The organism is Flavobacterium sp. FlaQc-30, from assembly GCF_044005885.1.
Classification (GTDB): domain Bacteria; phylum Bacteroidota; class Bacteroidia; order Flavobacteriales; family Flavobacteriaceae; genus Flavobacterium.
Genome location: NZ_JBIPCO010000004.1, coordinates 403,700 through 461,370 on the forward strand (window position 1 = coordinate 403,700; position 57,671 = coordinate 461,370).

Genomic DNA, 57,671 nt, shown 5'->3' on the forward strand with positions numbered 1-57,671 from the left:
AAATACTAAAGCGATCTGATGACTAAAAAAAAGACTTATCATTTTTTTGATAAGTCTTTTTTTTTATTCGAAAAAATCAAGTTCCAGTTGATCAGGTAAAAGTCTGAAACTCATTCGGTGATATTTTGTTGTTCCGTATTTTCTAATTGCTTCTCGATGCTCTTTGGTTGGGTATCCTTTATTTTTTTTCCAGTTATACATTGGAAATTCTTCGTGAATTTGATCCATGTATTCATCTCGATAGGTTTTTGCTAATACTGATGCCGCTGCAATGCTTAGAAATTTGGCATCACCTTTTACAATACTCGTATTTGGGATAGATTTCAGCAATTCTATTTCAGCAGAAGAAAACTGTTTTCCAACAGTATTTTTTAATCCTAGTTTTGCATTCAAGGCACGGTTACCATCTACAATAATATATTCAGGAACTTGACTTAATTTTAAGATACATTCCTGCATTCCCTTCATTGATGCATTTAATATGTTTATTTCATCAATCTCATCAGGAAATAAATGTGTTACAGAAAAACAAAGCGATTGCTCTTCGATAATTGGTTTTAAAAGTGCACGTGTTTTTTCAGACAATTGTTTACTGTCATTTAAAATCGTATTCTCAAAATCTTTTGGAAGAATTATAGCCGCTGCCGTAACAGGTCCTGCTAGACAACCACGTCCTGCTTCATCTGTTCCTGTCTCTAATGAAAATCCTGAATAATTAAGCTGCAGCATCTAGTTCTTTTTTTTGAAGTGCAAATATTGTAATTTTTTTTCAAAATTTATTAAAAAGGCAAATTGATCAATACTGGTAGAAAGTGTGTTTTTTTGAAGACTTTTATTTAAGTAGAATGGTGTAGTTCTATAGAATAGTTCTAAACACAAATCGTGTTTTGTGTCAAGATTTTGATTTGTCTTTGATGCATGTTTTTTAATATTGTTAAAATTGCAGGTTACTTTCGTTTCAGTTAAGATATATTCTAAGTTGTAATCGAAGCATCTAAGTTTTACTCTTTTTTTCTCAGCTGCATTTATTATGTTAAAATAAATTAAAAATTATTGAGTTGAAAGTGGGGCATTTTTTGGGCTATCAATTGTAAATAATGAACTTAAATAACTAGTTAAGTGTGGAAATGTGCCTTTTTGCTATTTTTTTTGTTAGGATAATTGTTACATTTTAAACAAAATGCACTCCGTTTTAAGGGTTTTGTTACAGTTGTAAATGTTAATATTGTGTTAAAATTATAAAATTAGATATATTCTAGATACAGCTGTATTGTTATATATAATAGGGTTTTAGCTAAAAAATGTTGATTTACTGCGTTTTACTGTTAATGCGCTATTAAAGTAATGTTGGTGTTCTGTTAAAAAGACTCTTGTTATTTTAAGAAATAATTAAGATGTTTGTCGCATACTAATTCAAATATATACCAAAATGAAATTAAAATTACAATGGATCTATTCGCTATTGATAGCGCTTTCTATTCAGTTTTCTTATGCTCAAGAGAGGACTGTTACAGGTATCGTTTCAGGTGATACAGGAGTTATTCCAGGGGTTAATGTTATTGTTAAAGGCACAAAAGTTAGTACGCAAACAGATTTTGATGGAGGTTTCTCTATTAAAGCAAAAACTGGAGATGTACTTCTTTTTTCTTATGTTGGGATGGATCAGGTTACAGCTGTGGTAGGACCTTCTTCAACAGTAAGTGTTAAAATGAAAGATTCAGGAAAATCTTTGGACGAAGTTGTTGTTGTTGCCTATGGTAAAGCAAAGAAAAGTTCTTATACAGGTTCTGCTGCTTCGATCAAAGCAGAAGATTTTGAAAATAGAGCAGTAACAAACGTTTTATCTACAATTGAAGGAGCTACTTCAGGTGTTCAAATTCAAAGTGCGTCTGGACAACCAGGTGCTGCTCCAGCAATTAGAATCCGTGGTTTTAGTTCTATCAACGGATCAAATACACCGTTGTACGTTGTAGACGGAGTGCCGTTTGCAGGTGATATTAGTACTTTGAATTCTGCTGATATTGAAAGCTTAACAGTTTTAAAAGACGCATCTTCAACGTCTCTTTATGGATCAAAAGCAGCTAATGGTGTAATTATTATTACAACAAAAACTGGTAAATCATCAAAAGATAAGTTTTCACTAAATGTAAGTCAAGGATTGACTTCAAGATTGATTAAAGAATACGATAGAGTTAATGTTTATGATTACTACCCTTTAGAGTGGGAAGCAATTAGAAACAGCCGTCCAATGGGAACACCTGCTCAGATAGATGCAGCTAACACATATGCATCTGGTAGAGTTCCAATCGAATTGGTTACAAACCCATTTAATGTTCCAAACGGACAAATCGTTGGTACAGATGGTAAATTAAATCCAAATGCTAAACTTTTATATCCAGATGATTTAGATTGGACAAAAGAATTAGAGAGAGCTGGTACAAGACAAAATGCTGACTTTTCGTACCAAGGAAAAAGTGATAAATCAAACTATTTCGCTTCTTTAGGATATCTTAATGAAGAAGGATATGTTCAAAAATCTGATTACGAGAGAATTTCTGCTCGTTTGAATCTTAACACTGCTTTGAAAGAGTGGTTCAAAACTGGTATTAATTTAACTGGTACTACTACAGATTCTAATATGGCAGTAAACGGAGTTGATAATACAAGCTCTTTTAATAACCCGTTTAGAGCAACTAGATATATGGGGCCTATTTACCCTGTTTATGACCATGCACCAAACGGAGATTATTTGTTAAATCCTGTTACTGGGGATAAAATCTACTCAACTCGTAGAGGTGCTGGTGCCGCACCAGGCAGAAATATTGTTTATGAAACACTAAACAATACTGATAATCAAAAAGGAACGGCTTTATCAGCAAGAACTTATGTTGAATTTAAGTTCTTGAAAGATTTTAAATTTACTGCAAACGCAGCATTGGATAAGACTTACTTAAACAGAACATATACATATAACACAGAAATTGGAGACGGTGCACCTACAGGATTGATAGCTAAAGAGAACAGGATTATGACTGGTGTTACTTATAACCAGTTATTAAATTATGACAAGAAAATTGGTGATCATACAATCTCAGTTTTAGCAGGACACGAAAGTTTCGACTACGAAAGGGAATGGTTGTCTGGTACTAAAACAGGTCAGGTTTTTCCAGATAATCCAGAATTTATTAATTATGCGACAGTAACTGACCTAACATCTTATACAAGAAATTATGGAACAGAGTCTTATTTGTCAAGAGTAGGATATGACTATAAAGATAAATATATCCTTTCAGGATCATTTAGAAGAGACGGTTCTTCTAAATTTGCAAATGATAACCGTTGGGGGAATTTTTGGTCAGTTGGAGGTGCTTGGGTACTTTCAAGAGAAAGCTTCTTAGAAAATAGCGGATGGATCAATGAGTTAAAATTAAGAGCTTCTTTAGGAGAGGTTGGTAATGATTCTCATTTAAGTTTTGATGATTTAAGTTATTATGCAAGCTTATCAACATTTAGTTTAGGATATGATAATCAGAGTGAAGGTGGTGCTATTGCAAGCTCTGCTGGGAACCCAAATTTAAAATGGGAAAAAAATACTCAAAAAGATATTGCTGTTGAATTTGGATTGTTTAAAAACAGACTTAGAGGTAGTGTTGAGTATTACAACAGAAGCACAGATGGTTTAATATTTTCAGTACCAAATCCATTATCTTCAGGGCTTGATAACAGAATCGAAAATATTGGTTCTATGTTTAACAGAGGTTTCGAAGTTTCTTTAGATGGAGTTGTTGTTAAAACAAATGACTTTTCATGGGGATTGAATATAAATGCATCTACAATTCATAATGAAATTACTAGTTTGCCTCAAAAAGAGATTATTAATGGAACTAAGAAATTAATGGTTGGGCAGTCTATGTACGACTATTGGTTGAGAGCTTGGTATGGTGTAGATTCAGCTGATGGATATGCTTTATACGTATCAGATCCAACTTTAATTGTTGCAGGAGATGCGACACAAAGAGTTGTTAATGGCGTTAATGTAACAACAGATCCAAATAAAGCGTTGTATCATTATGCTGATTCAGCAATTCCAGATTTGTTTGGTAGTTTTGGGACTAATTTTGAATATAAAGGTTTAAGATTGGAAGTTTTATTTGCTTATCAAATAGGTGGAAAAATGTATGATTCTAATTATGCATCACTTATGCATACTGGAAACAATTATGGATCTGCTTTAAGTGTAGATGCTCTTAACAGATGGCAAAAACCAGGTGATATTACTGATGTTCCAAGAATGGACGTTAGTAGAAATACTCAATCAACTGCAGCTTCTGACAGATGGTTAATAGGTTCTGATTATTTATCTTTAAGACAAGTTAATTTATCTTACAAGATGCCTTCAGAGTTAATCACTAAATTAGGAGTGGATAATGCTACCTTGTATGTAAATGGTGAAAATTTATTATTATTCACTAAACGTCAAGGGATGGATCCAAGTCAAACTTTTAATGGAACAACTCAAAATAGATACATGCCATCTAGAGCTATTACATTAGGGTTAAACTTAAACTTTTAAAAAAAAAACATTATGAAATCAAATTATATAAAACAGATATTTTTCGCAATATCGTTATTGGTACTCTCTTCATGTTCAGACGATTTTTTAGATAAAAAGCCTACGGAATATGTTACTTATGAGGATATTACTAAAACGACAGACGATTTAATGACGCTTTTAAATGGTATACATAGATCATTGTATATTAGATATGAAAGTAATCAGAATGAGAACGGTTTAGGAGGAATGATGCAGCAAGTTGATATTGCTGGAGATGATGTGGTTTTTCCTGCTACTAATGGATGGTTTTTGCAAGTTTACAACTGGAATGGTGTCGCAAACGAGAATGCTCAAGATGTTAGATTTCCGTACCGTACTTATTATAGAATAATTAGAAATGCAAACACTATCCTTGGTGCAGTAGATAAAACAATAGGTCCAGATGCTGATAAAAAGGTTTTAAAAGGTCAAGCTTTATTGTATAGAGCATTTTGTCACTATCAATTGGTTCAATTGTTTGGAAAAAGATATGTTAATGGAGTTGATAACTCGCAATTGGGAGTGCCGTTAGTTTTAGTAGTTGGTAATGAGGGTTTTGCTCGTTCAACTGTTGAACAAGTTTACACACAAATCAATAAAGATCTAGATGAAGCAAATACTTTATTAGTAGGTTATACAAAACCAAATAATTCTCATTTAGGTTTAAGTGTAGCACAAGGTTTAAAAGCTAGAGTTGCATTAACTCAAGGAAATTGGGCTATTGCTGCAGATTATGCTGCTAAAGCTAAAACAGGTATTGCATTAATGAATGCTGAAGAATATGTAAAAGGGTTTAATGACTACGCTGGTAAAGAATGGATGTGGGGAAGCCATATTAATGAAGTTCAAACAGATTATTTTGGTAATTTTGGAGCTTACATGTCTAGAAATTACAATTCAACAGTTATTCGTACATGTCCAAAGGCAATTAATAGTAAACTTTATAATTTGATTCCTACAACGGATGTACGTTCAAAGTTATTTGATAAAACGGGAGTGCACGCTTCGCTGAATCTTCCAAGCTCTTTTACTAAATACCCTTACACAAGTCAAAAATTCTTATCTGTAAGTACTGGTGATAGTAGATGTGATGTTCCTTATATGCGTGTTGCTGAGATGTACCTTATCGAAGCAGAGGCAAAAGCAAGATTAGGGCAAGCTGATGCAGCTGCTGTATTATTTGCTCTAGTAAAAACAAGAGATACTGGATATACTTTGTCTACAAAAACAGGACAAGCTTTAGTTGATGAAATCTGGTTTCAAAGAAGAATTGAATTATGGGGAGAAGGTTTTAGATTTTATGACTTAAAGAGAACAAATTCTCCTCTTGATAGATCTGGAGCTAATCATAATTCAACGATCACAAACAACGTAATCAATGTTCCTGCAACAGATAAAAGATGGCAATGGTTGATCCCTAGAGCAGAGATCAATGCAAATCCACTAGTTAAGCAGAACGAACTATAATAAATTGTAAATTTAGCTTAATGGGATTTTTAATTTTTGAAAGATTTAAAAACTAGTAGAAAATTAAAGTAATCGTCCACATTAAGTATATTTTACAGAAGCAATAAATATTTTGATTTTCTTGAAAACCCCGTTTACATTTGTAAACGGGGTTTTCATTTTAGAAGCGGTTATAAAAATGCGGTTATACTAACATTTTGTTTTTTTTCGTTTATACGTTTTTATCTTTTACCTTTGCTCGACAAAATTTGCCGAAATAATTTTATATAACATTATCAAATGAGAATATTCATTTTTCTATATCTATTAATTATACCAACCCTATTGTTTTCTCAAGAAAAGACTACTTCAAAAAGTAGTTTAGATATGAATTCAAAATATTCAAGTATAACAGACACTGTTAAAAAGAAGAAGGCTAAAATTGCTAAAATAGATCAATACCAGATTATTACTCTAGAGCATGATACTACTTATGTAGATACATCATTAACAATAAAAAGCGGATATAAACAAAACCATCTGCGAAAAGATCTTTTTGGACTGCTGGAGTTCTCAAATATTGGGCAGCCTTTAAATGTTTTGCAATACAGTTTAACTAGTTTTTCTCCTTATCCAGAGATTGGCTTTTCGGCAATGCACTATAATTATTTGCAGGCAGATGATATTAGATACTATTCGGCAGCGACTCCTGTAACAGAGTTGTTTTTTAATACAACAATTAATAAAGGACAAAATGTAGACTCGTTTATTACTTTAAATACTTCAAAAAACCTTAATTTTTCTATTGCTTATAGAGGTTTACGTTCAGAAGGAGATTATATAAATCAGTTAGTAAGTTCAGGAAATTTTAGATTTACTACAAGTTATGCAACAACAGATAGAAGATATGCTTTAAATGCGCACTTTACTTTTCAAGATAATTCGAACGAAGAAAATGGAGGTATTACCACCCCAGAAGATTTTGAAAGCGACAATCCTGATTTTAAAAATCGTCAGCGATTACAAGTTTACCTGACAGATGCAAAATCTTTTTTGAAAGGGAAAAGATTGTTTTTTGACCACGCTTTCAGAGTAAATCCAAAGAACGGAAATAATAATTTGTATATAAATCATCAGTTTAACTTCGAAAATAAATTTTTCGAATACAACCAGCCTACTGTTCTTTCGACTGTTGACGGACAGCAAGTGCAGCGTTTTGGAGCTTCATATACCACAAGTGGTATAAATGATCAAACTCATTTTGAAAGATTGTACAATAAAGTTGGATTGGCTTATGAAAATTCTCTCTTAGGAAAGTTTAATTTTTTTGTAGACGATTACAGATCAAATTATAAATACGATCGAATTTTAGTTGATAAATCAGGAGGAGTAATTCCTGATAATTTGTTTCTTCAGATCAATAATGTAGGTGGGCAATATGAATATCAAAAGAATAAATGGAATGGCCGTTTTTTATATACAAGATCTATCACTAACCAGTCACTTTCTGATCTTGACGCAAGATTACGATATAATTTAAATGAGAAAATCCAGTTCGATTTTAAATATAGAAACGTAAACAAACTGCCAAACAATAATTACAATTTATATCAAAGCAGTTATGTACAATACAACTGGTCGAATGATTTTAAAAACGAAAAAATCAATACGCTTGGAGCCAGCGTGTATACACCTTGGTTAAATGCCGAGGTTCAGTATACAGTTTTAAACGATCATTTGTATTTTAAAGATGTTTCAACTCCGGCTCAAGTATTAGCCCAAACACAAATTATAAATCCGGAGCAGTACGGAAACGCTATTAATTATCTAGAAATAAAAGCAAGCAAAGAATTTAAATTTGGGAAATTTGCATTAGATAATACTCTTCTGTATCAGAAAGTAGATCAATCTGATTTAATTTTAAATGTACCGGATTTTGTAACAAGAAACACATTCTATTATTCAAATCACTTTTTTAAGAAAGCATTATTTGCACAAGCAGGTGTTGTTTTTAGTTATTTTACAAAATATTATGGAAATGGATATAATCCGGTTGTTGGAGAGTTTTTTGTTCAAAATAATAAAGAGATTGGAAATTATCCACTTTTTGATCTTTTTATAAACGCAAGAATTCGTCAGACGCGTTTTTATCTAAAAGCAGAACATATAAATGCTCTTTTCGCAAAAAGCGATTATTATTCGGCGCCTAACAATCCTTATCGTGATTTTGTATTGCGATTTGGTTTAGTTTGGAATTTCTTCCAATAAAACAATAAAATTTATTTTAAAATACCACATATTAAAACTTAAACAAAATGGACTTTTCAAAAAATATTTTAGAAACAATTGGTAATACACCATTAGTAAAACTCAACAAGATTGTTGCTGAAATTGATGCATTAGTATTGGCAAAAGTCGAGACCTTTAATCCAGGAAATTCTGTAAAAGACAGAATGGCTGTAAAAATGATTGAAGATGCAGAGGCAGATGGACGATTAAAACCAGGCGGAACTATTATTGAAGGTACTTCTGGTAATACAGGAATGGGGTTAGCACTTGTTGCAATTATTAAAGGATATAAATTAATCTGTGTAATATCAGACAAACAGTCTAAAGAAAAAATGGATATTCTTCGTGCTGTAGGTGCAAAAGTTGTAGTTTGTCCTACAGATGTTGAGCCTACAGATCCTCGTTCGTACTATTCAGTTTCTAAACGATTAGCCGAAGAAACACCAAATTCTTGGTATGTAAATCAATACGATAATTTATCAAATTCATTAGCACATTATGAGCAGACCGGACCTGAAATTTGGAAGCAAACCGAAGGTAAAATTACTCATTTTGTTGTGGGAGTAGGAACAGGAGGAACAATTTCTGGAGTAGGGAAATATTTAAAAGAACAAAATCCAAATATTAAAATTTGGGGAATTGATACTTATGGTTCTGTTTTCAAAAAATACCACGAAACTGGAATTTTTGATGAAAACGAAATTTACTCTTATATAACTGAAGGAATTGGAGAAGATATTTTACCTAAAAATGTTGACTTTTCTTTGATCGATGGATTTACAAAAGTGACTGATAAAGATGCAGCAGTTTATACTAGAAAGATTGCACTAGAAGAAGCAATTTTTGTTGGAAATTCAGCTGGAGCCTGTATAAAAGGCTTGCTGCAGTTAAAAGAACATTTTAAACCAGATGATGTTGTAGTTGTCTTATTTCATGATTCAGGAAGTCGTTATGTAGGTAAAATGTTTAATGATGATTGGATGCGTGAGCGTGGATTCTTAGAAGAAAATGTTACCAAAGCTGAAGATGTTATAAAAGATCATATCGATAAAGAATTGATCGTTGTTCGTACAGAAGAGCTGGTTTCTCATGCTATTGAGCGTATGCGTAAATATAAAATTTCGCAGATTCCAGTAGTTGATATAAATGGTTTTGTAGGTTCTGTTGATGAAACAGATTTGTTTAGAAGTTATGTTGCAGATAAAAATGTAGCTGAAAAACCGATAAAAGATGTCATGGGGAAACCATTTCCAATCGTAAAATTAGGAACTCCAATCGAAGAAGTTTCTAAGCTTTTTACAAAAGAAAATGATGCAGTTTTGATTGATCTAGGAAATGGAAATCATCACATCATCACTAAATATGATATTATTGGATCTATTAAATAGAACAAATTAATACTTTTATAAATCCATAAATCTGCTTTCTAAAGATAGATTTATGGATTTTTTTATCCTATAAAAATTTTAGAATGAACTTTACTGCAATTGATTTTGAAACAGCAACGGGTTATCATCCATGTTCTGTGGGAATTGTTACTGTCGAAAATGGAATTATTGTAGACGAATTTGTCACTTTAATAAAACCGCCAAATAACGAGTATAATCCATTTACCATTCGAGTACATGGTATTTATCCAAAAGATACGGTCAATTCAAAATCATTTTTACAGATTTATCCAGAGATTGAAAAAAGATTAAAAAATAGAGTAGTTGTGGCTCATAACGAAAGTTTTGATCGCAATGTTTTGGTGAAGTCAATGTTGCTTTACGGATTAAACTATGAAGATTTAAATATCGCTTCTAAGTGGGAATGTACCGTTAAGATTTATAAAGCAAAAGGTTTGAAGCCAACAAAATTGAGCGATTGCTGTAGAGAAATGAAAATACAACTTAATCATCATGAGGCGCTGTCTGATGCACGTGCTTGTGCAAAACTTTATCTGCTTAGATAAAAAAAACTTTATATTTTGTAAGAATAGTATTAAAAATGTTTATTTTTAGTTTTTATTTCAATTAAAAACTTAAAAATGAAAGAAGACTTTCTTCATTATCTCTGGAAATTCAAAAAGTTTGATACTCTGAATTTAAAAACAGTTCAAGGTGAATTGGTTACGATTATTAAAACTGGCGACTATTTGCAACGTTCGGGGCCTGATTTTTTTAATGCTCATATTAAAATTGGAGATCAAAAGTGGGCGGGAAATGTAGAAATTCATTTAAAATCATCAGACTGGTATTTACATAATCATGAGAATGATTCAGCCTATGAAAATGTTATTCTGCACGTAGTTTGGGAGAATGATACTGCCATTTTTAGAAAAAATAATACTGAAATACCAGTTTTAGTCATTAAAGATTATGTGAAAGCAGAAGTACTTGCAAATTATCAAAACTTGCTTTCTACTAAAACTTGGATTCCGTGCGAAAAGCAAATATGTGAAATTGATGAGTTTGTTTTAAAAAATTGGCAGGAAAGGTTGTTTTTTGAGCGATTAGAGCGTAAATCAGAACTTGTTTGTAAACTTTTAGACGAATTTAATCAAGATTGGGAAGCTGTTTTATTCTGCTTACTAGCTAAGAATTTTGGATTAAATACAAATGGTTCTTCTTTCTTGCAAATAGCCAAATCAATTCCTTTTTCGATTATTAGGAAAGAAAGTTTCGAGGCAGAAAATTTAGAAGCACTATTTTTTGGAACAGCCAATTTATTAAATGAAGAGAAAGAAGACGAGTATTTTAAAGATTTAAAATTTAGATTTTTTTACCTCTTACATAAATACCAATTAGAGAGATCTTATATTGACCCTCTTCAATTTTTTAAGCACAGACCAGACAATTTTCCGACAATCAGACTGTCGCAGTTGGCTAAATTATATTATAAACAGCAGAACTTATTTTCGAAGATTATTAGATTAAAATCAGTAAAAAATGTTTACGAAACCCTGAGTGTTTCCACTAGTCCTTATTGGAAAAAACATTTTCAGTTTGATAAAGAAAGCCCAAGCAAAGAAAAAATATTATCAAAGTCATTTCTTGATTTGGTAATCATTAATACTATTATTCCAATTCAGTTTGCTTATTCAAGAATGATTGGAGAATCTATTTCCGAAGACTTAATTAGTTTTATGGACGAAATCTCTCCAGAAAAGAACTCAATAATAGAAAAGTTTACCTCTTTTGGTATTAAATCAATAAATGCGTTCGAAACACAAACTTTATTAGAGCTTAAGAATGAGTATTGTAATAAAAAAAGCTTGCTTGAAATGTGCTGTTGGAATAGAGCTTTTGAAAAAATAATAGGATATATTATGTAATTAGAAAATGAGCAATTAGATAATTTGTATTTTTGTAATCAAGAATCATCCTGATATAATTAGGATAAAAAAAAACTAACAATGTCGGCTATCTTAAAATTAAAATTTTTTTTCGAAAAATATGGCTTTCACGTATCATCAAGACTAGCAGACAAACTAGGGATGCGTGTAACAAGTGTGAGGCTGTTTTTTATTTACATCTCTTTTGTTACGGCAGGTTTGGGTTTTGGGGTTTATTTAACTTTAGCTTTTTGGATTCGATTAAAGGATTTAATACGTGCGAAAAGAACTTCAGTTTTTGATTTGTAGTTTATAATAGGCATAAAAAAAGGATCTTAAAGTTTTACCACTTTAAGATCCTTTTTTTGTTTGTTTATATAGCCAAAATTATTTTTCCGGATTATTTAATTTGCTATTTTTCTTACCATACATAAAGTATATTAAGACACCTAAAGCCATCCAAATAACTAATCGTGCCCAGCTTTCGTTTGGTAAAGAATACATCAATGCTAAACAAATTAGGATTCCTGCAATAGGTACAAAAGGAACTAAAGGAGTTCTAAATGATCTAGGTGCATCAGGCATTTTATAACGCATTACCATAACTCCAATACATACTAGAACAAACGCTAACAGAGTTCCAATACTTACCATATGTCCTAAGTCACTTACAGGAACTAGTCCAGCAAATAAACTTACGAATATTAAAAAGAAAACATTAGTTTTCCAAGGTGTACGGAATTTTGAATGTATTTCACTAAAGAATGGAGGTAATAAACCGTCTTTACTCATAGTGTAAAACACACGGCTTTGTCCCATAAGCATTACCAGAATTACCGAAGTGTATCCTGCTAAAATTGCAATGATTAAACCTGTTTGTAAAAAATCATATCCTGTAACAGCAAATGCAGTAGCGGCAGGTTTTGCATCTCCAGCAAATTTGTAGTAAGGTACAAGTCCAGTCATTACGTGAGCAAATAACACATATAATATTGTACAGATTACTAAAGATCCTAAGATACCAATTGGCATTCCTTTTTGCGGGTTTTTAGCTTCTTGTGCGGCAGTTGATACAGCGTCAAAACCAATAAAAGCAAAAAATACAGTTGCTGCACCAGTTGCAATTCCTGACCATCCAAACTCTCCAAAAACTCCTGTGTTTTTAGGGATATATGGAGTGTAATTGCTAGTATCAATAAATTTCCATCCTAAAACAATAAAAACGATAACTACAGCTACTTTTACAACAACTAATACATTGTTGATTGTTGCAGACTCTTTTGTTCCTTTAATTAATAATAATGAAAGCAGTGAAACAATGAATATAGCGGGTAAGTTTACGATTCCGCCTTCAATTACAGTACCATTACTAAGTGTTAAAGTTTCCCATGGAGAACAAATCAAGTCCGGAGGAAGATGAATGTTGAATTTTGCTAATAACTCTAATAGGTATCTGGACCAACTAACACCTACCGTAGCAGCTCCTAAAGCATACTCTAAAACTAAATCCCAACCAATAATCCAAGCCATGAATTCTCCCATTGTAGCGTAAGAATAAGTATAGGCACTACCTGCAACAGGTATCATAGAAGCAAATTCGGCATAGCAAAGTCCTGCAAAACCACAACCTATAGCGGCTAATATAAATGAGATAGTTACAGCTGGTCCGGCATGTTCTGCAGCGGCAATTCCAGTTAAGGAGAATAGCCCGGCTCCAATGATGGCGCCAACTCCAAGTGCAACAAGCGAACGTGAAGATAAGGTTCTTTTTAGTCCTTTTTCAGATTCGGATGCTTCACCGAGCAATACCGAAAGAGGTTTAGTTTTCCAAATTGACATACTATAATATTGGTTTATTTGTTATTAAGCTCCAAATGTATCGTTTTTTGTAAAAAATAAAAACAATTATCATGTTTTAAGTTATAAAATATTTAAAATTTTAAAGAAACACTCGGTAAAGCCTTATGACAAGCTGACAATCATTAAATTAATTGATAGAAATTTGCGGAATGTATAATTCTGACAAAAGTTAAATTTTAATGAATTTTCTTGTTAACTTTGATGGTTTTCTTGTATTTTAGATCCCTTACAAATAGGTTAATTTATAAAAGCAATGAGTTTTAAGAAGATTATGATGCATTTTAAGTTTACTAGTCAACAGCGAACTGGTATTTTTTTATTATTTGTTGTCATAATTATTTTGCAGCTATTTTATTTCTTTTTCGATTTTAATAAATCAGAGGTTTCTTTTGGTGGAGAAAAACAATGGATGGCGTTGCAAAAAGATATAGATGCGGCTAGAATGGAGAAATTAACTGAAAAAGGAAAAGTGTATACTTTTAATCCAAATTTTATTTCAGATTATAAAGGTTATAAGCTTGGGATGTCAGTTCAAGAAATTGATAGATTATTGGCTTTTCGAAAAGAGAATAAATATGTAAACTCTGCAAAAGAGTTTCAGGAAGTGACACATATTTCTGACTCACTTTTAAAAGTGATTTCTCCATTGTTTAAATTTCCTGATTGGACACAGAAAAAGAATGAGTTCAAAATAGAGAAAAAAGAATATCCTGCGAAAATGCCTTTTAATAAAGTGAATATCGTACTTTCAGATATTAATACCGCCAGTCAGGAAGATTTAATAAAAGTATATGGTATTGGAGAAGCTTTATCTTTGAGAATATTAAAACAAAAAGAAATTCTAGGAGGCTTTGTTTCTATGGAACAGATGGAGGATGTTTGGGGACTTTCGCCTGAGGTGATAGTTGAATTAAACCGACGATTTAAAGCCGTCACTCCTTCAGGATTTAAAAAGATAGCAATAAATGATGCTTCTTTAAAAGAATTATCACAGTTTCCGTATTTTAAATATTCTCTTGCAAAACAAATTGTAACTTATAGAAGCATGAACGGAAATTTTAATAATATTGAGGAATTATCAAAAATTAAAGGTTTTCCTGTTGAAAAAGCAAAAATAATTAGTTTATATTTGGAGTTCTAAAAAGATAGTATACAATGAATTTTGATTATAACGAGACGCAGTCAATGGTTGCACAATCTATAAAAGATTTTGCCGAAAAGAATATAAAGCCATTTATAATGGAGTGGGATGAAGCTCAGATTTTTCCAATTGATTTGTTTAAGAAACTTGGAGAAATGGGGTTCATGGGGGTTTTAGTGCCTGAAGAATACGGAGGATCGGGATTAGGTTATCATGAATATATTACAGTAGTCGAGGAAATATCAAAAGTTGATCCTTCAATAGGTTTGTCGGTTGCGGCTCATAATTCGTTATGTACAAATCATATTTTAACTTTTGGAAACCAAGAGCAAAAGAGAAAGTTTTTACCAAAGTTGGCAACAGCTGAGTTTATTGGAGCATGGGGATTAACAGAGCATAATACTGGTTCTGATGCCGGAGGTATGAATACAACAGCTGTTAGAGATGGAGATTCTTGGATTGTAAATGGTGCAAAAAATTTTATTACTCATGGTATATCTGGAGATGTAGCGGTTGTTATTGTTCGAACAGGCGAAAAAGGGGATTCTAAGGGAATGACTGCTTTCGTGTTCGAAAAAGGAATGCCTGGTTTTTCTTCAGGTAAAAAAGAAAATAAATTAGGAATGCGCGCAAGTGAAACTGCTGAATTGGTTTTTGATAATTGTCGTGTGCCAGATGCAAATAGATTAGGAGAAGTTGGAGAGGGATTTGTTCAGGCAATGAAAATTTTAGACGGAGGAAGAATTTCTATAGGAGCTTTGTCTCTAGGTATTGCAAAAGGAGCATATGAGGCGGCTTTAAAATATTCAAAAGAAAGATATCAATTTGGGCAGCCAATTAGTAGTTTTCAAGGAATTTCGTTTAAATTGGCAGATATGGCAACTGAAATTGAAGCGTCAGAATTGCTGTTGCATAAGGCTGCTTTCTTAAAGCAAAAACACAAACCAGTAACTACATTGGGAGCGATGGCAAAAATGTATGCTTCGGAAGCCTGTGTGAAAATTGCAAATGATGCTGTTCAAATTCATGGAGGTTATGGTTATACCAAAGATTTCCCTGTAGAGAAATTTTATAGAGATTCTAAATTATGTACTATAGGAGAGGGAACTACTGAGATTCAGAAATTGGTTATCTCAAGAAATTTGTTGAAAGAATAGGTTTTGTGAATTGTAAAAAGTAGTACGTAAAATAGTTTTAGGTATTAAGCCAGTCGCATTTCACTTTTTACAGATTGATATTTTACTAGAAAAATAATTTAAAATTTATGATTCATAATTAATAATTAATTTTTACATTTGCAGCCTTAACGAGAGGAGGTGTCAATATTATGTTAATTATACCAATTAAAGACGGAGAAAATATCGATAGAGCATTAAAGCGCTATAAAAGAAAATTTGATAAAACAGGAACTGTTCGTCAGTTAAGAGCACGTACTGCTTTTATTAAGCCTTCTGTAATCAAAAGAGCTCAAATTCAAAAAGCTGCTTACATCCAAACATTGAAAGATGGTTTAGAGAGTTAGTATACTGCTTTTTTAAAATAATTACCGTTAGTGATCAAAAAGTTTTAACTTTGATCCTAGCGGTTTTTTGTTTTTGTAATCTTTTCTAAATGATTTGTCTGTAATTGGGTAAGTCGAAAAAAAATATTATGCAGTCTAATAAAGAAGCTTTTCGTGATTATTTGCAGTTGGAGAAAAAATATTCCTCACATACTGTCAATGCTTATTTAGCTGATTTGGATTGTTTTGAAGAATTTAATAAAGTGCGGTTTGAGCAAGAGGAGATAAATGCTGTTGGTTATGGTCAAATTAGAAGTTGGATTGTTTCTTTGGTGGATCAGGGAATTTCAAATGTGTCTGTAAATCGCAAAATGGCTTCTCTGAAAGCTTTTTATAAATTTCTATTAAAAATAAAGCAAATAGAGGTTAGTCCGATGTTGAAACATAAGGCGCTCAAAACGCCAAAAGTTGTTCAGATTCCTTTTTCTGAAAAAGAAGTAAATGATTTAATGTTGGGGGTTGGTTCTTCTTTTGAATTTGAAGAAATAAGAGATAGGCTTGTTGTGGATTTTTTTTATACTACAGGAATGCGTCGTGCTGAATTGATTGGTTTGATGATGAAGAATGTTGATTTGTCTTCTAATGTAATTAAGGTTTTAGGAAAAAGAAATAAAGAAAGGATTGTTCCGCTTTTGCCTATTGTTGCGGATCAGGTTGGTTTGTATTTGCAGGAGAGAATTCGGCTTGATGAAATTCGTGATTCAGAATATTTTTTTATTTCAAAAAAAGGGTTAAAATTGAGTGAATCTTTTGTGTATCGATTAATAAATTCTTACTTTAGTAGGGTCTCTGAAAAGGTGAAAAAGAGTCCGCATGTGCTACGGCATACTTTTGCAACTCACTTATTAAATAATGGAGCAGATTTAAATTCAGTTAAAGAATTGTTAGGGCATTCAAGTTTGGCGTCGACTCAGGTTTATACTCATAATAGTTTGGCGGAGCTAAAAAAAGTATATGGCGATGCGCATCCTAGAAATAAATAATAATTCTGAAATGTTTAACCCTAAAATTAGTATTATGAAGGTAGATGTTCATGCAGTTAACTTTACTGTTGACAGAAAATTGGTTGATTTTATTCAAGAAAGAATGGATAAGCTGGAGAAGTATTATGATCGAGTTGTTTCGGCAGATGTTTTTTTAAAAGTTGAAAGAACGAGTGATAAGGAGAATAAAGCAGTAGAGATTAAGATTAATGTTCCGGGAGATGATTTTTTAGTAAAAAAGCAATGTAAGTCCTTTGAAGAAGCTGTTGAAAATTCAGCAGAATCGTTAGAGCGATTGCTTGTGAAAAGGAAAGAAAAAATAAGAGCACATATATAATTGAAATTTTTTTTAAAAAATGTTTTGATTAAAAGATAAAATAGCTACATTTGCAGTCCGTTAGAAATAGCGGACTTTTTTAATGTATTCGCCGATGTAGCTCAGCTGGCTAGAGCAGCTGATTTGTAATCAGCAGGTCGTGGGTTCGAGTCCCTCTATCGGCTCAAAAAAAAAGTTTCAAATGCGATTTGAAACAAGTTCTTTTAAAAGATTGGATTTTAAAATTTAGGGGAGATACTCAAGCGGCCAACGAGGGCAGACTGTAAATCTGCTGTGTGAACTTCGCAGGTTCGAATCCTGCTCTCCCCACAAAAAAAAGTGAGATTTTGGGTTTTAGATTTTTAAAATCTGGAATCTAAATTCTAAAATCAGAACTCTCTGCCGGTGTAGCTCAGGGGTAGAGTGCTTCCTTGGTAAGGAAGAGGTCTCGGGTTCAAATCCCGACATTGGCTCAAGTAAGTAGGAAATTGAAAATTAATATATAACTAAGATTAAAAATTAAGTAAAATGGCAAAGGAGAATTTTAATCGTTCCAAACCGCACTTAAACATAGGTACAATTGGACACGTAGATCACGGAAAAACTACATTAACTGCTGCAATTACAAAAGTATTGTCAGATGCTGGTTACTGTCAAGCAAAATCGTTTGATCAAATCGATAACGCTCCAGAGGAGAAAGAAAGAGGTATTACTATTAATACATCACACGTAGAGTATGAAACTGCTAACCGTCACTACGCTCACGTTGACTGTCCTGGTCACGCGGATTACGTAAAGAACATGGTTACTGGTGCTGCTCAAATGGATGGAGCTATCTTAGTAGTTGCTGCTACAGATGGTCCAATGCCACAAACTCGTGAGCACATCCTTTTAGGTCGTCAGGTAGGTATTCCAAGAATCGTTGTTTTCATGAACAAAGTGGATATGGTTGATGATGCTGAGTTGTTAGAGCTTGTTGAAATGGAAATTAGAGATTTATTATCTTTCTACGAATATGATGGAGATAATGGTCCTGTAGTTCAAGGTTCTGCTTTGGGAGGATTGAATAATGATCCTGCTTGGGTACCAAAAATCATTGAATTAATGGATGCTGTTGATGCTTGGATCGAAGAGCCAGTGCGTGACGTAGCAAAACCATTCTTGATGCCGGTTGAAGACGTATTTACAATTACAGGTCGTGGAACTGTTGCTACAGGTCGTATCGAAACTGGTATTGCTAATACAGGTGATGCTGTTGAAATCATTGGTATGGGAGCTGATAAATTAACTTCTACTATTACTGGAGTTGAGATGTTCCGTAAAATCCTTGATAGAGGTGAAGCTGGAGATAACGTAGGTTTATTATTAAGAGGTATTGATAAAGAATCTATCAAAAGAGGAATGGTTATCATTAAGCCAGGATCAGTAAAACCACACTCTACTTTCAAAGCTGAGGTTTATATCTTGAAAAAAGAAGAAGGTGGACGTCATACTCCATTCCACAATAACTACCGTCCACAGTTCTACGTACGTACAACTGACGTAACAGGAGTTATTACTTTACCAGAAGGAGTAGAGATGGTAATGCCAGGAGATAACTTAACTATTAATGTTGCTTTATTAAGCCCAATCGCAATGAACGTAGGTTTACGTTTTGCTATCCGTGAAGGTGGTAGAACAGTTGGTGCTGGACAGGTTACTGAGATTGTAGAGTAATTTCTATAAAAATTATAAAAAAAGCCAGTTGATTTTCTTAACTGAAGTCACTGGCTTTAATTACGGGCGTAGTTCAAGGGTAGAATAGCGGTCTCCAAAACCGTTGATGGGGGTTCGAATCCCTCCGCCCGTGCAATAAAAAACATATCAAATGACAAAAGTTACTAATTATTTATCAGAGGCTTTCGAAGAGTTAAAGTCAAATGTTACTTGGCCTGCTTGGGCTGAGGTTCAAAAATTGACAATTGTCGTGGCTGTATTTTCGATTCTATTTGCTTTGGCAACATGGGGAGTAGACGAATTTTTTGCAAAAGCTTTGGCTGGATTTTTTAACTGGTTAAAAGGATAATTTTTTTGTGATGGCAGATAATAATGTGAAAAAATGGTACGTAGTTAGAGCGGTTAGTGGTCAAGAGAATAAAGTGAAAGCTTACATTGAGACTGAGATTGCGAGATTAGGTATGGAGGATTATGTTTCTCAAGTTTTAGTTCCTACTGAAAAAGTAGTTACTGTAAAAGATGGGAAAAAATCATCTAAGGATAAAGTTTACTTTCCTGGATATGTTATGATTGAAGCTAATTTAGTTGGTGAAATCCCTCATATTATTAAGTCAATTACTAGTGTTATTGGATTTTTAGGTGAGATCAAAGGCGGAGAACCTGTTCCTTTGAGGCTTTCTGAAGTAAATAGAATGTTAGGTAAAGTTGATGAGTTAGCTGTAAATACAGATACTCGTGCTATTCCTTTCAACTTAGGTGAAACTGTTAAAGTGATCGATGGTCCATTTAACGGATTCAACGGAACGGTTGAAAAAATTAATGAAGAGAAGCGTAAACTTGAAGTTATGGTTAAGATTTTCGGAAGAAAAACACCATTAGAGTTAAGTTTTATGCAAGTTGAAAAAGTATAATTTTTGTTACATCTATAATAACCACTATAATCGCTTCCAATGATTATAGTGTTAAATTTTTTAAAAAATGGCTAAAGAAATTAGTAAGGTAGTTAAACTACAAGTTAAGGGAGGTGCTGCGAATCCGTCGCCACCGGTTGGACCTGCTTTAGGAGCTGCTGGGGTTAATATCATGGAGTTCTGTAAGCAGTTCAATGCTAGAACACAAGATAAACCTGGCAAAATATGCCCAGTACAAATTACTGTGTATAAAGACAAATCATTTGATTTTGTTGTTAAGACTCCTCCAGCTGCTGTCCAATTATTGGAAGCTGCAAAGCTAAAGTCTGGATCAGGTGAACCAAATCGTAAAAAAGTAGCAAGTGTTACTTGGGACGTTATCAAAGCAATCGCTGAAGATAAAATGGTAGATTTAAATGCATTCACAATCGAATCTGCAATGAGCATGATCGCTGGAACTGCTAGATCTATGGGTATAACTGTATCAGGAGATGCTCCTTTTTAATTAAGAGAAAGAAATGGCAAAATTAACAAAAAAGCAAAAAGAGGCTGCTTCAAAAATTGAAAAGAACAAGCTATATACTTTAAAAGATGCAGCTGCATTAATTAAAGTTATTGCTTCTGCAAAATTTGATGAGTCTGTTGATATCGCAGTTCGTTTGGGTGTAGATCCAAGAAAAGCGAATCAAATGGTTAGAGGTGTAGTTACATTACCTCACGGAACAGGTAAAGATGTTAAAGTATTAGCATTAGTTACTCCAGATAAAGAAGCTGAAGCTAAAGAAGCTGGAGCTGATTATGTAGGTCTTGATGATTACTTACAAAAAATTAAAGATGGTTGGACAGATGTTGATGTAATCATCACTATGCCAGCTGTTATGGGTAAATTAGGTCCATTAGGTCGTATTTTAGGACCTAGAGGTTTAATGCCAAACCCTAAAACAGGTACTGTAACTATGGATGTTGCAAAAGCTGTTCAAGAGGTTAAAGCTGGTAAAATTGACTTTAAAGTTGACAAAACTGGTATCGTACATGCAGGAATTGGTAAAGTTTCTTTTGGAGCTGAGCAAATTTATGACAATGCACACGAAATTATTCAAACATTAATCAAACTTAAACCAACTGCTGCTAAAGGTACCTACATTAAAGGTATTCACCTTACAAGCACTATGAGTCCAGCAATTGCATTGGACCCTAAAGCAGTATAATTGGTAGTTAATAATTTTTAGTATGACTAGAGAAGAAAAATCAATCGCGATTGAAGATTTAACTGCACAGTTAGCTGGTACAAATATTATTTATGTATCTGATATTTCTGGATTAAATGCAGAAACAACTTCAAGCTTGAGAAGAGCTTGCTTTAAAGCAGGTATAAAATTAGAAGTTGTAAAAAACACTTTGCTTGCTAAAGCAATGGAAGCTTCTGCTAATGACTATGGAGATTTACCTTCAGTATTGACTGGTAATAGTGCTATATTTATTTCAGATGTTGCAAATGCACCTGGAAAAATAATCAAAGATTTCAGAAAAAAATCAGCTAAACCTGTATTAAAAGGAGCTTATATTAATTCTGAAGTTTATATTGGTGATGATCAATTAGATGCATTAGCAACTATTAAATCTAAAGAAGAGCTTATTGGTGAAATCATTGGATTATTACAATCACCAGCTCAAAGAATTATTTCAGCTTTACAAAACAAATTCGCTGGTAGCGAAGAAGAAGCTGAGGCATAATAATTCAAGCAGGGAATTAGTTTTCCTTGTTGCTTAATTAGCGCACAATAAATAAATTATATTTTACAAATCATTTTAAACGATAGAAAAAATGGCAGATTTGAAACAATTCGCAGAACAATTAGTTAACTTAACAGTTAAAGAAGTTAACGAATTAGCAACAATATTAAAAGACGAGTATGGTATCGAGCCTGCTGCTGCAGCTGTAGTAGTTGCTGCTGGTGGTGGAGAAGGTGCTGCTGAAGAAGCTCAAACTGAATTTACAGTTGTATTAAAAGAAGCTGGTGCTTCTAAATTAGCAGTTGTAAAATTAGTTAAAGAATTAACTGGTTTAGGTCTTAAAGAAGCTAAAGATGTAGTTGATGGTGCTCCAAGTACTGTTAAAGAAGGTGTTTCTAAAGAAGAGGCTGAAGGTCTTAAAAAATCATTAGAAGAAGCTGGAGCTGTAGTTGAGCTTAAATAATTCAACACAGTTTTAAGAACTAGGTTTAGGTCCTGAGTTAACACTCAAAGGCCTAAACCATTTTTCGTATAATAAAATATATCAAGTTTTATTATCAAATAGTTTAAAATACGAAAAAGTTTTTGATCAATACGAAGAAAAAAAATTGAACTTACTTTTGGTTTATTTTTAAAGATGTATTGATTATAATAAGAAAGTATAGATTAAACAGTGTGTTTTACACAAAAAAATTACTTTTTTTAATCAAAATTTTGTCCATTGATGATAACAAATCAGACTGAAAGATTGAATTTTGCCTCTACAAAAAATATCCCTGACTATCCGGATTTTCTAGATGTTCAGGTTAAATCTTTTAAAGATTTCTTTCAATTAGAAACGAAATCTGACGAAAGAGGCAACGAAGGGTTATACAACACCTTCATGGAAAACTTCCCAATTACAGATACAAGAAATAACTTTGTATTGGAATTCCTAGATTATTTTGTAGATCCACCGCGTTATACAATTCAAGAATGTATAGAGAGAGGTCTTACTTATAGTGTGCCTTTAAAAGCTAGGTTAAAACTATACTGTACAGATCCAGAACACGAAGATTTTGAAACTATTGTACAAGATGTTTATCTTGGAACAATACCTTATATGACTCCAAGTGGTACTTTTGTTATCAATGGTGCTGAGCGTGTAGTAGTATCTCAATTACACCGTTCTCCTGGGGTTTTCTTTGGTCAATCATTCCACGCAAATGGAACAAAACTTTATTCTGCCAGAGTAATCCCTTTTAAAGGATCTTGGATAGAATTCTCTACAGATATCAACAGTGTAATGTACGCTTATATCGATAGAAAGAAAAAATTACCAGTTACAACTTTATTCCGTGCTATCGGTTTCGAAAGAGATAAGGATATCCTTGAAATTTTCGACTTAGCAGAAGAAATTAAAGTTTCTAAAACGGGTATTAAGAAATATATTGGAAGAAGACTTGCTGCGCGTGTTTTGAACACTTGGCACGAGGATTTCGTAGATGAGGATACCGGAGAGGTAGTTTCTATCGAACGTAACGAAATCATCCTTGATCGTGATACAATTATCGACAAAGATAATGTTGAAGAGATCATTGATTCTAACGTAAAATCTATTTTGTTGCACAAAGAGGATAATAATCAAGCAGATTATGCTATTATCCACAACACGTTACAAAAAGATCCAACAAACTCTGAAAAAGAAGCTGTAGAGCACATTTACCGTCAGTTGCGTAACGCTGAACCGCCTGATGAGGAAACTGCTCGTGGTATTATAGATAAACTGTTCTTCTCTGATCAACGTTATAACTTAGGTGAAGTTGGTCGTTACAGAATGAACAAAAAATTAGATTTAGATATCCCTATGGATAAGCAAGTGCTAACCAAAGAAGATATTATTACAATCGTAAAATATTTGATCGAGTTGATCAACTCTAAAGCAGAGATTGATGATATTGATCACTTATCAAACCGTCGTGTTAGAACAGTTGGAGAACAATTGTCTCAACAATTCGGTGTTGGTTTAGCACGTATGGCTAGAACTATTCGTGAGAGAATGAACGTTAGAGATAACGAGGTGTTTACACCAATTGATTTGATTAATGCTAAAACATTATCATCAGTTATCAACTCTTTCTTTGGTACTAACCAGTTATCTCAATTTATGGATCAAACGAATCCATTAGCTGAGATTACACACAAAAGAAGACTTTCTGCACTAGGGCCAGGTGGACTTTCGAGAGAGAGAGCTGGTTTCGAGGTTCGTGACGTTCACTATACTCACTATGGTCGTTTATGTCCGATTGAAACTCCAGAGGGACCAAACATTGGTTTGATTTCATCTCTTGGTGTTTATGCAAAAGTAAACGGAATGGGATTCATCGAAACTCCATACCGTAAAGTAACTAATGGTGTAGTTGATTTAGAAAGTACTCCAATTTACTTAAGTGCTGAAGAAGAAGAAGGTAAAATGATTGCTCAGGCAAACATTGAAATGGACGAAACTGGTAAGATTACAGCTAGCAATGTTATTGCTCGTGAGGAAGGTGACTTCCCGGTTGTTGAGCCATCAGTAGTTCATTATACAGACGTTGCTCCAAACCAGATCGCTTCGATTTCTGCATCTTTGATTCCTTTCTTGGAACATGACGATGCGAACCGTGCGTTGATGGGATCGAACATGATGCGTCAGGCAGTTCCTTTGATCCGTCCTGAAGCTCCGATTGTTGGTACAGGTTTAGAGCGTCAGGTAGCTTCAGATTCAAGAGTATTAATCAATGCTGAAGGGCATGGTACTGTTGAATATGTTGATGCAAATATCATTACTATTAAGTACGATCGTACAGAAGACGAGAGAATGGTTAGTTTTGATGCTGATGAGAAAACATACAACCTTATTAAATTTAGAAAAACCAATCAAGGTACAAGTATCAACTTGAAACCAATCGTAAGAAGAGGTGATAGAGTTGTTCCTGGACAAGTATTATCAGAAGGATATGCTACTCAAAATGGTGAATTAGCTTTAGGTAGAAACTTAAAAGTTGCGTTCATGCCGTGGAAAGGGTACAACTTCGAGGATGCGATTGTAATTTCTGAAAAAGTAGTTCGTGATGATATTTTTACATCTATCCACGTTGATGATTATTCATTAGAGGTTAGAGATACTAAGTTAGGAAATGAAGAGTTAACAAACGATATTCCTAACGTTTCTGAAGAAGCTACTAAAGATTTAGATGAAAACGGTATGATTAGAATTGGAGCAGAGGTTAAACCTGGCGACATTCTAATCGGAAAAATTACACCAAAAGGAGAATCAGATCCTACTCCAGAAGAGAAATTGCTTCGTGCAATCTTCGGGGATAAAGCGGGTGATGTAAAAGATGCTTCATTAAAAGCTTCTCCATCTTTACATGGTGTAGTTCTTGATAAAAAATTATTTGCAAGAGCCGTAAAAGATAAACGTAAACGTACTCAGGATAAAGATGCTTTAGGCGCTTTAGAAATGGAATTCGAAACTAAATTTGTTGAATTAAAAGACAGATTGGTTGAGAAATTATTCTTGATCGTTAACGGAAAAACATCTCAAGGTGTAATGAATGATTTGGGTGAAGAAGTTTTACCAAAAGGTAAAAAATATACTCAAAAAATGCTTTACGCAGTAGAAGATTTTGCTCACTTAAGCAAAGGTCAATGGGTTGCTGATGATGCTACTAATAAAATGGTTAATGATTTGATTCATAACTATAAAATTAAGCTAAACGACTTACAAGGATCTTTAAGAAGAGAAAAATTCACTATTACAGTTGGTGATGAATTACCATCTGGAATCTTGAAATTGGCTAAAATCTATATCGCTAAAAAACGTAAGTTAAAAGTGGGTGATAAAATGGCAGGACGTCACGGTAACAAAGGTATTGTTGCAAGAATTGTTCGTCACGAAGATATGCCTTTCTTAGAGGATGGAACACCAGTAGATATCGTATTGAATCCACTTGGGGTACCTTCACGTATGAACATTGGTCAGATTTATGAAACTGTTCTTGGATGGGCTGGTATGAACTTGGGTAGAAAATTTGCTACTCCAATTTTTGACGGTGCTTCTCTTGACGAAATCAATGCTTTGACTGATGAAGCTAATGTACCACGTTTCGGACATACTTATCTTTATGATGGTGGAACTGGAGAGCGTTTTGCACAAAAAGCAACTGTGGGGGTAATTTACATGCTTAAATTAGGACACATGGTTGATGATAAGATGCACGCACGTTCTATCGGACCATACTCATTGATTACGCAACAACCACTTGGAGGTAAGGCTCAATTTGGAGGTCAGCGTTTTGGAGAGATGGAGGTTTGGGCACTTGAGGCTTATGGAGCTTCTAGTACATTACGTGAAATCTTAACAGTTAAGTCTGATGACGTTATTGGTAGAGCTAAAACTTACGAAGCTATCGTTAAGGGAGAGTCTATGCCAGAACCAGGTTTACCAGAATCATTCAATGTATTGATGCACGAATTGAAAGGTCTTGGACTAGACATTCGTTTAGAAGAATAAATAAAAGTTTTGTAATCAGTCTCATTTTTTAATGGGACTGATTACTCATTTATAAAAGTTTTTAAAGATTTATACCCGTAACCCGTTCCGATTTTTTATATCATGCAAGGCATTTTATAATTAGCGCTTCAAATTTAATTTTGAAGTTTAGAGAAGTAACCCGAGGTAGTAGCTGAATGATTAACTCTTTATTTTTTTAAGAGTAGATTATAAATCTAAATTCAATTTTTTAATTGCAAATAAATCAATAGTAAAAACTATGATGAATAATAGAAACAATAATAAGGATAAAAATCCAGTAAAAAGATTTAACAAAATCTCTATTGGATTGGCTTCGCCAGAATCTATCTTGAAAGAATCAAGAGGAGAGGTGTTGAAACCAGAAACAATTAACTACAGAACTCACAAGCCAGAGCGTGACGGACTTTTCTGCGAAAGAATCTTCGGACCTGTTAAGGATTTTGAGTGTGCTTGTGGAAAATATAAAAGAATTCGTTACAAAGGTATCATCTGTGACCGTTGTGGTGTTGAAGTTACTGAGAAAAAAGTACGTCGTGACAGAGTAGGACACATCAACCTTGTTGTGCCAATTGCTCACATTTGGTACTTCCGTTCTCTTCCAAACAAAATTGGTTATATCCTTGGTCTTCCATCTAAGAAATTAGATATGATCATTTACTACGAAAGATACGTAGTAATCCAAGCTGGTATTGCTAAAAATGCAGATGGAGAATCTTTACAAAGATTAGATTTCTTAACTGAAGAAGAATACTTAAATATTTTAGATACTCTTCCACAAGAAAACCAATATTTAGATGATTTAGATCCTAATAAGTTTGTTGCCAAAATGGGAGCAGAGTGTATTATGGATTTATTAGCTCGTATTGACTTAGATGCTTTATCTTATGAATTAAGACACAGCGCTAACAATGAGACTTCTAAGCAAAGAAAAACTGAGGCTTTAAAAAGATTACAAGTTGTTGAATCTTTCCGTGAGTCTAACGAAAACCGCGAAAATCGTCCAGAATGGATGATCATGAAAGTGGTTCCAGTTATTCCACCAGAATTACGTCCACTTGTGCCACTTGATGGAGGTCGTTTTGCAACTTCAGATTTGAATGACTTATACCGTCGTGTAATCATTCGTAACAACCGTTTGAAAAGATTAATGGAGATTAAAGCTCCAGAAGTTATCTTAAGAAACGAGAAACGTATGTTACAAGAATCTGTAGATTCATTGTTCGATAACACTCGTAAAGCTTCTGCTGTTAAAACAGAATCAAACAGACCATTAAAATCATTATCTGACTCTTTAAAAGGTAAACAAGGACGTTTCCGTCAAAACCTTTTAGGAAAACGTGTGGATTATTCTGCTCGTTCGGTAATCGTCGTTGGTCCTGAGTTGAAATTATATGAGTGTGGATTGCCAAAAGATATGGCTTCTGAATTATACAAACCTTTCGTTATCCGTAAATTGATCGAAAGAGGTATTGTAAAAACAGTAAAATCTGCTAAGAAAATCATTGATAAGAAAGAGCCGGTAGTTTGGGATATCCTTGAAAACGTAATTAAAGGTCACCCAGTATTACTTAACCGTGCTCCTACTTTGCACAGACTTGGTATTCAGGCATTCCAACCAAAATTAATTGAAGGAAAAGCGATCCAGTTACACCCATTAGTATGTACGGCTTTCAACGCCGATTTCGATGGTGACCAGATGGCGGTTCACTTACCATTAGGACCAGAGGCTATTTTAGAGGCACAATTATTAATGTTGGCTTCTCACAATATCTTGAACCCTGCAAATGGTGCTCCAATTACTGTACCTTCTCAGGACATGGTTTTGGGTCTATATTATATGACCAAAGAGCGTATTTCTACAGAAGATCACATTATTTTAGGTCAGGATTTGACTTTCTATTCTGCTGAAGAAGTAAACATTGCATTAAACGAAGGAAGATTAGAATTGAATGCTCGTGTGAAAATTAGAGCAAAAGATTTTAATGACGCTGGAGAATTAGTGTACAAAATTATTCAAACAACTGCAGGACGTGTATTATTTAATGAAGTAGTACCTGAAGCAGCTGGATATATCAATGACGTATTGACTAAGAAAAACCTTAGAGATATTATCGGACACATTTTAAGTGTGACTGATGTACCTACAACGGCAGCTTTCTTGGACAATATGAAAGATATGGGGTATAAATTTGCATTTAGAGGAGGTTTGTCATTCTCTTTAGGTGATATTAGAATCCCAGAACAAAAAACGAAGTTAATTGCAGATGCTAGAGAGCAAGTTGAAGGTATCTCAACTAACTACAACATGGGTCTTATCACAAATAACGAGCGTTACAACCAAGTTATTGACGTATGGACTTCAGCAAATGCTCAGTTAACAGAATTAGCAATGAAAAATATTAGAGAAGACCAACAAGGTTTCAACTCTGTATATATGATGCTTGACTCTGGGGCGAGGGGTTCTAAGGAACAGATTCGTCAGTTAACTGGTATGCGTGGTTTGATGGCTAAGCCTAAAAAATCTACTGCTGGTGGTGGTGAGATTATTGAAAACCCGATTCTTTCTAACTTTAAGGAAGGTCTTTCGATCCTTGAGTACTTCATTTCTACTCACGGTGCTCGTAAAGGTCTTGCGGATACGGCTCTTAAAACAGCCGATGCTGGTTACTTGACAAGAAGACTTCATGACGTTTCTCAAGATGTTATTGTTAACATCGAAGATTGTGGAACTTTAAGAGGTGTTGAAGTTGCTGCATTGAAGAAAAATGAGGAAATCGTTGAATCATTAGGAGAGAGAATTTTAGGACGTGTTGCATTGCAAGATGTTATAAATCCACTTACTAATGAAGTAATGGTTCAATCTGGTCAACAAATTACTGAAGCAATTATGAGAACTATCGAAGCTTCTCCAATTGAAAAAGTAGAAGTTAGATCTCCATTAACTTGTGAAGCTTTAAAAGGTATTTGTGCTAAATGTTACGGTAGAAACTTAGCTACTGGAAAAATGACACAAAGAGGTGAAGCTGTCGGAGTTATTGCAGCTCAGTCTATTGGAGAGCCAGGTACACAGTTAACACTTCGTACGTTCCACGTTGGAGGGGTTGCTGGAGGTATCTCTGAAGAGTCTAGTATTGTTACAAGATTTGCAGGTAGACTTGAAATTGAAGATTTAAAAACAGTTAAAGGTGAGGACAGCGAAGGTAATGCGGTTGATATCGTAGTATCACGTTCAACTGAATTAAAATTAGTTGATGAGAAAACTGGAATCGTTTTAAATACACATAATATTCCTTACGGTTCTAGTATTTTTGTAAAAGACGGAGAAAGTGTTGGTAAAGGAGCTGTAATCTGTAAATGGGATCCATATAACGGTGTAATTGTTTCTGAGTTTACAGGTAAGATTGCTTACGAGGATTTAGAGCAAGGACAATCGTTCATGGTTGAGATCGATGAGCAGACTGGTTTCCAAGAAAAAGTAATTTCTGAGGCTAGAAACAAAAAATTAATCCCAACTTTATTAGTTTATGGTAAAGAAGGTGAATTGATTCGTTCTTACAACTTACCAGTAGGTGCACACCTTATGGTTGAAAATGGTGAGAAAATTAAAGCAGGTAAAGTATTAGTAAAAATCCCTCGTCGTTCTTCTAAAGCAGGCGATATCACGGGAGGTTTACCAAGAATTACTGAGTTGCTTGAAGCTCGTAACCCTTCAAACCCAGCAGTTGTATCTGAAATTGATGGTGTTGTTTCTTTTGGAAAAATTAAAAGAGGTAACCGTGAGATCGTTATCGAGTCTAAATTTGGTGAGATTAAAAAGTATTTAGTTAAACTTTCTAGCCAAATCTTAGTACAAGAAAATGACTTCGTAAGAGCGGGAGTTCCATTGTCTGATGGTGCAATTACACCAGACGACATCTTAAGAATTCAAGGTCCAGCTGCTGTTCAACAGTACTTGGTAAATGAAATTCAAGAGGTATACCGTTTACAAGGGGTAAAAATTAATGACAAGCACTTTGAGGTTGTAATTCGTCAAATGATGCGTAAAGTAAGAGTTCAGGATCCAGGTGATACTTTATTCTTAGAAGATCAGTTAATTCACACTAAAGATTTCATCGTTCAAAACGATAAATTATACGGTATGAAAGTAGTTGAAGATGCTGGAGATTCTTCAGTATTGAAACCAGGTCAGATAATTTCTCCTCGTGAATTACGTGATGAAAATTCATTATTGAAACGAAATGATAAAAATCTTGTTGTAGCAAGAGACGTAATTACTGCGACTGCAACGCCAGTTCTTCAAGGTATTACAAGAGCTTCGTTACAAACTAAATCATTCATTTCTGCGGCTTCATTCCAGGAGACAACGAAAGTACTTAACGAAGCTGCAGTAGCTGGTAAAGTAGATGATCTAGAAGGATTAAAAGAAAATGTAATTGTTGGACACAGAATTCCTGCGGGAACTGGTATGAGAGAATACGATAATACTATCGTAGGATCTAAAGACGATTACAACGAAATGATGGCTAATAAAGAAGAATATATTTATTAATTAGGAAACTATGAGTAATCCGAAACAACAACAAGAGCAAATTAATATTGAGTTAGACGAAACTATTGCAGAAGGAATTTATTCTAATCTGGCAATTATAAATCACTCATCATCAGAGTTTGTTTTAGATTTTGTGAGCATTATGCCCGGTATTCCTAAAGCCAAGGTAAAGTCAAGAATTGTCTTGACACCGCAACATGCTAAAAGATTATTGCGAGCAATAGGTGAAAATATCCATCGATTTGAAGCAGCCCATGGCGAAATCAAAGAGACAGAACAAGCGCCAATTCCGCTTAATTTTGGTCCTGCTGGACAAGCATAAATTTAAGAAGCCCCATATTTATGGGGCTTTTTTTTGATGTTTAGTTTTTAATAAGTTGCAGTTTGTCTGATTTAATTTACTTTCGTCGACTAAATTCCTTTTTGTTTTTAAATTATTCTAAATTAACTTTTCCTATGAAAGATTAATTTTTGAAATATAAGACTTAGTAAGGTTGATTTAATTCAAAGTTAAAAAAAGCGCTAATTTTATTAGTGCTTTTTTTTATGCTTAATAATCAGGGGATTTTTTTTTATTTTTTCCCAACCTTTATATAAAATATGTACTCTATATAAGTAAGAGCCGATATAAAGGATTTAACGTAAATAGAGTATAGTATGAAGAAGAAATTCACCTTAGAAATAGCAAGTCCATGTTCAGAAAATTTTGATAAAATGATTCCTAATGCAAACGGCTCATTTTGTGATTCTTGTATGAAAAATGTAATCGATTTGAGTAAGAAAACGAACTCTGAAGTCGCTAAATTTATTGCAGAGAATAAAGACCAGAGCATTTGTGCCCGACTAAAAACAGCACAGCTTAACGAGCAGTTTGAATATAGTGAAACATCAAAGATTAATAATTTTAAATATGCGGCAGTCGCAGCATCTCTTATGATTGCTTCAAATTTAACTGCGCAGCAAAAAGAGCCAGTTAAAACAGAGATAAATTGCCCAGAGCCAAGTGTTTATAAGTTGGGTAAAATTGCTTATAATCATGTTAAAAATGACGAAATTTCGTTTTTAATAAAAGGTAAATTGTTAGAAAGTAAAACAAATAGACCTTTTGATAGGGAGGCATATCCAAATTTGATGCTTTCTGTTAATGGTTCAGAAAGTACAGTGAAAATAAATGCAAAAACAGGAGAGTTTTCTATAACTGCAAAGGTTTTGAAAAGCAGTAATAGCTTGAGGGTTACAATTACCAGTAATGATTACTATCTTTCAAAAAAAATATCTTTTTCTATAAAATCAGTTAAGAATAATGTGCTGCTACAAAATATTAGTATCAATTCGGAAGAGCTTACGAAAATTTATATTGCTGGTGGATTGGGAATTAATTATACTAGATAATGATCTATTTGTAAATAAAAAAGCGGGCTGTCTAATATTAGTTAGGCAGCCCGTTTTTATTATATTTTATTCTAAAAGAATTTAATCAAACTCAGATGTAAAATATAGTTTTACACTTGGATATTTACTTTGTGTCATTTGAATTGTAAAATCAGAATCAGCTAAGAATACCAATTGACCATATTTATCATGAGCAAGGAATTTTTGCTTAATACGTTTAAACTCTTTAAATTCTTCGTTCTTCGCATCATCAGGTTTTACCCAGCACGCTTTGTGTACAGGAAAGTTCTCATAAGTACACTTTGCACCATATTCATGTTCTAAACGGTATTGAATAACCTCATATTGAAGAGCTCCAACCGTTCCGATAACTTTACGATTATTCATCTCCAAAGTAAATAACTGCGCCACACCTTCATCCATTAATTGATCAACTCCTTTTTCTAATTGCTTAGCTTTCATTGGATCAGCATTATTAATATATCTAAAGTGCTCCGGAGAGAAACTAGGGATACCTTTAAAGCTCATTACTTCGCCCTCGGTTAAAGTATCTCCAATTTTAAAGTTTCCTGTATCATGTAAACCAACTATATCTCCTGGATAAGAAATATCAACGATTTCTTTTTTCTCAGCGAAAAAGGCATTTGGGCTTGAGAATTTTAAATTTTTCTTCTGGCGAACGTGGTAATAAGGCTTATTTCTTTCAAAAGTTCCAGAAACAATTTTAATAAACGCTAAACGGTCACGGTGTTTTGGATCCATATTAGCATGGATTTTAAAAACAAAGCCAGTCATTTTTTCTTCTGCAGGATCAACCAATCGAGTTTCAGAATCTTTTGGTCTAGGAGATGGAGCAATTGTAACGAAACAATCTAACAATTCGCGAACACCAAAATTATTTAAAGCAGAACCAAAGAATACCGGCTGGATTTTTCCGTCTAAATAATCCTGACGCTCAAATTTTGGATAAACTTCATCAATTAATTCTAATTCTTCACGAAGCTTTTCAGCAGCCTTTTGACCAACGATTTTATCTAACTCTGGGTTGTTTTGAACGTCAGAGAAAGCGATAGTTTCTTCGATATTTTTACGACTGTCTCCGCTAAAAAGATTGATGTTTTCTTCCCATAAATTGTAAATTCCTTGGAAATCGTAACCCATTCCGATTGGGAAACTTAAAGGAGTAACTTGTAATCCTAATTTTTGCTCTACTTCATCCATCAAATCAAAAGCGTCTTTACCTTCACGATCTAATTTGTTGATGAAAACAATCATAGGAATGTTACGCATTCTACAAACCGAAACTAGCTTTTCAGTTTGTTCCTCAACCCCTTTTGCAACGTCAATCACAACAATTACACTGTCAACGGCGGTTAAAGTTCTAAAAGTATCTTCAGCAAAATCCTTGTGTCCCGGAGTATCAAGAATATTGATTTTTTTGTCTTTATAATTAAAAGCAAGTACAGAAGTCGAAACCGAAATACCTCTTTGGCGTTCGATTTCCATGAAATCACTAGTTGCTCCTTTTTTTATTTTATTGTTTTTTACGGCTCCAGCTTCCTGAATAGCACCTCCAAACAACAATAATTTTTCTGTTAAAGTTGTTTTACCAGCATCGGGATGCGAGATAATTCCAAATGTTCTTCTGCGTTGTATTTCTTTTAAAAAACTCATATTTTATATAAATAGGTTGCAAAAGTACTATTAATTACGCCGATTTAAAAATAAATAAGACTCTGTTTTTGGAGTTGATGTTTTGGATTTTAGGCAGATATCGCATCAAAAATCCTTCAACTAATTCTTTTTAGTATATTAGTTTCTATAATGCATATAATTTTTTGTTAATAGTATGGCTGATAGTTGTATTATGTAATTGAATTGTTATTTTTGTTCGTTTTAAGTAAAAGAAATAGAAATTAACTATTTTGGATTTTTAGAAACTGCTTTTTGCAGAAACTGGAATAGTTGGCTAGATTACAGACAATACAGATCTTTACATTCAAATTAAATTTAAAATAATGTTATTAAAAAAATTACAGCTAAAAACAATTGGTTATAGACTAGTCTTAACAATGTGTTTTTTACTTTTTTTCAACTCCGTGATTTCAGCTCAGGAAATTATTAAGGATCCTGTAGCCGAGAAGCCTGCAGAACTTCATACGGGGCAAAAACAGAAAATTGATGGTATTATTGCAACTGTTGGAGATTATATTGTTTTAGATTCTGATATTGATAAAGGCTACTTAGAAATTGCAAGTCAAGGAGGTAATGTAAAAGATATTACAAGATGCCAAATGCTTGGAAAATTGTTAGAAGATAAATTATATGCACATCAAGCAATTCAGGACAGTATCGTTGTAAGCGATGCAGAGGTTAGAGGAATGATGGATGAGCGATTGAATTATATGGTACAACAAGTTGGAGATATCAATAAAGTTGTAGAATATTATAAAAAGAGTTCAGTTGAAGAGTTTAAAACGTATTTTGCAGACATCTTGAAAGAACAAAAATTAGCCTCAGAAATGAGAGATAAAATTGTTAAAGATGTTCAGATAACACCTGAGGAAGTTCGTAATTTCTTTAAAAAAATACCAAAAGATGAATTGCCGACTTTTGGAGCAGAGATGGAAGTAGCACAGATTGTTGTTGATCCAGCAGTTTCTAAAGAAGATAAACAAAAAGTAATAGATCGATTAAATGACATTCGAAAAGACGTTTTAGAAGGATCTAGTTTTGCAACAAAGGCAGTTTTGTACTCGCAAGATCCTGCATCTTCACCAAATGGTGGTTATTACAAAATGACACGTAAAACACCTTTCGTAAAAGAATTTAAAGATGTTGCATTTAGTTTACAGGAAGGTGAAATTTCAGCACCATTCGAAACTATTTTTGGATTCCATATCATTATGGTTGATAAAATTAAAGGACAAGAAGTTGAATTGCGTCATATATTAATTGCTCCTACAGTTTCTGAAAATGCTTTAAAAGAAGCAAAAGAAAGAGCGGCAAATATTAGAGCTAAAATTGTAAGCAAAACAATCACTTTTGCGGATGCAGCAAGAACTGAATCTGATGAAAAAGAAACAAAAGCAAACGGAGGAACTTTAGTAAATCCGAATACACAGGACACTCGTTTTGAATTGACTAAAATGGATCCAACTTTATACAGTCAGGTTTCAAACTTAAAAGATGATGAAGTTTCTCAGCCAATTTTAAATACGGATGAAAAAGGAAAGAAAACGTATAAATTAATTACTGTTACTAATAGAATTGACGAGCATACAGCAGATTATGCTAAAGATTATACTAAAATTAAAGAATTAGCATTAAAAGAAAAACAAATCAATGCAATCGCAAAATGGTTTGATGCTAAAATTAAAGATACTTATATCAAAATTATTGGAGAATACAGAGATTGTACTTTTGCTAACAATTGGTTGAAAAAATAATTTTTATTAAATAAAGAAAAAGAGTTAGTTTTATGAATTCATAAAGCTGACTCTTTTTAATTTTAAATACACTTATAAATGTCTGATGTAACAGCAATTCATAATTTAGTTCAGAAACGCAATGAACTAAAAAGCGAAATAGCAAAGGTAATTGTAGGGCAGGATGCCGTAATTGACGAAATTTTACTTTGTATATTTTCTGGCGGACATGCACTTTTAATTGGTGTTCCGGGACTGGCAAAAACATTAATGATAAATACTTTGGCACAAGCTTTAGGTTTAGATTTTAAAAGAATTCAGTTTACGCCAGATTTAATGCCTTCAGATATTTTAGGAAGTGAAATTTTAGATGAAAACAGGCATTTTAAATTTATTAAAGGGCCAATATTTTCTAATATAATTTTGGCTGATGAGATTAATAGAACACCTCCAAAAACACAAGCTGCATTGCTTGAAGCAATGCAGGAACGTTCAGTTACAATTGCAGGACATAATTATAAATTAGATTTGCCTTATTTTGTACTAGCAACGCAAAATCCAATTGAGCAGGAAGGAACTTATCCATTGCCTGAAGCACAGTTAGACCGTTTTATGTTTGCTATTAAATTAGAGTACCCAACTTTTGAAGAAGAAGTAAAAGTGGTAAAGCAAACAACATCTGATAATAAAGTTGAAGTTAAACCTTTGTTTACGTCACAGGAAATTATCGATTTCCAGCATTTGATTCGTAGAATTCCTGTTGCAGACAATGTTGTTGAATATGCAGTTACTTTAGTGAGTAAAACACGTCCTGATAATTCATTATCTAATGATTTTGTAAAGAATTATTTAGATTGGGGAGCAGGACCAAGAGCATCTCAGAATTTGATTTTGGCGGCAAAAGCTCATGCGGCTTTTAATGGTAAATTTTCGCCAGATATTGAAGATGTAAAAGCGGTAGTAACTGGAATTTTGAGACATAGAATTATTAAAAATTATAAAGCCGACGCTGAAGGAATAACTGAAGAAGTTATTATTAAAAAGCTGATGTAAATTATACGATTTAGATTGTAAAAAAGCCTGATAAATACTATCAGGCTTTTTTGTTTTAATTTGGAAAAGTATTGATTTTTTGATTGCGAACGAAAGATGAAATTGACTCTAAAAAGAGTAACTATAACGTTATAATAGCTTATTTAGAACTGTTCTTTTCTAAAATAGAGGTAAAATCTCACTTACTTTATTACGTCTAATTTCGACTTTGCTAAAGAAAGGTTTTTAAAATATCAATAATTCATTTTTTTAATATAAAACTGATATTTTGATAAAAACAAGTAGCGAAAATCGTTTTTTAATAATAATAATTTTTGAAAACGCGACTTCTATTATATTATTTTTAATTCTCGGCTTTAATATTTAAATTTGCGTACAAAAAAACAAAAATACTTCTAACATATTATGAATACTTACAAAGATTACATTAAAGAAATCGAAGAAAGAAAAGGCCAAGGACTTCATCCAAAGCCAATTGATGGTGCAGAATTAGTAAGCGAAATTATTTCGCAGATTAAAGATTTAGATAACGAATACAGAGAAGATTCTCTTAAGTTTTTTATCTATAATACTTTGCCAGGTACTACAAGTGCGGCTGGTGAAAAAGCTAAGTTTTTAAAAGAAATTATATTAGGAGAGTCAGTAGTAAAAGAAATCACTCCAACTTTTGCTTTTGAATTATTATCACACATGAAAGGCGGGCCTTCTATTGAAGTGTTGTTAGATCTAGCTTTAGGTAATAATGCTGCAATTGCAGAAGCGGCAGCAAAAGTGCTGAAAACACAAGTTTTTCTTTATGAAGCAGATACTGATCGTTTAATAGAAGCATTCAAAAATAATAATGCAATAGCAAAAGAAATTCTTGAAAGCTATGCAAAAGCAGAATTCTTTACAAAACTTCCAGAAGTAGCAGATGAAGTTAAAGTAGTTACTTTTATTGCTGGTGAAGGTGATATTTCAACAGATTTATTGTCTCCAGGTAATCAAGCTCACTCACGTTCAGATCGTGAACTTCACGGTCAATGTATGATTACTCCGCAAGCACAGAAAGAAATTAGAGAATTGCAAGCACAACACCCTGATAAAAGTGTAATGTTAATCGCAGAGAAAGGAACAATGGGAGTTGGTTCTTCAAGAATGTCAGGTGTAAATAACGTGGCTCTTTGGACAGGAAAACAAGCAAGTCCATATATTCCATTCGTAAACATCGCTCCAATTGTTGGTGGTACAAACGGAATTTCTCCAATTTTCTTAACGACAGTTGATGTTACTGGTGGTATTGGTTTAGATCTTAAAAACTGGGTAAAAAAGGTTGATGCAGAAGGTAATGTTGTTCGTAATGAAAATGACGAGCCAGTTTTAGAGCAAACATATTCTGTTGCTACAGGAACGGTGCTTACAATCAATATTAAAGAGAAAAAATTATACAACGGAGATCAAGAATTAATTGACATTTCTAAGGCATTTACGCCTCAAAAAATGGAATTTATTAAAGCTGGTGGTTCATATGCAATCGTATTTGGTAAAAAACTTCAAACACTTGCTGCAAAAGTTTTAAATGTTGAGGCACCTCTTGTATTTGCTCCATCAAAAGAAATTTCTCATGCAGGACAAGGTCTTACTGCAGTAGAGAAAATCTTCAACAAAAACGCAGTAGGTATTACTCCAGGTAAAGTATTGCACGCTGGTTCAGATGTTCGTGTAGAAGTTAATATCGTAGGTTCGCAAGATACTACAGGTCTTATGACTGCTCAGGAATTAGAATCTATGGCTGCAACAGTGATTTCGCCAATCGTTGATGGTGCATACCAATCAGGTTGTCACACTGCTTCAGTTTGGGATAAAAAAGCACAGGCAAACATTCCAAAATTGATGAAATTCATGAACGATTTCGGATTAATCACAGCTCGTGACCCGAAAGGTGTTTATCATGCAATGACGGATGTTATTCATAAAGTTCTTAATGATATTACTATTGACGAGTGGGCTATTATTATTGGTGGTGACTCTCATACTAGAATGTCAAAAGGGGTAGCTTTTGGTGCTGATTCAGGAACAGTTGCTCTTGCACTAGCTACTGGAGAAGCTTCAATGCCAATTCCAGAATCTGTAAAAGTGACTTTCAAAGGAGATATGAAAGGGTACATGGATTTCCGTGATGTGGTTCACGCTACACAAGCTCAAATGCTTCACCAATTTGGAGGAGAAAATGTATTCCAAGGAAGAATCATTGAGGTTCATATTGGAACACTTACTGCTGACCAAGCATTTACATTTACAGACTGGACTGCAGAGATGAAAGCAAAAGCTTCTATCTGTATTTCAGAAGACGATACTTTAATCGAATCATTGGAAATTGCAAAAGGCAGAATCCAAATCATGATTGATAAAGGTATGGATAACGAAAAACGTGTTCTTCAAGGATTGATCAATAAAGCAGATAAGAGAATTGCAGAAATTAAATCTGCAGAGAAGCCAGCTTTAACTCCAGATGCTAATGCTAAATATTATGCAGAAGTTGTGGTTGATCTTGATCAAATCTCAGAGCCGATGATTGCTGATCCAGACGTAAATAATGCTGATGTTTCAAAAAGATATACTCACGATACTATTAGACCTCTATCTTTCTATGGTGGAGAGAAAAAAGTAGATCTTGGATTTATCGGATCTTGTATGGTTCATAAAGGAGATATGAAAATCCTTGCTCAAATGTTGAAAAATGTAGAAGCACAAACAGGAAAAGTTGAATTTAATGCGCCTCTTGTTGTAGCGCCGCCAACTTACAACATTGTAGATGAGCTTAAAGCAGAAGGTGACTGGGAAGTTTTACAAAGATATTCTGGTTTCGAATTTGATGATAATGCGCCTAAAGGTGCTGCTCGTACTGAATACGAAAATATGTTATACTTAGAGCGTCCAGGATGTAACCTATGTATGGGTAACCAAGAGAAAGCAGCAAAAGGAGATACAGTAATGGCAACTTCAACTCGTCTTTTCCAAGGAAGAGTTGTAGAAGATACTGAAGGTAAAAAAGGAGAATCTTTACTTTCTTCTACACCAGTTGTAGTTTTATCAACAATTTTGGGTAGAACTCCAACATTAGCTGAATATACAACAGCAGTTGAAGGAATCAACTTGACTAAGTTTGCGCCTTCTAATAAATCGTTAGTAATGTAATCTTACGATTATTAATATATAAAGAGCCCGAATGATAAACTCGGGCTTTTTCTTTTATTGCTCTTCTATTTTTTGTAACTTGTCATGTTCAAAAAAATAAAACAAAAAACAATTACTTATGGCTTTTGATATTGAAATGATTAAAAAAGTGTATGAGAACATGCCAGGTCGTGTTGATAAAGCACGCGAAATTGTTGGTCGTCCACTTACATTAACAGAGAAAATTTTATACAATCATCTTTGGGATGGAAATCCGACCAAAGCGTTTGGAAGAGGTATTGATTATGTCGATTTTGCACCAGATCGTGTAGCGTGTCAAGATGCAACAGCACAAATGGCATTATTGCAGTTTATGCATGCCGGTAAATCTAAAGTAGCAGTTCCTACAACAGTACACTGCGATCACTTGATTCAGGCAAAAGTGGATGCAGCAACTGATTTGGCCAGAGCAAAAACACAAAGTAATGAAGTTTTTGACTTCTTATCATCAGTTTCAAATAAGTACGGAATTGGTTTTTGGAAACCAGGAGCAGGAATTATTCACCAAGTAGTACTTGAAAATTACGCTTTCCCTGGAGGAATGATGATTGGTACCGATTCTCACACCGTAAATGCTGGAGGATTAGGAATGGTTGCTATTGGTGTTGGTGGAGCCGATGCTGTAGACGTAATGTCCGGAATGGCATGGGAACTTAAATTTCCTAAATTAATTGGAGTTAAATTAACTGGTAAATTATCAGGATGGACTGCTCCTAAAGATGTTATTCTTAAAGTTGCTGGTATTCTTACCGTAAAAGGTGGTACAGGTGCTATTGTTGAATATTTTGGAGAAGGAGCAACTTCTATGTCGTGTACAGGAAAAGGAACGATTTGTAATATGGGTGCCGAAATTGGAGCAACAACATCAACTTTTGGCTATGATGCTTCAATGGGGCGTTATCTGCGTTCTACAAACAGAGCTGATGTTGCAGATGCAGCCGATAAAATTGCTTCATACTTAACCGGAGATCCAGAAGTGTATGCAAACCCAGAAAAATATTTTGATCAAGTTATCGAAATCAATCTATCAGAATTAGAACCGCACTTAAATGGTCCTTTTACGCCAGATTTAGCTACTCCAATTTCTAAAATGAAAGAAGAAGCAATCAAAAATAACTGGCCGTTGCAAATTCAGGTAGGTTTAATTGGCTCATGTACGAACTCCTCTTATGAAGATATTTCCCGTGCAGCTTCTTTAGCAAGACAAGTAGCAGATAAAAATTTAAAAACAAAAGCAGAGTTTACCATTACTCCAGGTTCTGAAGTAGTTCGTTCAACTATCGAAAGAGACGGATTTATAGATACATTCCACAAAATTGGAGCAACTGTTTTTGCTAATGCCTGCGGACCATGTATTGGTATGTGGGATAGAGAAGGAGCGGAAAAAGAAGAAAGAAATACAATTGTTCATTCTTTCAACCGTAATTTTTCAAAACGTGCAGATGGTAATCCAAATACATTAGCTTTCGTAGGTTCTCCAGAACTAGTAACAGCAATGGCAATCGCTGGTGATTTAAGTTTTAATCCATTAACAGATAAATTAATCAATGAAGATGGAGAAGAAGTAATGCTGGATGCTCCAACAGGAGATGAACTACCTGCTAAAGGGTTCTATGCCGAAGATCCAGGGTTTCAAGCTCCAGCAGCGGATGGTTCAGGAGTTCAGGTCGTAGTAAATCCTGCATCAGAACGATTACAATTATTGGCTCCGTTTGATGCTTGGGATGGTAAAAACATTACAGGTGCTAAATTATTAATTAAAGCATTCGGAAAATGTACAACAGACCATATCTCTATGGCTGGTCCATGGTTGCGTTTCCGCGGACATTTAGATAATATTTCAAACAATATGTTGATTGGAGCAGTAAATGCTTACAACCAAAAAACAAACTCGGTTAAAAATCAATTAACAGGGCAATACGATGCTGTTCCTGCAGTTGCTCGTGCATACAAAGCGGCTGGAGTTCCGTCTATTGTTGTTGGAGATCATAATTACGGCGAAGGTTCTTCTCGTGAACATGCCGCTATGGAACCTCGTTTCTTAGGAGTTAAAGCAGTATTAGTAAAATCTTTCGCTCGTATCCACGAAACAAACCTTAAAAAACAAGGTCTTTTAGGATTGACATTTGCGAACGAAGCAGATTATGATAAGATTCAAGAAGACGATACAATCAACTTCTTAGATTTAACCGAATTTGCACCAGGAAAACCATTGACATTAGAATTTGTTCATGCAAACGGTTCTAAAGATATTATCTTGGCAAATCATACCTACAACGCAGGTCAAATTGGCTGGTTCGTTGCAGGTTCTGCATTAAATTTAATTGCAGCCGGAAAAGCTTAATATTTTTGTATTCAATTATACTAGAAACGTTCTGTGAAAGCAGAACGTTTTTTTTATTGTATAATTAGAAATTAATTTATTAGAGCTTTAAGGCTGCAGCAGTTTCACTTCCCCATTGAGCAATGGCTTGAAGTAACGGAATAAGTGTTCTGCCAAAAGAAGTTAATTCATAATCTACCCTCAAAGGAGGTTTATTTGTGTGTACAGTTCGTGTAATAAGTCCATCTTCTTCAAGTTCTTTCAGTTGAAGGCTTAATGTTCGTTCAGTAATAACTTTACATTCTTTTCTTAATTCACTATATCGCTTTTTTTCGATTAAATGAATAAGAATTACTGCTTTCCATTTACCGCCTATATATTTCATTGTTAGGCTTGTGCTACAAGGATATTGTTTGTTGTCTATACTATACATCTGTTACTATCAATTTTAACCGTTATTGCAAAGATAGTTTACTATACTTAGTTTTGTAACAATAAAAAGTATAGTATAAATAAAAAAAATAAAAATATGAGTTTTTTAGACCTTGCAAAGAGCAGGTACGCAACAAAAAAGTATGATGCGGCCAAAAAGATTACAGCAGAACAAATTGAAGAGTTGAAAGAGATTATTCGATTAAGTCCTTCTTCTATAAATAGTCAGCCTTGGAAGTTTACTTTTGTTACTAATGAAACAGTAAAAAGAGAGCTGGCAGCTCAATCTTATATGAACGAACAATCTATCAACGATGTTGGTCTTTTAGTGGTGTTCAGTGTAATGGAAGATATTGAACATTTTGAAAAACGAAATATCTCCATTCTGCCAGAAGCATGGAGAACTCTTTTTTACGAACCAATGATAAAATCGAATGGAGATGTTGCAACGAAATCTTGGATGGAACATCAAGTGTATCTTTCCTTGGGTTATTTTTTGAGTGCTTGTATAAGTATGGGACTTGATGCTACGCCAATGGAAGGTATAAACATTGAAGGCTATAAGCAAATATTGCCACAAGACGGGTATGCACCACTATTCTCTGTTACAGTTGGATATGCTGATTTAAGTGATTGGGCGAATCCGACGGTTTTGCCAAAATCTCGTTTTGAACTAGATGAGGTTGTACATTCTATTTAAAGTAAAAACAGGTATCATTTTTATGGTACCTGTTTTTATTTTATGGTGTTTCCATCTGGGCTGGGAAAGTAGTTTTCAAAAAAAAACTATTGATTTTCTTTAACTAAAGGAGTTTTTGGATTTAACATTTTAATACGGATTGGTTTCGTGTTTTCGAATTCATCAACAGAAATACTGTAAGTGGCGGCAGAAGGATTTGTGCTGTATTCATTGTAGGTGTAACCGCCAATTATGTATAATTTGTCTCCATAAAAATGCATTGTCGAGGATTTTAATTCAAGATCAATTAAGTATTCCTTTAAACGATTTGAATTTACATCATACACATACAATCTTCGATCATTGAAAATATAAATGGTGTTATTTTGAGAAGTAACTGCTGGATTTTCTAGAGGAGAAAAAAGATCTCCCTCAGTTTGCCATTTTTCATCAAGTAAATTTAAACTTACTATTTCAGATAAAGGTTGCCCATTATTTCCGCCAATTAAATAAATTTTATCACCTATTAAAACACCATTTGCTTCTTTTGCAGTTGGCATATCTGAAAGTTCATACCACAAACCAGAAGGAATATTGTAAAAGCGAACTTTGTTAGTAAATGTTTTTTTGCCTTTCAGAGTTGTTTTTATTGAGCCTCCCATAACAATAATATTGTCTTTGTAAGTGAACGACGAAAAATTGACCGCCTGATGCGGATTAGTTTTATCAATTGTAATTGTATTTTTGTTTAAATCAAAAACTTCAATTTCATTTTCTAAATATTCAAATTTGGCGTTTCCTGATATTCGCTTTCCTCCCAAAACGTACATCTTGTTGTCGTAATAATGCAGGTTATTATAAGCCCTTTTTTTGAATTTAATTTCAGAAGTCTGCCAGCTGTCGGTATTGATGTCATAAATTAAAAAATCGCCTCTGTAAGAATGAGAACCTTCTTGACGACGAAGTTCATCATAAAAAGTTTTCATGAAAATTTCCGTATCCGTATTTACTGTTTTTTCCTTTGCTTTTTGAAAGGCGTCAGATTCATAAGAAGCATCTCCTCCGACAATATAAATTTTGCCATCTTTTACAAAAGATCCAAAAGAATAAATAGCATTTTTTAAAGGGGCTAATTTCGTAAAAGCAATTTTTGATTTTAATTTTAATTTACCATTCGCAGAAATAGCTATTTCAGATAAATTCTCTGTTTCCTCTTTCAGGTAAATTTTAAAATTAAGCTTTCTAAGCTCTTTAAAAGAAATTTTAGAAATCTGGTAGCCAATATGAGAGAATTGTAAAGTGTCAGTTTCATTAAAGCTTGATTCTTTTCGTATCATAAACTTCCCTTTTCTATCGCTCAATGTTTTAAAGTTTTTCGATGAACAAACGATATTTACATCTGAAATAGGTTGATTGGTTGTAGAAACAATAACTCCTTCAGTATTTTGTGCATTTGATAAAAACGAAGATAAAAGAAAGATGAAGAGTAATTTTTTCACAAGTTTTTATTAGTTAAGTTAAGGATAAATCTATTTTGGAACATTATTTTTATTTAAAAAACTGCAATTCAAAAAGTTGACACAATTTTGATGCCGTACTTGTTAAAATGAAGTGAATTAGTTGTTAAAAATAGTGTGTTTTTTACTTTAAAAAGTTAAATTCGCTTTTTAGGTAATATAGTTGCTCTTTTTGAGTTTAAATTATTATCTAAACTTAAAAAAGATAGATAAACTTTAATAGGTGAGTATGGTTTTTAGATTAATTATAGTATTGTTTTTTTTTAGTGTTGGTGCTTTTTCTCAAGAAAAATTTACCAAACATAAAATCTCAAAAGGAGAAAACATTACTGTAATTGCTAAAAAATATGGTGTAAAAGTAAAAGATATTCAAGATGCAAATCCTAATGCACCTAAAGTTTTAAAACTAAATTCGGTTTTGCTAATCCCGAATAAAAATGTTCGTACTGCTCAAAAATCTTCTCAAAATGAAGCAAGTAAAACGAAAAATATAGCTTATGATACTCCAGGTTCACATGAAGTTTTGCAAAAAGAAACGCTTTGGGGAATCGCTAAAAAATACAATGTTTCTGTTGACGAATTAAAAAAAGCAAATCCAACATTAGAAACAGACGGTTTAAAAATAGGACAGCATCTAAATATTCCTTCTAATGCAGTAGTTTCAGAAAATATAGTTAATACAGATAATGTAAAACCAGAAATTGTTCCTATTGCAAATACAGAGCTTAACGTTAAAGTACAGGTTAAAGAGACAAAATACTCAATTGCTAAGAAGTACGGAATAACAGTAGCAGAATTAGAGCGTCAGAATCCTTCAATCAAAAAGAAACTCCGAGTAGGGCAATCTTTAAAGATTAGTACCACAGCAGAAAAAGCGAATCAAGTATTAGAAACAGCCGATTTAAATACGGGGAAGCAAGGTGATATTTCTTCAAATGCAGTTGCACTTACACCAAATGGAGTTAGTACTGATGTAGCAAAACCTGAGATTATTACTTCAGAAAATACAGAAGTTGTTGTTGAGGTTCAGCCAAAAGAGACAAAGTATGCTATTGCAAAAAGATATGGAATTACAGTAGCTGAATTAGAACGACAAAATCCATTTATAAAGGGAAAACTTCCAGTAGGTTATGTTTTAAAGATTAAAACTACCAAAGAAAAAGCAGATGCTTTAAATGTGAATTCATCACAGATAATCGATAGTACGCAGCCTTCAATAGAAGTTGCAGATAACTCAAATGTTGCTAAAGACTCAGGAATTGTTAGAATAAGCAACCATTCTGATTTAATTAATCAGCTGATTAGTAATGCGACTGAAAATATAGGGACACGTTACCGTTCAGGCGGAACTACAAAAGCAGGTTTTGACTGTTCAGGTTTGATGTTTTGTACTTTTGGTAACTTCGACATCAAGCTGCCAAGAAGTTCAATAGAGCAATCTCGTATAGGAACAAGAGTAGCTTCAGAAGAAGCTCAAAAAGGCGATTTAATTTTCTTTAAAACCAATGGAAGGCGCCATATCAACCACGTAGGTATGGTTGTTGAAAATGTTGATGGCGAGATTAAATTTGTACATTCCTCTACTCACGGCGGTGTTATGATTTCTTCAACAAAAGAAGCTTACTATACAAGAGCATTTTCGCAAGTAAATCGTGTTTTAGAATAAACCTAATAAGGAGTTGAATAGATTTTTGTTTTAAATTCTTCAATCGAAAGAGGTTTACTTAAAAAATCAGTTATATACTTACTATTCTTGATTTCTTCAATTTCATTAGTATCCAATGTTGATGAAAGTACATAAATTTTAATCTCTTTTTTAAAATCTTCACTTTGTTTGTGAAACTCATTTAAAAATTCAAAACCATTCATTATAGGCATTTGAATGTCTAATAATATGATTAAAGAATGATGTTTTTTTTTGTTATTGGTAAGCCATATAATTCCCTCCTTACCGTTATTAGTGATGCTTAACTCAGTTATGTTAAACACTTTTTTTAGTAGTTGCTTTATAACAATTTGGTCGATCAAATTATCTTCAATTAATAAGAATTCAGGTTTATGCGCCATATGCGTTTGGAATAGTTACAATAAATTTGCTTCCTATATTGCTTTTTGAGGATACAGATATGTTTCCTTTGATATTTTCAACGGCTTCTTTTACGATGTAAAGTCCGAGCCCTGATCCTTTGTTTTTGTTAGTTCCGAAATACATTTCAAAAATATGATCTCTAAATTCCTCTTTAATGCCAATTCCATTATCAGATATTTCTATTTTATGAAAACCGCCGTCAAAGTAAGTTTTTATAGAAATAAGCATTTCTTGTTTACTGTTGTCGGCGTATTTTATTGCATTTGAGAGTAAATTACTAATGATGATTCTCAAGCGTAAACGATCACTTTGAATTTGATCAAGTAATAATTCTTTGGTGAAAATTATCTTATTGGCGTTTTCAATATGCATTAATTGAGCGATTGCTTCATCAAACAATTCTTTTAGATTTACAGGTTCTATTATAGTTTGTATTCTTTTGTTTTTAGAGTAGTCTATAATATCGCTGATAAATTGATCTTGCTTACAAAGGCTCTGATGCATTAAATTTAAATAATCTTTAATTTGGTCTACGTCATCTTCAAGTTGTGTAATTTGGATAAGACCTTTTAAGGATGTTATAGGAGATCTTAGGTCGTGTGATGCGCTGTACACAAATCGATCGAGTTCATGGTTAACTAGTATTAGATTTTCATTTTTGATTTCAATTTCTTTTTTTGAAACAATTAATCGTTTTACCATTATAGAATAATAAAGAGAAACGCTGCAAATAATTATTAATATAAAAATGATATTGATAATGATGAGAAGATCTTTTATAGTACGAGTTCCTTCGCCTAATGTGTTAGAAAAGTTTCGTTCGTTGATCGTAAGTTTGTCACTGATATTGCTGATTTGTTGAAGAAATTTTTGTTGATCAGCATCAGTTAGTTGGTCGCATTTTATTTTTGAATCTATTTGTTGACCAATAATGAATAATTGATTGATTAATTTGTCTCCTTGTTCCCATTCATGAATTGCTTTTGCTAAAAATGGAACTTCTTTAAAATTAACAAACAACCAGATAAGATCATCTAAATCTTCTTCGTTATTTAGACCTGTAAGAAGACCTTTTCGAGCTGCTGCATTGTCGCCTGCTTTTAAAAGTGTTATTCTGGCGATCCCGTCACCTTGAGGAACTTTTAGCTCTTCTAAATATAAATTCCATTGGTTTTGATCTTTAGTATAGAGATAGGTTAGAAGGTGGCGAGAAGCATCTTTTTGACCTTTTGAATAATGGGATTCGCCATTTACATAAGCTCTATTTGCAGACAATATTTTGATTGTGAAAAAATTAATAAATATTAGTAACGCACACGAAAGAAACACAAACAATAAAAGAACAAAAACATTTGGGGAACGTAGTTTTTTGAAAAAATGACCTTTAGACATGGTTTTCAGATTAGTAGGTTAATAATTTTTATTTCTGCCTTTAAAGTATTTTTTAAGCTTTTCGTTTTGCTTCAATAATATGTTTAAGATGATTATTTGTTGGATGGTTTAAATGATAAACAATTGTTAATAAAATTTGTGGTATTTTAAGAAAAATTAAAACCTCTATCAAAATTAGTAAAAAAACGATTGGGTTTTACAATTAACCTATTTTCTTTTTTAGATTAATTTTTTTAAACAGATTATTTGTTAATTATTTGATTATTAGTAATTTACACTTGTGTAGTTTAGCTGTAATGTTGTTTTTTATTCTTTTTAAAGGAATAAGACAAGACTTTGTTGGTTAGAAGATATCTATATAAAAGATGTTTTTATTTGATTTTTGTTTAATGTGTTTTTGTTTTTTTTAAGCAATTAACATTTGTAATAAGAAGTAATTCTAAATATATTTTACTAAAAACAGTTATGCTTTTTACCTTTAAGAAGATTAAATATGAAGTAGTAATTTTAATTTTTTGAATTAGAGTTTTGAATTTTAAAAATTAGAAAGTGAAATTATAAGATTTCGGAAAAAAGTATATCTTTAACCAACCAAAAACCAAAAAAATGCAAGAAAACGACCAAGAAAATTTTAAAAGAGAACTCGGATTATTAGACGGAACCATGCTTGTGGTTGGTTCTATGATTGGATCTGGAATATTTATTGTAAGTGCTGATATCGCCAGACAAGTAGGTTCAGCAGGATGGCTCACCCTAATTTGGTTAATTTCAGGATTAATAACTGTTATTGCCGCTGTAAGTTATGGAGAATTAAGCGCAATGTTTCCAAAAGCCGGAGGACAATATGTGTATCTAAAAGAAGCATACAATAAGTTAATTGCATTTTTGTATGGCTGGAGTTTCTTTGCAGTAATTCAAACTGGTACAATTGCCGCCGTTGGAGTTGCTTTTTCAAAATTTGCTGCCTATTTGTACGAACCCTTTAGCGATGAAAATATATTGTACGAGATAGGTGCTTTTAAGCTCAATGCAGCGCAGTTAGTCTCAATATTTACCATAATTTTATTGACATATATTAATAGTCGAGGAGTAAAAAACGGTAAAATTCTGCAAACCGTTTTAACAATTATCAAGATTTTATCATTATTAGGATTAATTATTTTTGGATTAACGCTTGCAGCAAAAGCTTCTGTATGGGATGCTAACTGGGCTGACGCTTGGAATACACGTTCGTTTGACAAAGAAAGCGGTTCTTGGTTACCAATTGGAGGTACGGCTTTAATTACTGGAATTTCGGCAGCAATGGTTGGTTCTTTATTTTCGAGTGATGCATGGAACGGAGTTACTTTTATTGCCGGCGAAATTAAAAATCCAAAACGTAATGTTGGTTTCAGTTTATTTTTAGGAACTTTTATTGTTACAATTATTTACGTTCTTACAAATATTATGTACTTGGCAGTAATTCCGCTTGATGAAATCGCAACAGCAAAATCTGATCGTGTGGCGGTTGTAGCATCACAATATATTTTTGGAAATATAGGGACTTTGATTATTGCAATAATGATTATGATTTCGACTTTTGCCTGCAATAACGGATTAATTATGGCTGGCGCAAGAGTTTATTATACAATGGCAAACGATGGTTTGTTTTTTAAAAAAGCTGCCGTTTTAAATAGTTCAAGCGTACCCGCTTGGGCACTTTGGGCGCAGTGTATCTGGGCTTCCGCTTTATGTCTTACAGGTAAATATGGTGATTTGTTAGATTTTGTAATCATCATTGTTTTGATTTTTTATATTCTAACGATTTATGGAATTTTTATCTTACGCAAGAAAATGCCAGATATTGAAAGACCTTATAAAGCGTTTGGATATCCTTTTTTACCAATGTTGTATATAATAATTGCAACAGCAATTTGTATATCATTGCTTGTTGTAAAATTTTCAACTTGCGGTTGGGGCGTATTGATTATGCTTACAGGAATTCCGGTTTATTATCTAACAAAACCAAAAGAAGTTTAGTACCAGCTTGGAGCAAAAAGTAATATCTAGATAAAAAAAGCGCCTTATTCATAAGGCGTTTTTTCGTTATAATTAAAATACATTAAATTTCCACGAAGAAAATTTTTATGAAGTTTAACCCAAATCATTATTAATTCTTTCCTCAGTAGGTCTTAAAAAAATCAAATATATTATAATAAGAATCCCAAATAATATAAAATCAGGTTTTAAAAATAATATTAGAAAAGCAGCACCTTCTAGAACTGCCCATCGCATTATAGAAGCAGTTTGATAAACGGGCAATTTGTCTTCCGTTTTTAATTTTGGATCGATTTGTTTTAATTGTGATTTAAACAAAAATGTACTTAAAACGAAAGCCAAAACAGGGATACAAACATATACAATTGACGATGAATCTATAGTGGGGACATTTTTTAATTTTTCAATTGAAAGTTCTCCTAAAAAGAAATAAGCAAGGATTGTTCCTGCACAAACTGCAAGATGAATAATTTGCAGGGTTTTGATTTTTTCGGTCATGGTTTAGTTTTTTGAGAGTACAATATAAAACTAAAAAATCTGCGGACAATAAAAAAATAGTGAGCTGCTAATCTTGAATCATAAAAAAAAGACACTGCTTAGAAAAACAGTGTCTTTTGATGTCAAATAATCTATTGAGACTGTTATACAACAGCGGGTTCAACAGAAGATTTTATAGTTGAATTAATAATAGAAATAGTAAGCGGGTCTGATTCTCCCGAGAAAAAAGCATCTAATATTTCTTGAAATATCGGATTTGTATTTTCAGTCATAGAAAAAAGCGTCATAGACGAACGTAATTTTCGAGCATCTAAATCCCCAAAAATTCCATCAGCTGACTTTCTTTTAAAAGTTAATAACAGCTCTGAAATCTCAATAAGATGTTTTCCTAAAATAGGATGATCCAAAAAATCTGAGGCTTCTTTTAAATCGGCAATTGCATAAAGATTTGCTGTATCGCTTTTACCTAATCCTTTAACCTGCGGAAAAATGAACCACATCCAGTGAGTTTCTTTCTTTCCTTTTTTAATTTCTGAAAGTGCGGTAAGATAAAGTTTATTCTGCGCATCTAAAAAGCGCGCTAAATCATTGTTTGAATATGCCATTTGTGGTATTGTATTTAAAAAAGGGTTGCAAAAGTACTAAAAAAGAAAGGGTCTGCCTAATAAAAGGTGCACGTAGTGAGTAATTTAACTTTTTTTTGCAGAATTTTCCTCATCGTTATTGAGTAAGAAAAAGCTCATTTAGAGTTGTTTATACATTATATGCTTCGTTTAGTTTGTCTAAAAGTCAAATTTATTCTGGGTAAAACAGGCCGTGCTGTTTTGGGAACCTGATGCTGCCAAAAACTATTTGTAGTTCCAGACATTAATAAAAAAGAACCGTGATGCAGCGGAATTTCGACCTGTGGAATTTCCTTGCTGTACTTATGTCGGAGTCTGAACATTCTCGTTTCTCCAAAAGTTATCGAAGCAATAACCGGATTAGGTCCTGTGTTATGTTCTTTGTCGCTGTGCCATCCTACACCGTCATTTCCATTTCGGTACAAATTTAAAAGGAGGCTGTTAAAATCAAGCTGCGTTTCTCTTTCAACGCGTCCTCGAATAGTTAATAAATCATAAGTCCAGTCAGGTCCATTTAGATCAGCTCCGGGGTTATCTTTGTCTTCATACCAAGAAATCATTCGGGGAACAGTATACGTTTTATCATAAATTTCCATTTCATATTCTCTCCATTTGGTCTTGCGAAGTATTCTTTCATATAAACGATCGGATTCTTCTTTACTAAAGAAATTATCTATAAGAATAAGTTCTGAGTCAGGAATGTCAAATATTTTTTTGCCTTCCAAACCAGTCGCAAATAATTCGGTGTCGTTAAATAGTGTCATAACTTAAATTTTCTAAGTTCAGGTTTAATTCTGAAAATGCTTATTGAAGAATACTTTTCGAGGATATTTTTCTGCGAAAGCAAAAATCAATTGTTCTATATATTGATTGCTTTTATAAGTCGTAACATAGTTTTTTACTTCTTCAGGATCATGAATCGAAATATCTGATGGAATATAACCCATACCATAAAAATGACCGTTTTCAATCCAAATACAACTGCGTTCCTCTTTTGATCTTCCTTTGTCTATAATAGCAAAAGAAGGTCTGTTGTTCAATAAAAAATCAATAGCATTATCAACTTGTTCGTTATGAAACAAAACATCAGGCAGATTTCTGACGTCATTATTTTGCGGAAGTTCTCCTTCTTCGGGTCTGGAATATTTGCAGAATCTTTGATCAATTTCAAATTGTGCAGACAGATCTCGGAGTAGATTTATAGCGTTATGCATGCTGTTAAATTCATGAATGCAAGTTTGAAATTTACTCAGTTTTCCAACGGCCAAATATTTGTAACCGTTTCGTGCTTCATATTGATAAATGCCAAATTTTGCTTCAAAACGTTTTAATGCTCTATTGTAGGTTGGCCAAAGCTGTTTTATTTCGGTGCATTCTAACAAAAGTGCCATTAATTCGGTAGCGCAGATTTCAAAGGAAATTCCGTGAATATCTCTCAAGAAATGCTGTCTTTGAGAATTGATATTATTACCGCTAAAGTGCGATGCCACACGTTTTTTTACATTGATAGCTTTTCCAACATAAATCACTTTTTTCGCCTGATTATAAAAATAATATACACCTGGTTTTTCAGGTAAATTATTAAATTCATCTGGAGGAAGGTTAGGAGGTAAGCGCTGATCTTGAGCCGTTTTTTTGATCATATTCTCGATTTCTCCCGCATCATCCCATTCTAACAGAAGAGAGAATAATACAGCAGTCGCATCTGCATCTCCACCAGCGCGGTGTCTGTTTTCTAGGGATATATTTAAAGAATTGCAAAGATTTCCTAAACTGTAAGAACCTAAACCCGGCTTGATTTTTCTTGCTGCGCGAACTGTACAAAGTTTTTGTGCTGACCATTTAAAGCCCGCTTGCTCCAGCTGATGGTGAATAAATGAATAATCGAAGTTTACATTATGAGCAACAAAAATGCGATCGGTAAGCATTTCCAATACTTTCTCTGAAATATCATCAAAAATAGGTGCGTTCGCCACCATTTCGTTATTAATACCCGTTAATCCAAAAATAGAAAGAGGGATATCCTGTTCTGGATTTACAAGAGTTTCATAACGATCCAACACTTTTGTACCATCATGAATAATAATGGCAATTTCTGTAATGCGGCTGCCACTGGCATTTCCGCCTGTGGTTTCAATATCGACTATAGCATATTCCGTATTTTTCATCTTTATATAACGTAAGTTCTTCTTTAGTTATTTTTTAGTGTTCAGTGTTCAGAATTTAGTGTTCAGTTAAATACTGTGATTGTGACCGAGAACTGAACACTAAATTCTGAACACTGATTACTAAAACTTCATCCTATGTCTCGGCAAATTAATTTCATGATCCGATGGATAAGGCTTTCTATGTGTTAGGCTTATATCTTCTTTAATTTGGTTTTGTGTTTTATATTGGTCTTTAGCATCCATATAACGAGGATCTGGAATAAAAGGCATTTTTGCCATTTTAGTAATGGTGATCGTTGGAAAATGATAATCAACCTCAACATTTCCTAATAATAAATAGCATCCGCCTCCCTGAAACGGATATTTTTCTAAGCTGTCAGGAAAATGTGCCGTATCAAAATAAGTACCTTCATGATCAATCCAGGTTCCAAAATACATAGTTCCTTTTTTTGTAGGGACGTGTTTTCTAGAAATCAAATACGCCAGCATTCGAACTTGTCTTTTATGATATTTGACTAAATCTTTAGCCATAATATCACCGCGATGTTTGGTTTGCAAAATGTCAAAAACCGTACACGAAACAGGAAAACTCAACAATTCGATTTCGTCAAAAGCATCTTCAAAAACAGAACGCTCCAAAGTAGGAAGTTTATATTCTTTAACAGGTTCCTGTAAAAGTTTTAAATTTCTGTTTTCAGGTTTAAAATTGTTCAAGAGCAAACTAGCAATAACCAAAAGCTGGTTTTTAGTTTTTTCTGTAAAACGAAAAGCACCTATGAAAATCAAAATTTTAATATTTTCAATCCCTATTGGAATACGATTGATGAAATCTTCTAAAGAAATATAATCACCATTTTTATTTCGGTCTTCTTCAATTAAATGTGCCGTTTTCGATTCTAAACTTTGAATGTGCATAAAGCCGAGGTAAATATCCGTGCCATATAAAGTAGTCTGATATTCGCTTTTATTCACGCACGGATTATGAATCGTTCCGCCAGACATTCGTGCTTCATGTACATACACTTCCGTTCTGTAAAATCCGCCCTGATTATTGATTACCGCAGTCATAAACTCAATAGGATAATACACTTTGAGATATAAACTCTGATAACTTTCAACAGCATAAGAAGCCGAATGTGCTTTGCAGAAAGAATATCCCGCAAAAGATTCGATCTGGCGATAAATTTCCTGACTCAGCGATAATGGATGCCCTTTTTGAGCACAACTCTCAAAGAAATTATTTTTTACTTTTTGCAGAGCCTCCAAAGATCTTCCTTTCCCAGACATGGCACGACGAAGAATATCGCCGTCAGCAGCGGGAAGTCCGCCGTAATGTAAAGCGATTTTGATAACATCTTCCTGATAGACCATAATACCGTAGGTCTCGCCAAGCTGTTCTTTGAAAACTTCATGAAAATATTCAAACTGATTTGGATTATTATGACGAAAAATATACTCCTTCATCATTCCCGATTGTGCAACTCCGGGACGAATAATAGACGAAGCAGCAACCAGAATTTTATAATTATCACAATTCAATCGACGTAATAAACCGCGCATCGCCGGACTTTCGATATAAAAACAGCCAATCGTTTTTCCCTGTGCCAGATAAACATTACACAAAGCCTCATCTTTAGAAATCGAAGTATTACGAATGTCAACTTTTATCCCTCGGTTTTTAGCAATCAGTTTTACGCTGTCATCAATATGCCCAATGCCTCGCTGACTAAGAATATCGAATTTTTCAAAACCAATTTCTTCTGCAATATGCATGTCAAAAAGCACGATTGGAAATCCTTTTGGAGGCATTTCTAAAGGTGTGTAATTCGTAATTGGCTCTTCAGAAATCAGAATTCCGCACGCATGCATACTGCGTTGGTTTGGATATTTTTCGAGCAGCATTCCGTATTGCTGAACCAGTTTTACAATTTTATTGGTTTCATGCAAAGCCATTGGATTTTTAGCCAGCATATCAAGTTCTTCTTTCGGAAGCCCAAAAACTTTTCCAACTTCCCTAAATATAGATCGGTATTTAAATTCAACATTCGTACCGCAGAAAGCAACATGATTTTTACCATATTTTCCGAAGATATATTCCAAAATTATATTGCGTTCCTGCCAGCTCCAGTCAATGTCAAAATCAGGCGGCGTTTTACGGTTGAGGTTTAAAAAACGTTCAAAATATAAATCTAACTCGATTGGGCAGATATCGGTAATTCCGAGACAATATGCAATGATGCTGTTGGCACCGCTTCCGCGTCCAATGTGCATAAAACCTTGACTATTACTGTACTGAATAATATCCCAAGTAATTAAAAAATAACCGCTGAATTCTAATTCATCAATCACTTTTAATTCTTTTGCTACACGCGCTTTTGCTTCTAAATTATCTTTAGCATAACGATTTTTAAATCCTTCCCAAGCCAAATCAGTAAGTTTTTCTAAATCTTCCTGACGGCTTTTGGTATAGAATCTTTTATTTTTTGGAGTTTCAAAATCATATTCGAAATTACAGGAATCAATGATTTTTTGTGTATTGCTTATAATTTCAGGATATTTTTCATAGAAAGGCAAAAGAGATTCTACCGGTTGCATGATATCCGAAACTTTGCAGTAATCGGCTTCTGTAAGTTTTGACAAAATAATATTAGTGTCAATTGCCCGAAGGATTTTATGCAGATTGTATTCTGTTTTGGTTCTAAAAATTACAGGCTGTAAAACTACCATCTGAGCAATTTTATTTTTGTGTTCTGATGTAAAAAGCCTCGAAATTTCTTCAGGACGAATACCGATAAATTCATTCTTGCGAAGTACTTTCGGAGCATTTTCTAAAGTATAAATCACAAAAACCGATTTAAATTCGGGTGCAGTCAAAGGCAGGTTTTCTCCGCTGAAATTATGTTCGGTTAAAAACCGATTCATTTCAGCTAAACCTTCTGTATTTTGAGCCAAACCAATAAATCGGAATTGATGATGGCAGCGAAATTCTATTCCTACTAAAGGTTTGATTCCGTTTTCCTGACAAGCTTTTATAAAATCATAAATGCCTGTTACGGTATTAATATCTGTTAATGCCATTGCTTTTATACCAAATGAAACGGCTTGGCTGATCAATTCCTTAAGCGGAATTGTGCCGTAACGTAATGAATGGTATGAATGACAATTAAGATACATTATTTGTTGCGTTTTAAAATTTCGTCTTTAGTGTTTGGTTTAAAGTGAGCTCCTGCACAGCGCATTACAGCATCAAATCCATAACGTTTTTTCATTTTATCCATCGCTTCATAAAGCGAAAGCATTTCTTGAGTGTCTTCAAAAAGATCAATTTGATAAGTACCGCGCACCAATCCGCTGAAGCGAACGCCAATCAAGCGCAATCGCATACGACGCTGATACACTTTCTCGAAAAGTTCTGTTACATTTTTAGTCAGAATATGATCGGCTGAAGTATAAGCTACTCGGCATTGTTTGGTTTCGGTATCAAAATTGGCATAACGTATTTTAACCGTAACCGTTGAAGTAAGCCATTGTTCCGCACGAAGCTGAAAAGCCAGTTTTTCGACCATTCCTAATAATATTCTTCGCAGTTTTGCAAGATCGATAGTGTCCTGTGAAAAAGTTGTTTCGGTCGAAATTGATTTTCTTTCCGTATAAGGTTCAACGGGAGTATGATCAATTCCGTGTGCTTTTTTCCAAAGTTCCAAACCATTTTTACCAATCATCTGCTGTAAAACCTCAGCAGGCATTTCGGCCAAAGTCTGAATTTTACGAACGCCGATTCTAGACAAAAGCTGAAAAGTCACAGCACCAACCATTGGAATTTTCTGAATCGAAAGCGGATTTAAAAAGT

Annotated in this window: 43 protein-coding genes, 4 tRNA genes and 1 pseudogene (2 of these 48 running past the window's edge); 35 read left to right on the forward strand and 13 right to left on the reverse strand. The window is 33.5% G+C overall.

All coding sequences use genetic code 11. From position 1 onward, the window contains the following. A protein-coding gene (locus ACHRV0_RS11930) for a SusD/RagB family nutrient-binding outer membrane lipoprotein (protein WP_395440991.1) crosses the window boundary here: on the forward strand, positions 1 to 9 show its end. 1,491 nt of this gene lie to the left of the window's left edge; 9 of the gene's 1,500 nt are visible here — the last part of the coding sequence; the start codon falls outside the window, past its left edge; its stop codon occupies positions 7 to 9. A 54-nt stretch (positions 10 to 63) separates the two neighbouring features. On the opposite strand, the gene ACHRV0_RS11935 is transcribed toward ACHRV0_RS11930, so the two are convergent. Continuing rightward, positions 64 to 729: a ribonuclease HII gene (locus tag ACHRV0_RS11935; RefSeq protein WP_395440992.1), complete on the reverse strand. Its 666-nt coding sequence runs from the start codon at positions 727 to 729 to the stop codon at positions 64 to 66. A 700-nt stretch (positions 730 to 1,429) separates the two neighbouring features. Between ACHRV0_RS11935 and ACHRV0_RS11940 the strand changes: the two genes are divergently transcribed. The 7 genes and pseudogenes from ACHRV0_RS11940 (at position 1,430) to ACHRV0_RS11970 (ending at position 11,954) form a co-directional block, all read left to right on the forward strand. Next, the gene (locus ACHRV0_RS11940; RefSeq protein ID WP_395440993.1) at positions 1,430 to 4,573 is read left to right on the forward strand and encodes a SusC/RagA family TonB-linked outer membrane protein; all 3,144 of its coding nucleotides are present in this window, start codon (positions 1,430 to 1,432) and stop codon (positions 4,571 to 4,573) included. Positions 4,574 to 4,585: 12 nt separating this feature from the next. Beyond that, on the forward strand, positions 4,586 to 6,061 hold the full coding sequence (locus ACHRV0_RS11945; RefSeq protein WP_395440994.1) for a RagB/SusD family nutrient uptake outer membrane protein: 1,476 nt from the start codon (positions 4,586 to 4,588) through the stop codon (positions 6,059 to 6,061). 279 nt (positions 6,062 to 6,340) lie between these two features. Then, positions 6,341 to 8,308 (forward strand): putative porin, encoded by a 1,968-nt coding sequence (locus ACHRV0_RS11950; protein WP_395440995.1) that lies wholly within the window; start codon positions 6,341 to 6,343, stop codon positions 8,306 to 8,308. 47 nt (positions 8,309 to 8,355) lie between these two features. Next, entirely contained in the window at positions 8,356 to 9,717 is a 1,362-nt protein-coding gene (locus tag ACHRV0_RS11955) for a pyridoxal-phosphate dependent enzyme (RefSeq protein WP_089053860.1), read from the forward strand. Positions 9,718 to 9,800: 83 nt separating this feature from the next. After that, positions 9,801 to 10,283 carry a 3'-5' exonuclease gene (locus ACHRV0_RS11960; RefSeq protein WP_129023200.1) on the forward strand — a complete coding sequence of 161 codons (483 nt, stop codon included), beginning with the start codon at positions 9,801 to 9,803 and terminating at the stop codon, positions 10,281 to 10,283. Positions 10,284 to 10,358: 75 nt separating this feature from the next. Further along, positions 10,359 to 11,628 (forward strand): annotated as a pseudogene (locus ACHRV0_RS11965) (DUF2851 family protein). 98 nt (positions 11,629 to 11,726) lie between these two features. After that, positions 11,727 to 11,954, forward strand: a complete 228-nt coding sequence (locus ACHRV0_RS11970) for a PspC family transcriptional regulator (protein ID WP_007810860.1) — start codon at positions 11,727 to 11,729, stop codon at positions 11,952 to 11,954. A gap of 78 nt (positions 11,955 to 12,032) precedes the next feature. Here the strand turns inward: ACHRV0_RS11970 and ACHRV0_RS11975 are convergent, their stop codons facing one another. Then, positions 12,033 to 13,484 carry an amino acid permease gene (locus ACHRV0_RS11975; protein WP_395415095.1) on the reverse strand — a complete coding sequence of 484 codons (1,452 nt, stop codon included), beginning with the start codon at positions 13,482 to 13,484 and terminating at the stop codon, positions 12,033 to 12,035. A 274-nt stretch (positions 13,485 to 13,758) separates the two neighbouring features. Between ACHRV0_RS11975 and ACHRV0_RS11980 the strand changes: the two genes are divergently transcribed. The 20 genes from ACHRV0_RS11980 to ACHRV0_RS12075 all read left to right on the forward strand — a co-directional run bounded on the left by ACHRV0_RS11980 (position 13,759) and on the right by ACHRV0_RS12075 (position 32,366). Next, positions 13,759 to 14,646: a ComEA family DNA-binding protein gene (locus tag ACHRV0_RS11980; protein WP_395440996.1), complete on the forward strand. Its 888-nt coding sequence runs from the start codon at positions 13,759 to 13,761 to the stop codon at positions 14,644 to 14,646. Between the two features lie 14 nt (positions 14,647 to 14,660). After that, positions 14,661 to 15,803, forward strand: a complete 1,143-nt coding sequence (locus ACHRV0_RS11985) for an acyl-CoA dehydrogenase family protein (RefSeq protein WP_395440997.1) — start codon at positions 14,661 to 14,663, stop codon at positions 15,801 to 15,803. A gap of 170 nt (positions 15,804 to 15,973) precedes the next feature. Continuing rightward, on the forward strand, positions 15,974 to 16,168 hold the full coding sequence (rpsU, locus tag ACHRV0_RS11990) for a 30S ribosomal protein S21 (RefSeq protein WP_089053855.1): 195 nt from the start codon (positions 15,974 to 15,976) through the stop codon (positions 16,166 to 16,168). 128 nt (positions 16,169 to 16,296) lie between these two features. Beyond that, on the forward strand, positions 16,297 to 17,190 hold the full coding sequence (locus ACHRV0_RS11995; protein ID WP_395440998.1) for a tyrosine-type recombinase/integrase: 894 nt from the start codon (positions 16,297 to 16,299) through the stop codon (positions 17,188 to 17,190). A gap of 34 nt (positions 17,191 to 17,224) precedes the next feature. Continuing rightward, on the forward strand, positions 17,225 to 17,527 hold the full coding sequence (gene hpf / locus ACHRV0_RS12000) for a ribosome hibernation-promoting factor, HPF/YfiA family (protein ID WP_089054001.1): 303 nt from the start codon (positions 17,225 to 17,227) through the stop codon (positions 17,525 to 17,527). 90 nt (positions 17,528 to 17,617) lie between these two features. Then, positions 17,618 to 17,691 (forward strand) — tRNA-Thr (locus ACHRV0_RS12005). A gap of 64 nt (positions 17,692 to 17,755) precedes the next feature. Beyond that, positions 17,756 to 17,836, forward strand: a tRNA-Tyr gene (locus ACHRV0_RS12010). 71 nt (positions 17,837 to 17,907) lie between these two features. After that, positions 17,908 to 17,979, forward strand: a tRNA-Thr gene (locus tag ACHRV0_RS12015). Positions 17,980 to 18,034: 55 nt separating this feature from the next. Continuing rightward, positions 18,035 to 19,222: an elongation factor Tu gene (gene tuf, locus ACHRV0_RS12020; protein WP_089053853.1), complete on the forward strand. Its 1,188-nt coding sequence runs from the start codon at positions 18,035 to 18,037 to the stop codon at positions 19,220 to 19,222. 62 nt (positions 19,223 to 19,284) lie between these two features. Then, positions 19,285 to 19,355 (forward strand) — tRNA-Trp (locus tag ACHRV0_RS12025). Positions 19,356 to 19,373: 18 nt separating this feature from the next. Continuing rightward, positions 19,374 to 19,571 carry a preprotein translocase subunit SecE gene (secE, locus tag ACHRV0_RS12030; protein WP_008466927.1) on the forward strand — a complete coding sequence of 66 codons (198 nt, stop codon included), beginning with the start codon at positions 19,374 to 19,376 and terminating at the stop codon, positions 19,569 to 19,571. Between the two features lie 10 nt (positions 19,572 to 19,581). Next, positions 19,582 to 20,133, forward strand: coding sequence for a transcription termination/antitermination protein NusG (nusG, locus tag ACHRV0_RS12035; RefSeq protein WP_089053852.1), 552 nt, complete (start codon positions 19,582 to 19,584; stop codon positions 20,131 to 20,133). Positions 20,134 to 20,200: 67 nt separating this feature from the next. Further along, positions 20,201 to 20,638: a 50S ribosomal protein L11 gene (gene rplK, locus ACHRV0_RS12040; RefSeq protein WP_007807442.1), complete on the forward strand. Its 438-nt coding sequence runs from the start codon at positions 20,201 to 20,203 to the stop codon at positions 20,636 to 20,638. A gap of 13 nt (positions 20,639 to 20,651) precedes the next feature. Further along, the gene (gene rplA, locus ACHRV0_RS12045) at positions 20,652 to 21,341 is read left to right on the forward strand and encodes a 50S ribosomal protein L1 (RefSeq protein WP_089053851.1); all 690 of its coding nucleotides are present in this window, start codon (positions 20,652 to 20,654) and stop codon (positions 21,339 to 21,341) included. A 22-nt stretch (positions 21,342 to 21,363) separates the two neighbouring features. Beyond that, on the forward strand, positions 21,364 to 21,867 hold the full coding sequence (rplJ, locus tag ACHRV0_RS12050; protein ID WP_129024105.1) for a 50S ribosomal protein L10: 504 nt from the start codon (positions 21,364 to 21,366) through the stop codon (positions 21,865 to 21,867). A gap of 91 nt (positions 21,868 to 21,958) precedes the next feature. Next, on the forward strand, positions 21,959 to 22,330 hold the full coding sequence (gene rplL, locus ACHRV0_RS12055; protein WP_025572412.1) for a 50S ribosomal protein L7/L12: 372 nt from the start codon (positions 21,959 to 21,961) through the stop codon (positions 22,328 to 22,330). 261 nt (positions 22,331 to 22,591) lie between these two features. Beyond that, positions 22,592 to 26,404 (forward strand): DNA-directed RNA polymerase subunit beta, encoded by a 3,813-nt coding sequence (rpoB, locus tag ACHRV0_RS12060; RefSeq protein ID WP_129024104.1) that lies wholly within the window; start codon positions 22,592 to 22,594, stop codon positions 26,402 to 26,404. 259 nt (positions 26,405 to 26,663) lie between these two features. After that, positions 26,664 to 30,974 (forward strand): DNA-directed RNA polymerase subunit beta', encoded by a 4,311-nt coding sequence (gene rpoC / locus ACHRV0_RS12065; RefSeq protein WP_370432389.1) that lies wholly within the window; start codon positions 26,664 to 26,666, stop codon positions 30,972 to 30,974. Positions 30,975 to 30,984: 10 nt separating this feature from the next. After that, the gene (locus ACHRV0_RS12070) at positions 30,985 to 31,296 is read left to right on the forward strand and encodes a DUF3467 domain-containing protein (protein WP_012024017.1); all 312 of its coding nucleotides are present in this window, start codon (positions 30,985 to 30,987) and stop codon (positions 31,294 to 31,296) included. A 431-nt stretch (positions 31,297 to 31,727) separates the two neighbouring features. Next, positions 31,728 to 32,366, forward strand: coding sequence for a hypothetical protein (locus ACHRV0_RS12075; RefSeq protein ID WP_395440999.1), 639 nt, complete (start codon positions 31,728 to 31,730; stop codon positions 32,364 to 32,366). An 81-nt stretch (positions 32,367 to 32,447) separates the two neighbouring features. Here the strand turns inward: ACHRV0_RS12075 and ACHRV0_RS12080 are convergent, their stop codons facing one another. After that, complete coding sequence (locus tag ACHRV0_RS12080) at positions 32,448 to 34,040, reverse strand: peptide chain release factor 3 (protein ID WP_395441000.1); 1,593 nt, start codon at positions 34,038 to 34,040, stop codon at positions 32,448 to 32,450. Positions 34,041 to 34,384: 344 nt separating this feature from the next. Between ACHRV0_RS12080 and ACHRV0_RS12085 the strand changes: the two genes are divergently transcribed. From ACHRV0_RS12085 to ACHRV0_RS12100, 4 genes are all read left to right on the forward strand, one after another. Beyond that, positions 34,385 to 35,815 (forward strand): peptidylprolyl isomerase, encoded by a 1,431-nt coding sequence (locus ACHRV0_RS12085; protein ID WP_395441001.1) that lies wholly within the window; start codon positions 34,385 to 34,387, stop codon positions 35,813 to 35,815. A 78-nt stretch (positions 35,816 to 35,893) separates the two neighbouring features. Continuing rightward, positions 35,894 to 36,847 carry an AAA family ATPase gene (locus tag ACHRV0_RS12090; protein WP_395441002.1) on the forward strand — a complete coding sequence of 318 codons (954 nt, stop codon included), beginning with the start codon at positions 35,894 to 35,896 and terminating at the stop codon, positions 36,845 to 36,847. 405 nt (positions 36,848 to 37,252) lie between these two features. Next, positions 37,253 to 40,024 carry a bifunctional aconitate hydratase 2/2-methylisocitrate dehydratase gene (locus tag ACHRV0_RS12095; protein ID WP_395441003.1) on the forward strand — a complete coding sequence of 924 codons (2,772 nt, stop codon included), beginning with the start codon at positions 37,253 to 37,255 and terminating at the stop codon, positions 40,022 to 40,024. Between the two features lie 118 nt (positions 40,025 to 40,142). After that, the gene (locus ACHRV0_RS12100) at positions 40,143 to 42,407 is read left to right on the forward strand and encodes an aconitate hydratase (RefSeq protein ID WP_129024098.1); all 2,265 of its coding nucleotides are present in this window, start codon (positions 40,143 to 40,145) and stop codon (positions 42,405 to 42,407) included. A gap of 79 nt (positions 42,408 to 42,486) precedes the next feature. On the opposite strand, the gene ACHRV0_RS12105 is transcribed toward ACHRV0_RS12100, so the two are convergent. After that, positions 42,487 to 42,819: a helix-turn-helix domain-containing protein gene (locus tag ACHRV0_RS12105; protein WP_129024097.1), complete on the reverse strand. Its 333-nt coding sequence runs from the start codon at positions 42,817 to 42,819 to the stop codon at positions 42,487 to 42,489. Between the two features lie 96 nt (positions 42,820 to 42,915). On the opposite strand from ACHRV0_RS12105, the gene ACHRV0_RS12110 reads away from it, so the two are divergent. After that, entirely contained in the window at positions 42,916 to 43,518 is a 603-nt protein-coding gene (locus tag ACHRV0_RS12110) for a nitroreductase family protein (protein ID WP_395441004.1), read from the forward strand. An 86-nt stretch (positions 43,519 to 43,604) separates the two neighbouring features. Here the strand turns inward: ACHRV0_RS12110 and ACHRV0_RS12115 are convergent, their stop codons facing one another. Then, entirely contained in the window at positions 43,605 to 44,996 is a 1,392-nt protein-coding gene (locus ACHRV0_RS12115; protein WP_395441005.1) for a carboxypeptidase-like regulatory domain-containing protein, read from the reverse strand. A gap of 247 nt (positions 44,997 to 45,243) precedes the next feature. On the opposite strand from ACHRV0_RS12115, the gene ACHRV0_RS12120 reads away from it, so the two are divergent. Continuing rightward, on the forward strand, positions 45,244 to 46,680 hold the full coding sequence (locus tag ACHRV0_RS12120) for a LysM peptidoglycan-binding domain-containing protein (RefSeq protein WP_395441006.1): 1,437 nt from the start codon (positions 45,244 to 45,246) through the stop codon (positions 46,678 to 46,680). A 2-nt stretch (positions 46,681 to 46,682) separates the two neighbouring features. Here ACHRV0_RS12120 and ACHRV0_RS12125 read toward each other — a convergent pair whose 3' ends face one another. After that, positions 46,683 to 47,081, reverse strand: a complete 399-nt coding sequence (locus ACHRV0_RS12125; RefSeq protein ID WP_395441007.1) for a response regulator — start codon at positions 47,079 to 47,081, stop codon at positions 46,683 to 46,685. Further along, positions 47,071 to 48,378 (reverse strand): sensor histidine kinase, encoded by a 1,308-nt coding sequence (locus tag ACHRV0_RS12130; RefSeq protein ID WP_395441008.1) that lies wholly within the window; start codon positions 48,376 to 48,378, stop codon positions 47,071 to 47,073. Before ACHRV0_RS12130 ends, ACHRV0_RS12125 begins: the two co-directional genes overlap by 11 nt. Positions 48,379 to 49,101: 723 nt before the next feature. Between ACHRV0_RS12130 and ACHRV0_RS12135 the strand changes: the two genes are divergently transcribed. Continuing rightward, positions 49,102 to 50,514: an APC family permease gene (locus ACHRV0_RS12135; protein ID WP_395441009.1), complete on the forward strand. Its 1,413-nt coding sequence runs from the start codon at positions 49,102 to 49,104 to the stop codon at positions 50,512 to 50,514. A gap of 114 nt (positions 50,515 to 50,628) precedes the next feature. Here ACHRV0_RS12135 and ACHRV0_RS12140 read toward each other — a convergent pair whose 3' ends face one another. The 6 genes from ACHRV0_RS12140 to dinB form a co-directional block, all read right to left on the reverse strand. Then, positions 50,629 to 51,030, reverse strand: coding sequence for an MFS transporter (locus tag ACHRV0_RS12140; RefSeq protein ID WP_395441010.1), 402 nt, complete (start codon positions 51,028 to 51,030; stop codon positions 50,629 to 50,631). 143 nt (positions 51,031 to 51,173) lie between these two features. After that, positions 51,174 to 51,635, reverse strand: coding sequence for a DUF1810 domain-containing protein (locus ACHRV0_RS12145; protein ID WP_395441011.1), 462 nt, complete (start codon positions 51,633 to 51,635; stop codon positions 51,174 to 51,176). Between the two features lie 155 nt (positions 51,636 to 51,790). Continuing rightward, positions 51,791 to 52,417, reverse strand: a complete 627-nt coding sequence (locus ACHRV0_RS12150; protein ID WP_395441012.1) for an alpha-ketoglutarate-dependent dioxygenase AlkB family protein — start codon at positions 52,415 to 52,417, stop codon at positions 51,791 to 51,793. Between the two features lie 24 nt (positions 52,418 to 52,441). Then, entirely contained in the window at positions 52,442 to 53,821 is a 1,380-nt protein-coding gene (locus ACHRV0_RS12155; RefSeq protein WP_395441013.1) for an exonuclease domain-containing protein, read from the reverse strand. A gap of 120 nt (positions 53,822 to 53,941) precedes the next feature. Next, positions 53,942 to 56,995: a DNA polymerase III subunit alpha gene (locus ACHRV0_RS12160; protein WP_395441014.1), complete on the reverse strand. Its 3,054-nt coding sequence runs from the start codon at positions 56,993 to 56,995 to the stop codon at positions 53,942 to 53,944. Beyond that, positions 56,995 to 57,671, reverse strand: partial view of a DNA polymerase IV gene (gene dinB / locus ACHRV0_RS12165; protein ID WP_395441015.1) — the 3' portion only. 505 nt of this gene lie beyond the right edge of the window; the window shows 677 of its 1,182 coding nt (coding positions 506-1,182); its start codon lies beyond the right edge, outside the window; it ends in the stop codon at positions 56,995 to 56,997. Before dinB ends, ACHRV0_RS12160 begins: the two co-directional genes overlap by 1 nt.

Bases quoted from the DNA above. Each gene is read 5' to 3' on its own strand.
- ACHRV0_RS11975 (WP_395415095.1), bottom strand. From the start codon at position 13,484: ATGTCAATTTGGAAAACTAAACCTCTTTCGGTATTGCTCGGTGAAGCA.
- rpoC (WP_370432389.1), top strand. From the start codon at position 26,664: ATGATGAATAATAGAAACAATAATAAGGATAAAAATCCAGTAAAAAGA.
- ACHRV0_RS12150 (WP_395441012.1), bottom strand. From the start codon at position 52,417: ATGACACTATTTAACGACACCGAATTATTTGCGACTGGTTTGGAAGGC.
- rplA (WP_089053851.1), top strand. From the start codon at position 20,652: ATGGCAAAATTAACAAAAAAGCAAAAAGAGGCTGCTTCAAAAATTGAA.
- ACHRV0_RS12070 (WP_012024017.1), top strand. From the start codon at position 30,985: ATGAGTAATCCGAAACAACAACAAGAGCAAATTAATATTGAGTTAGAC.
- rplL (WP_025572412.1), top strand. From the start codon at position 21,959: ATGGCAGATTTGAAACAATTCGCAGAACAATTAGTTAACTTAACAGTT.
- rplK (WP_007807442.1), top strand. From the start codon at position 20,201: ATGGCTAAAGAAATTAGTAAGGTAGTTAAACTACAAGTTAAGGGAGGT.
- ACHRV0_RS12140 (WP_395441010.1), bottom strand. From the start codon at position 51,030: ATGACCGAAAAAATCAAAACCCTGCAAATTATTCATCTTGCAGTTTGT.
- ACHRV0_RS12085 (WP_395441001.1), top strand. From the start codon at position 34,385: ATGTTATTAAAAAAATTACAGCTAAAAACAATTGGTTATAGACTAGTC.
- ACHRV0_RS12155 (WP_395441013.1), bottom strand. From the start codon at position 53,821: ATGAAAAATACGGAATATGCTATAGTCGATATTGAAACCACAGGCGGA.
- rplJ (WP_129024105.1), top strand. From the start codon at position 21,364: ATGACTAGAGAAGAAAAATCAATCGCGATTGAAGATTTAACTGCACAG.
- ACHRV0_RS12075 (WP_395440999.1), top strand. From the start codon at position 31,728: ATGAAAAATGTAATCGATTTGAGTAAGAAAACGAACTCTGAAGTCGCT.
- ACHRV0_RS11955 (WP_089053860.1), top strand. From the start codon at position 8,356: ATGGACTTTTCAAAAAATATTTTAGAAACAATTGGTAATACACCATTA.
- ACHRV0_RS11970 (WP_007810860.1), top strand. From the start codon at position 11,727: ATGTCGGCTATCTTAAAATTAAAATTTTTTTTCGAAAAATATGGCTTT.
- ACHRV0_RS12100 (WP_129024098.1), top strand. From the start codon at position 40,143: ATGGCTTTTGATATTGAAATGATTAAAAAAGTGTATGAGAACATGCCA.
- rpsU (WP_089053855.1), top strand. From the start codon at position 15,974: ATGTTAATTATACCAATTAAAGACGGAGAAAATATCGATAGAGCATTA.
- ACHRV0_RS12120 (WP_395441006.1), top strand. From the start codon at position 45,244: ATGGTTTTTAGATTAATTATAGTATTGTTTTTTTTTAGTGTTGGTGCT.
- ACHRV0_RS11985 (WP_395440997.1), top strand. From the start codon at position 14,661: ATGAATTTTGATTATAACGAGACGCAGTCAATGGTTGCACAATCTATA.
- ACHRV0_RS11960 (WP_129023200.1), top strand. From the start codon at position 9,801: ATGAACTTTACTGCAATTGATTTTGAAACAGCAACGGGTTATCATCCA.
- ACHRV0_RS11980 (WP_395440996.1), top strand. From the start codon at position 13,759: ATGAGTTTTAAGAAGATTATGATGCATTTTAAGTTTACTAGTCAACAG.
- ACHRV0_RS12095 (WP_395441003.1), top strand. From the start codon at position 37,253: ATGAATACTTACAAAGATTACATTAAAGAAATCGAAGAAAGAAAAGGC.
- ACHRV0_RS12145 (WP_395441011.1), bottom strand. From the start codon at position 51,635: ATGGCATATTCAAACAATGATTTAGCGCGCTTTTTAGATGCGCAGAAT.
- ACHRV0_RS12090 (WP_395441002.1), top strand. From the start codon at position 35,894: ATGTCTGATGTAACAGCAATTCATAATTTAGTTCAGAAACGCAATGAA.
- ACHRV0_RS12080 (WP_395441000.1), bottom strand. From the start codon at position 34,040: ATGAGTTTTTTAAAAGAAATACAACGCAGAAGAACATTTGGAATTATC.
- rpoB (WP_129024104.1), top strand. From the start codon at position 22,592: ATGATAACAAATCAGACTGAAAGATTGAATTTTGCCTCTACAAAAAAT.
- ACHRV0_RS11950 (WP_395440995.1), top strand. From the start codon at position 6,341: ATGAGAATATTCATTTTTCTATATCTATTAATTATACCAACCCTATTG.
- tuf (WP_089053853.1), top strand. From the start codon at position 18,035: ATGGCAAAGGAGAATTTTAATCGTTCCAAACCGCACTTAAACATAGGT.
- ACHRV0_RS12105 (WP_129024097.1), bottom strand. From the start codon at position 42,819: ATGTATAGTATAGACAACAAACAATATCCTTGTAGCACAAGCCTAACA.
- ACHRV0_RS12135 (WP_395441009.1), top strand. From the start codon at position 49,102: ATGCAAGAAAACGACCAAGAAAATTTTAAAAGAGAACTCGGATTATTA.
- ACHRV0_RS12160 (WP_395441014.1), bottom strand. From the start codon at position 56,995: ATGTATCTTAATTGTCATTCATACCATTCATTACGTTACGGCACAATT.
- ACHRV0_RS11945 (WP_395440994.1), top strand. From the start codon at position 4,586: ATGAAATCAAATTATATAAAACAGATATTTTTCGCAATATCGTTATTG.
- nusG (WP_089053852.1), top strand. From the start codon at position 19,582: ATGGCAGATAATAATGTGAAAAAATGGTACGTAGTTAGAGCGGTTAGT.
- ACHRV0_RS11940 (WP_395440993.1), top strand. From the start codon at position 1,430: ATGAAATTAAAATTACAATGGATCTATTCGCTATTGATAGCGCTTTCT.
- ACHRV0_RS11995 (WP_395440998.1), top strand. From the start codon at position 16,297: ATGCAGTCTAATAAAGAAGCTTTTCGTGATTATTTGCAGTTGGAGAAA.
- ACHRV0_RS11935 (WP_395440992.1), bottom strand. From the start codon at position 729: ATGCTGCAGCTTAATTATTCAGGATTTTCATTAGAGACAGGAACAGAT.
- ACHRV0_RS12110 (WP_395441004.1), top strand. From the start codon at position 42,916: ATGAGTTTTTTAGACCTTGCAAAGAGCAGGTACGCAACAAAAAAGTAT.
- ACHRV0_RS12125 (WP_395441007.1), bottom strand. From the start codon at position 47,081: ATGGCGCATAAACCTGAATTCTTATTAATTGAAGATAATTTGATCGAC.
- hpf (WP_089054001.1), top strand. From the start codon at position 17,225: ATGAAGGTAGATGTTCATGCAGTTAACTTTACTGTTGACAGAAAATTG.
- secE (WP_008466927.1), top strand. From the start codon at position 19,374: ATGACAAAAGTTACTAATTATTTATCAGAGGCTTTCGAAGAGTTAAAG.